The 57,671-nt window shown below is 73.9% G+C and carries 38 protein-coding genes (2 of these 38 running past the window's edge); 23 read left to right on the top strand and 15 right to left on the bottom strand.

The genetic code is table 11. The annotated features are described in order from the left end of the window. The 4 genes in view from ACLJN9_RS22445 to ACLJN9_RS22430 are tightly spaced (each overlapping or abutting the next) and all read left to right on the top strand, a layout consistent with a single transcriptional unit that may run on beyond the window. On the top strand, positions 1–135 hold the 3' end of the coding sequence (locus ACLJN9_RS22445; protein ID WP_410813461.1) for a hypothetical protein. The gene continues 2,397 nt to the left of window position 1, outside the view; the window shows 135 of its 2,532 coding nt (coding positions 2,398–2,532); its start codon lies off the left edge, out of view; it ends in the stop codon at positions 133–135. Further along, positions 132–884, top strand: coding sequence for a hypothetical protein (locus ACLJN9_RS22440; protein WP_410813460.1), 753 nt, complete (start codon positions 132–134; stop codon positions 882–884). Before ACLJN9_RS22445 ends, ACLJN9_RS22440 begins: the two co-directional genes overlap by 4 nt. Continuing rightward, positions 884–1,336, top strand: coding sequence for a YbaB/EbfC family nucleoid-associated protein (locus ACLJN9_RS22435; RefSeq protein ID WP_410813459.1), 453 nt, complete (start codon positions 884–886; stop codon positions 1,334–1,336). The genes ACLJN9_RS22440 and ACLJN9_RS22435 overlap by 1 nt, the downstream gene beginning before the upstream one ends. Then, a complete protein-coding gene (locus ACLJN9_RS22430) occupies positions 1,336–1,653 on the top strand; it encodes a WXG100 family type VII secretion target (protein ID WP_410813458.1) in 318 nt (105 codons plus the stop codon). Before ACLJN9_RS22435 ends, ACLJN9_RS22430 begins: the two co-directional genes overlap by 1 nt. Positions 1,654–2,626: 973 nt before the next feature. Here the strand turns inward: ACLJN9_RS22430 and ACLJN9_RS22425 are convergent. Next, positions 2,627–3,298 carry a hypothetical protein gene (locus ACLJN9_RS22425; protein ID WP_410813457.1) on the bottom strand — a complete coding sequence of 224 codons (672 nt, stop codon included), beginning with the start codon at positions 3,296–3,298 and terminating at the stop codon, positions 2,627–2,629. Between the two features lie 99 nt (positions 3,299–3,397). Further along, a complete protein-coding gene (locus ACLJN9_RS22420; protein ID WP_410813456.1) occupies positions 3,398–4,405 on the bottom strand; it encodes a hypothetical protein in 1,008 nt (335 codons plus the stop codon). A gap of 115 nt (positions 4,406–4,520) precedes the next feature. On the opposite strand from ACLJN9_RS22420, the gene ACLJN9_RS22415 reads away from it, so the two are divergent. The 5 genes from ACLJN9_RS22415 to ACLJN9_RS22395 are packed head-to-tail and all read left to right on the top strand — an operon-like array spanning position 4,521 to position 20,670. After that, entirely contained in the window at positions 4,521–12,947 is an 8,427-nt protein-coding gene (locus tag ACLJN9_RS22415) for a toxin glutamine deamidase domain-containing protein (RefSeq protein WP_410813455.1), read from the top strand. Beyond that, positions 12,944–13,348: a hypothetical protein gene (locus ACLJN9_RS22410; RefSeq protein ID WP_410813454.1), complete on the top strand. Its 405-nt coding sequence runs from the start codon at positions 12,944–12,946 to the stop codon at positions 13,346–13,348. The genes ACLJN9_RS22415 and ACLJN9_RS22410 overlap by 4 nt, the downstream gene beginning before the upstream one ends. 14 nt (positions 13,349–13,362) lie before the next feature. Then, positions 13,363–15,984: a LuxR C-terminal-related transcriptional regulator gene (locus ACLJN9_RS22405; protein WP_410813453.1), complete on the top strand. Its 2,622-nt coding sequence runs from the start codon at positions 13,363–13,365 to the stop codon at positions 15,982–15,984. A gap of 28 nt (positions 15,985–16,012) precedes the next feature. Next, on the top strand, positions 16,013–18,415 hold the full coding sequence (locus ACLJN9_RS22400) for a right-handed parallel beta-helix repeat-containing protein (protein ID WP_410813452.1): 2,403 nt from the start codon (positions 16,013–16,015) through the stop codon (positions 18,413–18,415). Beyond that, on the top strand, positions 18,412–20,670 hold the full coding sequence (locus tag ACLJN9_RS22395) for an AAA family ATPase (protein ID WP_410813451.1): 2,259 nt from the start codon (positions 18,412–18,414) through the stop codon (positions 20,668–20,670). Before ACLJN9_RS22400 ends, ACLJN9_RS22395 begins: the two co-directional genes overlap by 4 nt. Here ACLJN9_RS22395 and ACLJN9_RS22390 read toward each other — a convergent pair. Both ACLJN9_RS22390 and ACLJN9_RS22385 read right to left on the bottom strand, forming a co-directional pair. After that, a complete protein-coding gene (locus ACLJN9_RS22390; protein ID WP_410813450.1) occupies positions 20,648–23,053 on the bottom strand; it encodes a hypothetical protein in 2,406 nt (801 codons plus the stop codon). The genes ACLJN9_RS22395 and ACLJN9_RS22390 overlap by 23 nt on opposite strands. Continuing rightward, entirely contained in the window at positions 23,053–25,281 is a 2,229-nt protein-coding gene (locus ACLJN9_RS22385; protein ID WP_410813449.1) for a hypothetical protein, read from the bottom strand. The genes ACLJN9_RS22390 and ACLJN9_RS22385 overlap by 1 nt, the downstream gene beginning before the upstream one ends. A 26-nt stretch (positions 25,282–25,307) precedes the next feature. On the opposite strand from ACLJN9_RS22385, the gene ACLJN9_RS22380 reads away from it, so the two are divergent. The 7 genes from ACLJN9_RS22380 (at position 25,308) to ACLJN9_RS22350 (ending at position 31,385) form a co-directional block, all read left to right on the top strand. After that, a complete protein-coding gene (locus tag ACLJN9_RS22380; protein WP_410813448.1) occupies positions 25,308–25,595 on the top strand; it encodes a hypothetical protein in 288 nt (95 codons plus the stop codon). Further along, positions 25,592–25,882 (top strand): hypothetical protein, encoded by a 291-nt coding sequence (locus tag ACLJN9_RS22375; RefSeq protein WP_410813447.1) that lies wholly within the window; start codon positions 25,592–25,594, stop codon positions 25,880–25,882. Before ACLJN9_RS22380 ends, ACLJN9_RS22375 begins: the two co-directional genes overlap by 4 nt. Beyond that, positions 25,875–26,786 carry a hypothetical protein gene (locus ACLJN9_RS22370; protein ID WP_410813446.1) on the top strand — a complete coding sequence of 304 codons (912 nt, stop codon included), beginning with the start codon at positions 25,875–25,877 and terminating at the stop codon, positions 26,784–26,786. Before ACLJN9_RS22375 ends, ACLJN9_RS22370 begins: the two co-directional genes overlap by 8 nt. Positions 26,787–26,909: 123 nt before the next feature. Beyond that, on the top strand, positions 26,910–27,467 hold the full coding sequence (locus ACLJN9_RS22365) for a sigma-70 family RNA polymerase sigma factor (RefSeq protein WP_410813445.1): 558 nt from the start codon (positions 26,910–26,912) through the stop codon (positions 27,465–27,467). A gap of 9 nt (positions 27,468–27,476) precedes the next feature. Then, positions 27,477–29,033 carry a S8 family serine peptidase gene (locus ACLJN9_RS22360; protein ID WP_410813444.1) on the top strand — a complete coding sequence of 519 codons (1,557 nt, stop codon included), beginning with the start codon at positions 27,477–27,479 and terminating at the stop codon, positions 29,031–29,033. A 101-nt stretch (positions 29,034–29,134) separates the two neighbouring features. Further along, positions 29,135–29,920: a zf-HC2 domain-containing protein gene (locus tag ACLJN9_RS22355; protein WP_410813443.1), complete on the top strand. Its 786-nt coding sequence runs from the start codon at positions 29,135–29,137 to the stop codon at positions 29,918–29,920. 163 nt (positions 29,921–30,083) lie between these two features. Further along, positions 30,084–31,385: a hypothetical protein gene (locus ACLJN9_RS22350; protein ID WP_410813442.1), complete on the top strand. Its 1,302-nt coding sequence runs from the start codon at positions 30,084–30,086 to the stop codon at positions 31,383–31,385. Here ACLJN9_RS22350 and eccB read toward each other — a convergent pair. Together eccB and eccD are read right to left on the bottom strand one after the other, a co-directional pair. After that, positions 31,360–32,766, bottom strand: coding sequence for a type VII secretion protein EccB (gene eccB, locus ACLJN9_RS22345; protein ID WP_410813441.1), 1,407 nt, complete (start codon positions 32,764–32,766; stop codon positions 31,360–31,362). The two genes, ACLJN9_RS22350 and eccB, sit on opposite strands and share 26 nt — an antisense overlap. A 1-nt stretch (position 32,767) precedes the next feature. After that, complete coding sequence (gene eccD, locus ACLJN9_RS22340; protein WP_410813627.1) at positions 32,768–34,138, bottom strand: type VII secretion integral membrane protein EccD; 1,371 nt, start codon at positions 34,136–34,138, stop codon at positions 32,768–32,770. Positions 34,139–34,316: 178 nt separating this feature from the next. On the opposite strand from eccD, the gene eccCa reads away from it, so the two are divergent. After that, entirely contained in the window at positions 34,317–38,258 is a 3,942-nt protein-coding gene (gene eccCa / locus ACLJN9_RS22335) for a type VII secretion protein EccCa (protein WP_410813440.1), read from the top strand. Positions 38,259–38,289: 31 nt separating this feature from the next. Here eccCa and mycP read toward each other — a convergent pair whose 3' ends face one another. Further along, entirely contained in the window at positions 38,290–39,528 is a 1,239-nt protein-coding gene (gene mycP / locus ACLJN9_RS22330) for a type VII secretion-associated serine protease mycosin (RefSeq protein ID WP_410813439.1), read from the bottom strand. 13 nt (positions 39,529–39,541) lie between these two features. After that, on the bottom strand, positions 39,542–41,920 hold the full coding sequence (locus tag ACLJN9_RS22325; protein ID WP_410813438.1) for a hypothetical protein: 2,379 nt from the start codon (positions 41,918–41,920) through the stop codon (positions 39,542–39,544). Between the two features lie 146 nt (positions 41,921–42,066). Between ACLJN9_RS22325 and ACLJN9_RS22320 the strand changes: the two genes are divergently transcribed. Further along, a complete protein-coding gene (locus ACLJN9_RS22320) occupies positions 42,067–43,380 on the top strand; it encodes a hypothetical protein (protein WP_410813437.1) in 1,314 nt (437 codons plus the stop codon). An 80-nt stretch (positions 43,381–43,460) separates the two neighbouring features. Here ACLJN9_RS22320 and ACLJN9_RS22315 read toward each other — a convergent pair whose 3' ends face one another. From ACLJN9_RS22315 to ACLJN9_RS22285, 7 genes are all read right to left on the bottom strand, one after another. Then, the gene (locus tag ACLJN9_RS22315; protein WP_410813436.1) at positions 43,461–44,330 is read right to left on the bottom strand and encodes a TauD/TfdA dioxygenase family protein; all 870 of its coding nucleotides are present in this window, start codon (positions 44,328–44,330) and stop codon (positions 43,461–43,463) included. Beyond that, complete coding sequence (locus ACLJN9_RS22310) at positions 44,327–45,097, bottom strand: ABC transporter ATP-binding protein (protein WP_410813435.1); 771 nt, start codon at positions 45,095–45,097, stop codon at positions 44,327–44,329. The genes ACLJN9_RS22315 and ACLJN9_RS22310 overlap by 4 nt, the downstream gene beginning before the upstream one ends. After that, positions 45,084–46,112, bottom strand: a complete 1,029-nt coding sequence (locus tag ACLJN9_RS22305) for an ABC transporter substrate-binding protein (RefSeq protein ID WP_410813434.1) — start codon at positions 46,110–46,112, stop codon at positions 45,084–45,086. The genes ACLJN9_RS22310 and ACLJN9_RS22305 overlap by 14 nt, the downstream gene beginning before the upstream one ends. 11 nt (positions 46,113–46,123) lie before the next feature. After that, positions 46,124–46,990 carry an ABC transporter permease gene (locus tag ACLJN9_RS22300; protein WP_410813433.1) on the bottom strand — a complete coding sequence of 289 codons (867 nt, stop codon included), beginning with the start codon at positions 46,988–46,990 and terminating at the stop codon, positions 46,124–46,126. Positions 46,991–47,117: 127 nt separating this feature from the next. Beyond that, positions 47,118–48,665, bottom strand: coding sequence for an ATP-binding cassette domain-containing protein (locus tag ACLJN9_RS22295; protein WP_410813432.1), 1,548 nt, complete (start codon positions 48,663–48,665; stop codon positions 47,118–47,120). Then, the gene (gene lanKC / locus ACLJN9_RS22290; protein ID WP_410813431.1) at positions 48,662–51,337 is read right to left on the bottom strand and encodes a class III lanthionine synthetase LanKC; all 2,676 of its coding nucleotides are present in this window, start codon (positions 51,335–51,337) and stop codon (positions 48,662–48,664) included. The genes ACLJN9_RS22295 and lanKC overlap by 4 nt, the downstream gene beginning before the upstream one ends. A gap of 114 nt (positions 51,338–51,451) precedes the next feature. Continuing rightward, entirely contained in the window at positions 51,452–51,559 is a 108-nt protein-coding gene (locus ACLJN9_RS22285) for a class III lanthipeptide (RefSeq protein ID WP_410813430.1), read from the bottom strand. Positions 51,560–51,853: 294 nt separating this feature from the next. On the opposite strand from ACLJN9_RS22285, the gene ACLJN9_RS22280 reads away from it, so the two are divergent. The 5 genes from ACLJN9_RS22280 to ACLJN9_RS22260 all read left to right on the top strand — a co-directional run. Next, positions 51,854–54,472, top strand: a complete 2,619-nt coding sequence (locus ACLJN9_RS22280; RefSeq protein WP_410813429.1) for an ATP-binding protein — start codon at positions 51,854–51,856, stop codon at positions 54,470–54,472. A 66-nt stretch (positions 54,473–54,538) separates the two neighbouring features. Further along, positions 54,539–54,736 carry a hypothetical protein gene (locus ACLJN9_RS22275; protein WP_410813428.1) on the top strand — a complete coding sequence of 66 codons (198 nt, stop codon included), beginning with the start codon at positions 54,539–54,541 and terminating at the stop codon, positions 54,734–54,736. A gap of 28 nt (positions 54,737–54,764) precedes the next feature. Further along, positions 54,765–55,130 carry a DNA polymerase ligase N-terminal domain-containing protein gene (locus ACLJN9_RS22270; RefSeq protein ID WP_410813427.1) on the top strand — a complete coding sequence of 122 codons (366 nt, stop codon included), beginning with the start codon at positions 54,765–54,767 and terminating at the stop codon, positions 55,128–55,130. 140 nt (positions 55,131–55,270) lie between these two features. Then, positions 55,271–56,557, top strand: a complete 1,287-nt coding sequence (locus tag ACLJN9_RS22265; protein WP_410813426.1) for a phosphodiester glycosidase family protein — start codon at positions 55,271–55,273, stop codon at positions 56,555–56,557. Positions 56,558–56,850: 293 nt separating this feature from the next. Further along, positions 56,851–57,671 carry the 5' portion of a helix-turn-helix transcriptional regulator gene (locus tag ACLJN9_RS22260; protein ID WP_410813425.1) on the top strand. Its footprint extends 1,954 nt past the window's final position, so only the first 821 of its 2,775 coding nucleotides appear in the window; it begins with the start codon at positions 56,851–56,853; its stop codon lies beyond the right edge, outside the window.

Below are 57,671 nucleotides of genomic sequence, written 5' to 3'. Positions count from 1 at the left end.
CCGCCGATGGGCCAGGGCCACGGGCAGCAGCCGTCACGCGACCGGGAACGCAGCATCTGGTTGGAGGGCGACGACGAAGCCTGGCAGGAGAACGGTGACGGAGCGTCCGCCGAGGCGATCGGACGGCCGTCGTGACCGTCGTGTTGCTGGAGGAGGCGGTCGCCCGGCTGGGCCGTACCCCGCCCTCGGTGCTCTACGCCGCCGCCGACCGCTTCGAGGATCGTCGCCAGACCTTCGCGGAACTCGCTGACCGGTTCCGTCGTGCCGTGCGCGACGCCGAGGACGCCTGGCGGATGATCGTCCCCTCATCCGCCGGGCCGGCGTCTCCCGCCCACGTCACGGCGGTGCTCGACCAGCTCGCCGCGACCGACTTCGCGAGCGCGCTACGCCGGGCCGGTGACTCGGTGGCCGACGCCCGCGACCGGCTGGGCGAGCTGGTCGACCGCCAGGCCGCGGACCCACAGGCGCGACCCAACACGTACGACGTGCAGGGCCAGGTGGTCCTGTCGTCCGCCGGGGCGCAGCTCCTGCGGGCCGGGCAGGACCTGCCGCCGCCACCTCCGGTCACCGCGACCGGGCGGGAGCTGACCGGGTCGGCGCCCCGCGGCGTCGAGTTGTTCGCCAGTGACCCGGACCCGGACCGGGACGCACCGCCCAGCCCGCCCGGTGCCGCCTCTCCCGGTGGGGGTGCGCCCATGATGCCGATGATGCCGATGCACGGGATGGGAATGGGCATGGGCGCCGTCGGAACCCAACAGCGCGAGCGGCGCGTGGTCGTCCCCGCGCCGGTCGACCCCGGCCCGTGGGCCGAACCGTCGGACGGGTGGGGAACCCCCGGACGCGGTCGGCCCGCGACACCCGTACGCCCTGAGAGGAGCCCCTGATGACCGACCAGCGACACCCCGGCGACGCGACCGCCGGTTTCGAGGCCGCCCTGCAGACGCTCGCCGAGGAGCGGGAGCGACTCGGACGGATGCACGAGCGGATGGCCCGGGGCACGACGACCACCTCGAAGGACCGCTTGCTGTCGGTCGTCATGAACGGTCGCGGCGAAATCCTCAAGCTGACGTTCAACAACACCCGGTACCGCCAGATGGCCCCGGCCGAGCTGGCCGCACTCGTCACCGAGACGATCGCTGCGGCTCGCGTCGAGTCCCTGAACCAGCTCGCCGACGTCGCCGACGACGTACTGCCCGGTATCTCGTTCCAGGAGCTGGCCGGCGGCGAGGTCGACCTGGAGCGGATGGTGAGCAGCTTCCTCAGCGCCTCACTGGACGTCCTGCCGCCCGGTGCGGTCTCCGCGGCCGACCAGACGCGGCTGCGAGGGGACAGCTGATGTCCGAGATCACCTCTGCGGACGTACCGGGCGTGCACGGCATGACCGACCGGCTCGGGGCGGGCGGCGACCGGCTCGTCGACGCGCTCAAGGCTCTGCAGCGGGACCTCGGTGCGGTGTACGGGTGCTGGGGCGACGACGCGTCCGGCAAGTCGTTCGCGAGCAAGTACGTCGGGCCCGCCGAACAGCAGCTCGCCGACATCGGCACCACTGTCGAGACCGTCAGCGCGGTCGCCGACAACCTGCGCCTGATCGCCGACGCGTTCCAGCAGCTCGACGCGCAGGGCGGCGGCGTGTTGGAGCTGCGGAACGAGTAGCGGAAGGCACGGAGGACCAGATGGCGGAGGATTCCGGGGCCGGGGTCGTCGACCTGCCCCCCGACCTGCAGCGGTTGCTGAAGGTCGTGGTCGGCATGGAGTGGCCGGAGGGCAACGAGGCGCTGCTGCGGCGCATGCACGGCCTGTGGAGCGACCACGGCGACGTCCTGCGGGCGCTGCGGGACGACATGCCCGGGCTGGCCCGTTCCCTCGGCGACGCGATGACCGGATCGGCCGCCAGCACGTACACGAAACTGGTCCGCTCCGACCTCCCTGGCGTCCTCGACGCCCTGACCAGCGTGACCGAGGAACTCGCCAAGACCTCGATGAACGCCGCCGCGGACATCCAGAAGACCAAGGTGACGATCATCGTGCAGCTGGTCGTGCTGGCGGCGTCCATCGCCTGGCTGCTGGCCAGCCTCTTCGGTGCCCTCTTCATTCCGGTGGTGATCGCCACCGCGCGCGCCATCCTGTACGCGATCCTCCGTACCCTGATCACGGAGCTGGCCGCCGAGGTCGCCATCGGCTTCGGCGTGGACCTCGCCACCCAGCTCGCCCAGATCGCCCGTGGCCTGCGCATCGGCGGTCTGGACACGCAGTCGTTGCTGGTGTCCGGTGTCGGAAGCGTGATCGGTGGCGTCGCCGCCGGCGCGGGCCGTCTCGTCGCTGGCGAGGCGGCCCGGCACCTGGCCAACGCGTGGACCAGCACCACCCGGAGCATCACCGGGGACGGGATGCGCGAGATCACCGACATCCGGTTCAAGGGCGCGTACGGCGCCATCTCCGCGACCGCGCAGGGCGTCGGCGGGGCCATCGCGGACGCGAGCACCGGCGCGATCTTCGGACAGGCGTTCAACTGGGGTTCGATGACCGCGGCGACGATCGGCGGCGCGTCCGAGGGCGGGCCGTCCACGGGTGGTCGTAGCGGTGGTGTGGACGGGGTGACGGTGTCGAGCGTGGACGGCCTCCCCAGCTACGCCGAGGCGCTTGGCGATCCCGACGCGAAGCCCGGCGACCAGGCCGGGGGGAAGGCCGACGCGGACGCCCCGGAGAAATCGGGCGAAAGTGGCCTGGAAAAATCTGGTGAGACCGCCGCCGCGTCGGACGCCGCCCGGTCTACCTCGGACGCCGCTGCCGCGACGGACGCCGCCCGGTCCACCTCGGACACCGCTGCCGCGATGGACGCCGCCCGGTCCACCTCGGACGGCGCGTCATCGGCGGATGCGTCGGCAGCGTCGGGCTCCGTACCGGCACCGGTGGGCATGTCCGGCACCGGGCCGGCCGCGCCGACGGCCGCTTCACGTGGATCAACATCGACCACGGCCAGCCCGGCTGCGGCAGCAACCGGACCTGCGTCGGCGTCTTCCGCGTCGGCCCCGGCGGCGTCGACGTCGCCAGTTTCGACCCCGGCGGCGTCGGCCCCTGCCTCGGGGCTTACCTCCGCGTCTGCCCCAGCCCCGGCATCGGCGGCCTCCTCCGCGTCGGCCCCGGCGTCGGCTTCCTCGGCGTCGGCGGCCTCGGGCTCGGCGGTCTCGGGCTCGGCGGTCTCGGGCTCGGCGGTCTCGGGCTCGGCGGTCTCGGGCTCGGCGGTCTCGGGCTCGGCGGTCTCGGGCTCGGCCGGGTCGACGTCGTCCGCTGGTGTCACCGGCGGTTCCGCGCCCTCGGCTTCCGCCCCGTCGGCGGCCTCCGTGGCGGGAGGATCCTCCGGCGCGAGTCCCGGGGTTTCGGCGGGACCCTCGGCCGGTCAGGTGGCCGTCGGCGGGGGCACGGCGGCGGTTCCGGCGTCCGGCGCGACCGCCGGCAGCGCGCCGGTCGCGACCGTCGGTGGGGCGTCGGCGGCGCAGACGGGCGGCGGGACAGCGTCGACCGGTCCAGCGTCGATGCTCACCTCGACGTCACCCGGGAGCGCGCCCACCGCGGCGGGTGGATCGAGCGCGCCCACCGCGGCGGGTGGATCGGCGGGTGCGGCGAGCACCACCGCGGCGCCGTCTGCCACGGCGGCCCCCGGCAGTCCGGTCGCGACCTCGACGGCACCCACTGCCACCTCGTCCCCGGCCTCGTCCGCCGCCACCGCGACTCCGGTCTCGGCGGCCACCTCGCCGCCGACGACACCGACATCGCCGTCGACAGCGCCGCCGGCGACAGTCGCGTCCGGCACGTCGACAGCCTCCTCGGCACCGACGGCAAGTCCCGCCTCGACGACGACGCCGACGTCGGCTGCACCCCAGTCGACGGTGGCCACTGCGCCGTCGTCAGCGCCGACGACCACGCCAACCCCGCCCTCGACGGCCGCCTCCCCGTCGATCGGCGGCTCGGCGCCGACGACGATTTCAACGTCGGCGACGACTCCAGCGTCCACCCCGGCGGCCAATCCGTCTTCGGCGACCGCACCGTCACCGGGCGCGACGTCCGTCCCGGCGCCGACCGCGCCCACAACGTCGCCTCCGACCGCGACCGCGACCCCACCGACGACAGGAACCGCACCAGCGACGGCGACCCCGACCACGACTCCACCCGTGCCGGCGACTTCCACCGCGACCACGCCACCCAGCGCGGCCCCGACTCCGACACCTTCCACGACCCCACCTGCGGCCGCGACACCAACCGCGACGCCGACCCCGACCCCGACGACGACGACGACGCCGACGCCGACGCCGACGACGACGACGACGACGCCGACGCCGACGCCGACGACGACGCCGACGCCGACGACGCCGACGCCGACGCCGACCCCGCCGACGCCGACTGTCACTCCGCCAACTGCGGTGGGGGACGGTTCGCCGGCGAGGCCGGTGCCTGTCGTCTCGACCGGTGATCCCGCGACGGGTCCCCGGCAGCACGCCCACACGGCCAGTACCGGCCTGAGCGTGAACCCCCAGGTCACCGGCGCGGTCCCGGCAGCACCCACGCGAGACAGCGGCGGCGGCGACGTGGCGGGCCTCCTGTTCGGGTACGCGCCGCCACGCCCGGCCGTCCGTCCCCGTGCCGACGCGGCACCGACGCCGACTCCGACTGCGTCCCCCGCGCCGGACCGGTCGAACAGCGCCGCACCGAGCGCCGCCGACGTCGCGGGCGCCGTGCCCGTCGACCGCAGCGGCTGGGTGCCGGTGGGTGATCCGCTCACCGGCGACCAGATGCGGGAACGCTACTCGTACCTGGACCGGGTGAACCCGGATCAGTCGCTGCTGAACTGCGTGTTCGCGGCGATCGTCACCGATCTGCTGATGCGCTCCGGCGGGCGGGACCGGTTCGAGGCTCCCGCGTCGGTCGTCACCGAGGTGGGGGTGCTGGGCTTCTACGCGGGGCGGCCGGTGCAGGAGGCCGGCGGTTACGCGGCCGTGGTCGACGCGATGCGCGACGCGCCGTTGGGGTCGCGCGGCGTCATGGTCGTGAACGGCGTCGCCGGGTCGGTGGCGCACGCCGTCAACGTGGTGCGTGACGAGCACGGGGTGTTCTTCCTCGACGGTCAGACGAACGCTCCGGCGACCGTGCCGGCCGTACCGTCGAGGGTCCGCTTCGTCGCCACCTCGACCGTTTCCGGCGCGCTGACGCCCGCGCGGTGGTCTCCCACCGAACCCGAAGCGACAGGCGACCCCGACAGCCCGGGACGTCCCCGGCTGTCGGCCGGCGAGATCCTCGGGCGAGCGCTGCCCGGCCTGGGCCGTGCCGGCGGCCGTGACCCGGAGCGGCTGCGACGGTGGGTGGCCGAGGTGGAGCCGGACCGGCCCGGCGACGAGGTGACGCTGAGCGAGACCGACTGCGTGGTACGGGCGTACGGGGCGTTCGTTGCCCTGCACGGCCGCAGCGCGAACGTGGTCGACAACCGGGCCGCCGCCGCTCCGGAGTCGATGACCGTGCGGGACCTCCAGAAACTGCTGGACGGATCGTTGACCCCGTTGGCGGACTGGCCCACCCTCGTCGACGGGCTGCGCGGCAGCCCCGGCGCGTTGGCGCTCATCCACGTGCCCGCCAACGACCTGGTGCTCGCGCCGGACGCCGGGCCGGCCCGCGGGCACGTCTTCTGGCTGTGGTCCGATGACCGGTTCGGGACCCCGGCCGTACGGGTGATCGACACGCAGCGCGCCGGCCTGCTCGCCGACGAGGCGTTCACCGGGGTGCCGAGCACCCGGTGGGAGCGGGCGCTGACCGGTCCCGGCGTCCGCGCCCTGCTGCTCGACGCGGACGGCCGTCCCCGGCAGCAGCCAGTTCCCGACGCGGACGGCCGACCCCGGACGCGGTCAACACCGGACAGGCCCGATCTGGACGCCATCGCACTGGCGACGCGATCGCCCGCCGCGCCGGGCGCGCTGGGCATGCCGGAAACGCGTCACGGGACCGGCTCGGATGCCGTGGCAGCCGCCCTGACCCTGCCCGGTCGCCACACCGGCCGAGACCCGGACCGGTTGCGGGACTGGGTGCGGACGTTCGAGGCGCAGCGTCAGACGGCGTCGCTGGGGCACGACGTCGCCCGCGCGTACGGCGTCTTCGTCGCCATGCACGGCCGCGCGGCGAACGTCGTGGACAGCCAGACGTCGGCGGACGCCGACACGCTCACCCTGCCCCAACTCCAACAGCTCCTCGGCGGCCACCCGCGCCCCCTCAACGACGTACCCCGCATGCTCGCCGCGCTGCGCACCGCGCCCGGAGCGATGGCGCTGGTGCACGTGCCCGACCGCAACCGCGTGTTCTGGCTCTGGTCCGACGACACGGGCGGCACGCCGGTCCTGCGGGTCGTCGACCCCGCCTACCCCGGGTTGCTGGCGCGTGCCGTCCCCGGCGTGCTGTCGGAACTGCTGGGGACGCCCGACGTCACCGTCCTCGCCCTGGACGCGGACGGCCAGCCCGGCGACACCCGGCCAGCCGACACGCCGCCGCCACCGGCCGCGGCGACCGAGGACACCACAGTGCCCTGGTATCTCCAGGACGGCGCGCTCGGCCAGTTCACCGTCCTGGACGCCGGGCGACCGGCCACCAGCCGCGCCGGCTCTCCCACCCAGATCGCGCGGAGCCTCGTCGCCGGCCTGCCCGTCATCCCCGGCGTGTCCGCCACGGACCAGGCGGCGATCCGGGCCGGGGTGCAGCGGGAGATCACCCGGGCGTTGACCGCGCCGGAACGCGGCACCGGCCAGGCCGACGCCACCTACGAGCAGTACCTCGAACACTGGGACGAGCGGCTCACCAGCGGCATCCACCTCAGCGCCGGTGACCGCCTGGTGTGGATCCTGCCGGTGCCCCGGGCTGCCCGTCCCGCCCCGCCCGCCCCGAAGGCCGACGCCAGGGTCTACAAGGTCAGCTTCGGATCCACGTCCCGGGAGTGGACCAGAGACGGCGAGCGGTCGTCGGGCGGCGTCTTCAGCCCGGACACCGCCCTCGCCAGCTTCAGCCGGCACATCACCCGGCTCATCTTCCAACTGCCGGACATCACGTTCGGCAGCCACCGGGAGCACGGCAGCTCCGAGGGACGCAAGGTGGTCGCCGGCCGCCAGATGTTCGTCAGCGACTCCACACCGTTCCGGGCGGGCCTGGCCTTCACGGTGTACGTCGACGGACGGCACTGGGCCACCACGGCGGTCCGGCCCGCCTCCGACGACCTGCTGCTCATCCAGTTTCCGACGCCGTACACCCGACCCGGGAACGGGCAGCCGCGCGCGGCCCGCGCCGACGTTCCGGTGGACGCGCCCCCGACCCGCACCTCGTACGCCGACCGGGTGTTCAACGCTCTGGCCACCGAACAGCTGATCACCGGCTGGCACCGGGCGCTGCGGGAGAGCCTCTCCGCCGACGAGGCCGTCGAATTCGCCCAGCAGGGTGTGGCGCAGCTGCTCAACGAACGGACCATGCTCAACCGCAACCGGCGCCTGCTGCACGGCTCGGACCGCGCCACCGGCCTGCACCACGGCCGTAAGAGCATGTCGCTGCACCTGATGCTCCGGCCGGTGAGCCTGCAACACCTCGGTGAGGCGCCCGACGTGGCGGTCCGCGACGACCTCGGCGTCATCGCGGAGGCGGGCACCAGCGCCGACGGTGCCCACCATGTCGCGGTCGCCGGCGAGGTGGCGTCGTACGGCATCAGTCACCTCGCCCGTGCCCTACCGACCCCGGAGGGCACGCTGCCCAAGGACACCCGGTGGCAGGGTACGGTCGGCGGCGGGGTGAGCGGCAGCACCGGCCGCGACGCCGGCGTCCAGTTGGGTGAGAGCGTCCTCAACCACACCGTGCTCAAGCGCAAGGGCGCCCAGACGCGGTACCGCCAGCAGTTCGAGGCGATCCTGGTGACCCGGTTGAGTTCCGGCGAGGTCCGACCGGTGGTGTTGCTCGCCATGCCCGGCGAGGTCGCCATCTGGCAGGACCAGCGCACCGCCTACGAGCAGGCGCTGCTCGGCGCTCCCGCGCACGGCCCGATCGTGGCCGTGCCGCCGGCCGCCCGGCGTACCGGGCGACTGGTCGGTGACACGGAGATCCGCGAGCGCCTCGGGCCGCGCGCCGTCGAGGTCCTCACCGGCGGCCGGGTCGTCGACCCGGTGACCCGTCGGCTGATGCCGGCCGTGGAGGCGCCGCAGCTGCGCGGCCGGTACCCGGCGACGCCGGTGCCCGGCGAGCCCCTGGCGTTGGTCGTCCGGGGCGGCCTGGGCCCGACCGCACCGGTGGCGCTGCCGGCTGCCGAGATCGTGCTCGACACCGCCGTCGACGGGCTGCTCGCCCTGTCGCACCGCGACGAGCTGCCCGTCGACGTCATCGAAGATCTGGAGATCCATATCGGGCGGGACGCCATGGAGGCGGACTTCAGCCGTTTCCAGCCGGGTGATCCGTTCCAGGTCACCATCGACGGCGTGCCGTACGACGTGCTCGTCACCGCGCACGTGGAGGAGCTGCGCGAGCAGTCCACCTATCCGATGGACGTCAACCTGCGCGCGCTGCAGGGCAGCTCGGTGGAGGGTTCGGTCGGCACCTCCGGCGGGGTCGGCGGTGGGGCCGGCGGCGGCGTGCTCATCCCGCTGCCGCTGAGCGACTGGAAGTTCCAGCTCGGGCGCGCGGAGGTGCAGGGCGAGTGGGAGTGGTCCCGCTCCGACGCGTACGACGGCGCGTTGAAGCACTACCGGCGCACCGAGACGACGAACGGCGTCACCGAACTCCGCTACCGGGTGATCTACGAGGTCGTGCTGCGCCGCGCGGCGGAACCACGCCGCGTGGCGGGACCGCGGGTCACCTACCTGATCGGCGACGACCCGAACGAGCCGGACGTCACCGCGCTGCGTACCGTGCTGCCCGACGAGCACAAGTTGGATTCTCCGGTCACGCCGGCCGAGCAGGACCGGGCTGGCCGGGCGGCCAACGTGACCTTCCGCGAGTGGGGCCGGGCCGGCCGCATCCCGTACGAGAAGGAGTCCGCCGCCGGCGTCTTCCCCTTCCTGCCCGGGCTGCCCGAGGTCAGCGCTCGGGCCGCCGACGCGTACGCGCAGCTCAACGGATTGGACCGTCGATGGTTCGAGGAACCGCTCAACTGGCCGCGTCCGCTCTGGGGACTGGGCATCGCCAGCCAGGTGGCCGGGCATCTCGCCGAGTTGACCGACGGCTACGGCTGGCTGATCGCACTGCCCGACGAGGGCGGTCACCACCAGGCCGTACGGGTGCAGCTGCGGGCGTTCGACCCTGCGCGCACGCGTCCTGCCTCCACTGTCGAGATCGAGCATTACCAGCAGTTCAGCGCCGGGCACACATGGTCGCGCGACACCGGCCGCAGCGCCGACTTCGGCATGTCCGGCGGCCCTGCCCTCCCGCTCGGCGGCTCCGCGAGGGGTGACGCCCGGCCCGGCCGGGGCGGGCCGGCCGGACCGGACCGCCCGCAGATCGGTGGCAGCGGTGGCGGAGCGGTGCCGGGCGGCGACACCGACGAGGGCGGTGGCGGTCGGCTCTCCTTCGGGCCGTCGGTCGGGTACCGGCGGTCCCGCGAGGACGGGAGGTCCGACGAGTCCGGGTACATCGACATCACCCGGGCCACCTACGGCGGATCGACCCAGCACTACCGCAGCGACCTCGTCTTCAAGATCAGCGCCGAGCGGTGGGACGGTGAGCAGGGTGAGGTCCGGCGGACCACCCGCTACCTGCGCATCAACCTCGGTAAGGACTTCATCGCGCCGGACCGACTCGCGGCGGCGCTCGAGCTGCCCGGCGCCACCGCCGTCACGCCGGCCCGCCCGCCGGCCCGTCGCCCGGTCGACCCGGAGCCGGTCCGCGCCTGGTCGCACCCGGAGCGGCTCACCGCCAGCACCGTGCTGCCCGCCGTGACCCACGCGCTGTCGGCCTGGGATCTGCTGCCGCGCAGAGCCGATCCGGCCGACCTGCCGCCCAACCTCCTCGTCCGCGCGCTCACCGCCCGGTTGCGGCCCGCTGCCCTCGATGGACAGTTCGCCACCCTGACCGGCGCGGGCATCCGGGTCTGGCAGCCGATCGTCACCGCCGGAAAGATCCGGTTCCTGCTCGTCCAGGTGACCGGCGACCTCCAGCCGCCCACCGCGGACCTGCCCCGCGAGGACGTCAACCTGACCGAACGCAGCGAGGCGGTGACGGCGCACTCGACCGAGACCGGGCACACCGGCACGCTGCACGTCACCGGTCAGGCCCGCGCCCGTGGCGACATCGCGCCCCGGGCCGACCTGGTCGGTGAGCTCCGGGCCGAGTGGCAACGCACAACCGGCGCGGTCAGCGGCCTGACCGACGAGACCAAGGACATCGCGCGGCTCGGCATGCGGCAGTCGCACGAGTTCACCCACCCCGTCACCTTCCGGGTGGACATCGGCCTCACCACCGAACTGCCGCAACTCCTCCGGTTCCTCACCACCACCGGCACCAACCTCTACCGCGCCCTCGAGGGGCTGGTGCTGCGCGACACCGGTTCGTGGAGCCGCTGGTCGGCGGACGCGCCGGTGGTGGGCCGGGCCGAATGGTGGGAACGAACCACCACGATCACCGACATCACCGCCGACTGGCGGCTGCTCGTTCCGGCGTACCTGACGATCCCGGACACCCCTCCCGCCGCCACCGGGCCGGTGAACGGCAGCTGGGCGCCGGCCGGCCCGTCCCGGCCGGCGGCGCTGCCCGCGGTCCGGGTCGAGCGGGGTCCGCGCCCCGCACCGCCCGACCTCAACGCGGCGGTGCTGGCCGACCCCACGTTCACCGCGCAGTCGATGCGGGAGATCGCGCACTCCGCCCACGCCTGGGCGAAGCTGGTCACCGAACCGCTCCGGACCTGGCCGGACGTCCTCGACGAGCACCAACCACCGCGGATCGCCCGCAAGGGAGACCTCAGCGCGCTGGAGCGCGTGGTGGCCCACCACACCGGGGACCGTCAGCTCAACCGGCGGTTCGACGAGCTGCTCCAGCACCGGTACCAGGTCGGGGACACCGGCATCCGGCTCGGTCTGGACATCCGTGGCGCGTCGTACAACGTGGACCTCGCCCCCGACGGCACCGTGGCGCCCCGCAGCTACAACCACAAGGGCCGCACCTACCGGCAGCGGGACACCAAGCCCAGCTACGGGGTGTCGGAGAGCACCAGCTCGTCGGTGGGCGCCGGGGCAGCGCTGAGCGGCACGACCGGCAACGTCCGTACCGGTCCCGGCGGCTCCGGGTTCGGCGGTTTCGGCGGCGGCCGGGGCAGTGAGGGCGAGACCAGCAACGTCGGCGAGCGAAACAGCGAACGACGGGCCGAATACCACCTCATGCGCTACGACGTGACCCTGGTGATCTACCCGCCCGGCAACCCCGACCACCGGGTGTTGATCGACCGGGACGGTGCGCTGTTCGCGGTGACGACCGTGCGGCCGGACACCACGTACCAGCCGCCGGCCCGGTTCGAGGCGACCGTCGTCGACGCCGTGCAGGGCATGGAACTGGGCCGCCGGGTCGGCGCCGTGCCACCCGGCCGGCCGCCGATCGCGCCGGTGGAGGCCGCCCCGCCGAGCAGGCTGGACGAGCCGACCTTCCGCCAGACGGTCGACGAGGTGGCCGACGCCGGGCAGGCGGCGTCCGTACGCGCCGGTCTGTTGTCCCTCGCCGAGTGTCTCGCGTTGGCCGAGCGGATGGTCACCCGGCTCTATCCGGCTGCCACGTCGGACCTGCACGCCCTGCGGCCGCGCCGCACCCAGGAGGCCGACACCGCCCGGTCCTGGCTGACCGGGCAGAGCGACTGGACGCCGGTGACCGACTGGGACACGGTCGAGGCCGACCTGCGCGACCGGCCCGGCACGACCGCCGTCGTGCTGCTGCAGCGACCGAACCAGACGGTCCACCACATGTTCCTCGCGCACACCCTCGCCGACGGTCGGGTGCTGTGGGCCGACCCCGGCCGGGCGCCCGGCGAACGGGTCTTCGAGCACCCGGGACGGTTCACCGACGCCCGGCTCGAATCGGCGGTCGCCGCCCGTGCCCTCGTCATCGGCCAGGACGCCGCCGTCGCGCCCGGCCGTGCCACCCCGGAATCCGCCTCCACCGCCCGCGCGGTGGTGGACGCGCCGCTCGGTCACGACGTACGCGGCAGCGTTCCCCGCCGGGGGGCCTCGCGCCCGGAGCCGCCGACCGGCAGCGCGGTGGTCGACCTCGCGGCCGTACGGGCCACCCTGCACCACCGGGCGGCTACCGGCGACGACCCGATTCCGTACCGGATGGCGGAGGTCCTGCCCGGCGCCGACGCCGCCGGCCTCACGCTGACCCTGGGTACCGCCGGACCGGTGGACCTGTCCGGGCTCTGGACGCGGCTGGCCGACCCGGGCGCGGTGACCGCCGCACCGGACGGTGACGGCGTGACCCTGCACCTGTCCGACACCCGCGACACCTGGGCGGACCTGCGGGCCGTAGCCCGACACCTGCGGGCGTCCGGCGAACGGAGCGTCTCCGCCACGGTCGAGGCGGCGCTCCGGCCGGGCGACCACGGCGCGCTCGCCGGGCTGGTCTCCGCCTACCAGGCGGCGCTCACCCGGATGGTCGGGGTCACCGTCACGACCACCGACGCGTTGCGCGCCTCGCTGGCCCGGACGAACCTCAACCTCGGCGTCCTGCAGGCCCAGATCCGGCTGGTGCACGCGCTGCGCGGTGCCGGTGTGACCGCCGCGCCGGCCTGGGTCGGTAACCACCACTACTGGTGGCACGACGACGAGCCGGCCGACGTGCCGGACGAGGCGCGTCGACTGCTGGAGATCATCGCCGTGGTCCTGCCCGACCACGCCGATCTGGCCGCCCTCGCTCTGCTCGCCGGGGGCATGAACCCGGGGGACACCGTCCTCGTTGGAGAGTCATGACCCTCCGCATGATCTGGGCCGGCGGCCGGCAGGACGTGTCGGCCGAGCATCCGGCGGACCTGCTCGCCGAACTGATCCCCGGGTACGCGGGGCTGTCGCCGCAGCGCCGCCGGGCGGCCCGGGTCGGGCACGCGGAGGGCTCGCTCACCCGGATCCGGCAGCGGCTGGTTGCCGCGTTCGGGTCGGACGGCGCGGCACCGACGGTCCTCGTCGACACACGCCACCCGGACGCGTCGGGCGACCCCGCCTCGCCAGTGTTCTGGCTGTGCACCGACGACGACGAACGCTACCTGCGCTCGCTGGCCGCCGTCGGCGACATCTTCCTGGCCCTGGGCGACGGAACAGCACGAGCGCTGGTGCCCGACCCCGTGGTGTCGCGCCCACCCGCCCCCATCCGCTGAAAGGGGGACGGGCCATGCGGAGACGGCATCCGGTCGTGGGTCGACAGGCGGAAGTCGACGTGCTGACCGCCGCCGGGCGGGACACCACCGGCAGCGGCCGGTTCGCGCTGATCCGCGGCATCGCCGGCAGCGGGCGGACGGCGCTGCTGCGGGCCGCCGCCGACGCCTGGCGGGACGAGGGCGCGGCGGTGCTCTGGTTGCCGCCGGCCGAGCCGGGAGAGAGCCCCGAGGGCGGCTTCGAGGCGTTGCTGCACACCGTCCGGCGGCACTACGAGCTGCTGGGCGCGCCCGCCCTTGCCGCGCCGGTGGCTGCCCTCGGAACGCTGTGCGCGTCGCCCGCCGACCGGTCACCGGGCCGGACCGCCGCGCTGGCCCGGGGGGCCGCGACCCTCTTCCACCAGATCGGCAGCCACGGCCGGGCCGTCCTGGTCGCCGACGACGCCGCCCCCGGTCGCGCGCTCGCGCTCGGCGCCGCCACCCGGCCCGGCATCCTGGTCGTCGCCGCCACCGAACCGGATACGCCGGCCGCCGGTCGCCTCGACGCGGTGGCCGAGGTGGTCATCGACCTGCCGCCGCTTCCCGCCCCGGCGGTGCGGGACCTGCTCGACCACCGGGACGGCACACCTGTCGACGACGCGCTCGTCACCGCGCTGGGGGAGGCGCTCGGCCCGCTGGCCGGGCACCCGGCGACCGTCGTGGCGACCGTCGAGGCGCTGCGTCAGGACGACCGGCTCACGGTGGCCGGCGGGCACCTGTGCCTGCGGGACCCGTACGAGTCGATTCCGTTGCCACCCGGCCACCCGCTGACCGCCCGCCTGCACGGGTACGGCGTCGACGCGGTCCGCCTGGCCACGATGGCGTCGGTGGCCCGGTTCGGCCTGGCCGACCTGCCGCTGTTCGCGACCGCGACGCTCGGTGACCCGGACGGCTACGGCGCGATCCTGGACGAGTTGGTGTGCGCCGGGGTGCTGGTCGCCGACCGGCACGGCGGCATCCGGCCGCAGAGCCCCGCGCTCGCCGCCCGACTCGTCCGCGACGCCGGACCGCAGGCGGTGGCCCGACTGCACCGGGCATGTGCCGCCGCCCTGCTGCGCCGTACGGGTGCGGGCGAGGCCGGGGACCGGCTCCGGCTCGCCGACCACGTCACGTCGGCCGGCGCCGCGGTGCCGCCGGATCGGCGTACCGCCGTCACGTTGTTGTCCACCGCCGTGCGGGCGGCCGAGCGGGAACCGGGCCGCGCGGCGCACTGGCTGAGCGCTGCGCTGCGCCACAGCGGCGGCGGGGACACGGCCGGCGACATCCAGGCACGGTTGCTGCGGTTGCTGGTCCGTACGGGCCAGTTCGCCCGGCTCGCCACCGAGGTGGACCGGATCGCGGCCCGCGGCGTTCCGGCGGCGGACCGCGCCGACCTGGCCGCCGCCGCGCTGCTCGCCGCCCTGCACACCGGGGACCCGCTGCCGCAACGGGTCCACACCGCGCTCGCCGGCCCGGACGCGATGGTGGCGTTCGGGGACGCCTGGCCGGCGCGCACCGCGGCCCCGACCGCCGAGTCGACCGCGTCGCTGCTCGCGGCGCACGAGGTCGCCACCCTCCGTCAGGCGCTCACCGGCGGCCCGGCGGCTGATCCGCTCCTCCGCGCCGCAGGCCTCGGCGACGTGGTCGAGGTGCTGCGCCTGGTGCTTGGCGACGCCCGGTACGGCCCGCCGGTCGACGGCGCGGTCGCCGCGCACCACCGGCTGCACGAGCACCGCTGTCGCGGTGACCTCACCGGTGTGCTGTCCGCCGCCCGGGAGGCGAATCTCGCCGGAGCGCCGGACCAGTTCGTCCCGCGGCTGGCCCGGCTGTGGGCGGCCGAGGCGCTGGCGCTGCGCGGGCGGAGCGAGGCCGCCGCGGAGTCGGTGCGGTCGGTGCCGGCCGAGCCGCCGTACGCCGCCCTGCGCTGGTGGATCACGAACGGCCCCTGCTCCGAGCCGCGCGACGCGACCGACGCGGCCGGGCGGATCGCCGCCGGCTGGAGCGCCTACGACGCCCAGCGGGCGTACGGCAGCCCGATCGGGGTCGAACAGCTGCTCGTCCGGATCGCCGACCTCGGCACCCGCTTCGGCGTCGCCGCGGCGGTCGACCGGCTGCGGGTCCTGCACGGGGTCGACGGTCCACGGCTCACCACCGAGGCGACATGCCTGCTCCAGGCGCTCACCGACGGGGACCCGACGGCCGCCGCGCAGGGCGCCGGTCACGTCCGGGCGCGCGGTCACCACCTTGATCTGTGGCAGGCCACCCTGGCGCTCGGCCGCACCGCCGAGGACGCCGGGACGTGGCTGCTCGAGGCGCACGCGCTGGCCCGGACGTTCGGCGCGTCCGCGGCGCGGTCGGCGGTCGCCGGGGCCCTGCGCCAGCGGGGGATCCCGCCGCCGCAGGCGCGCGGTGCCCGACCCGCCTTCAGCGCGGTGGAGTTGCAGATCATCGACCTGCTGCGGAGCGGCCGCACCAACCGGCAGATCGCCGCCCGGCTACGGCTGAGCGAGAAGACCATCGAGAACCACCTGACCCGACTGTTCGCGCGCACCGGCCTGCGTTCCCGGGTGGAGCTGGCCGCGGCGACCGTCGGGACGGACGTTCTCGGTGCGGTGTCCTGACCGGCTGACGATGGAGGTACCACCCGGCGTGAACAGCAAGAGGATCCTCGTCTCCCGGACCGCCGCGGGGTCCTGCCGCAGCATTCGCGAGGCGTTGCAGCGGGCGGAGCCCGGCGCGCTCATCACCGTGACGCCGGGGCACTACCCGGAGAACCTGGTGCTGGACAAGGTGGTCACCGTGGCCGCCGAGGAGGGCCCGGGCACCGTCAAGATCTCCGCGGCCAGTGGTCCGGTGGTCGTGCTGACCGCTGAGTCCGCGGCCCTCAACGCGCTGACCATCGAGGCGCTCGACGCGGACAGCCCGGCCGTGGCCTTCGAGGCCGGTCAGCTCGCGGTGACCGAGTGCGAGCTGACCGCGGCTGCCTGGGCGACCGTCTTCGTCCTCGGCCGCGCCGCCCTGACCATGCGGGGCAGCCGTGTCACCAACCAGGCCGGTGCCGGGGTGGTGGTCACCGCCGCGACCGGCAGCGTCCTCGACGACTGCCGCCTCGTCCAGCTCGGCACCTCCGGCGTGGTGGTCGGCGAGAGCGGCGTCCTGCGCATGCGGGCCAGCACCGTGCAGGGCGCCGGCGGCAACGGCGTGTGCCTCAACGGGCGCGCCTCCGTCGACCTGGAGGATTGCGAGATCATCGGCGCGGCCAAGCCGGCCCTCGCGGTGGAACAACAGGCCGCGGCGGTGATCCGCCGGCTGACCGTCACCGGTGGCGACGGCATCGGGGCGTACCTGGCCACCAGCGGAGCGGTGTCCATTGCGGACAGCACCATCGCCGGAAACGGGCATGACGGCGTGTTCGTCAGCAGTCGGTGCGCGCCCCGGCTGACCCGGGTGGCGGTGCGCTCACCGGGTCGGCACGGCCTCCGCTTCGGCGGGCAGGCCGCCGGTGTCGTCGAGCGGTGCGCGGTCGTCGGGGCGGGCGCCGCCGCGGTGAGCGTGGACGAACGCTCGACACCCGAGTTCAGCGAGCTGGAGGTGGAGGGCGGCGCCGACGTGGCGGTCCGGATCGAGGGCGGCGCCGACCCGTTCTTCCGCCGCCTCCAGGTGTCCGGCTGCGCCGGCACGGCCGTCGTGGTCACCGGTGGCGCGCGCGGCACGTTGGAGAACACCACCGTGGACCGGCCCGGCGGCCACGGGCTCGCCGTCGACGACGCGACCCGCACCACCGTCACCGGGCTCAGCCTGCGCGGGGCCACGGCCACCGGCCTCCAGGTCACGAACGCCGTGCTGACCTGCACCGACGCCGACATCGCCGGATCCGGCGGCGCCGGGGTCGAGGCGGGTGTCGGATCCGAGCTGTCGCTTACCCACTGCCGGGTACGCGAGAGCCGGGCCGACGGGTGCGTGGTGGCCGCCGGCGGCACCGCCGCGCTCGCGGATTCGGAGTTCGACGGCAACGCCGGCAACGGCGTCACCATCGCCACCGCCGAGCAGGTGCGTCTGACCGGCTGCGCGGTACGCGACAACCGCGGGTCCGGGCTGCGCCAGCTGGTGCCGGGCGAGCTGACCGTGGACGCGTTGACCAGCGTCCGCAACGGTGCCCCGGACGCGTACGGGACGACCGCCGCCGGCACCGCGTACGCCGACGTCGACGCCCCGCCACCGGACCGCGCCGAGATTCGCCGTGCCGGTGACCCGCTCACCGAGCTGCACGACCTGGTCGGCCTGTCCAGCGTCAAGCACGAGGTGTCGTCGCTGATCAATCTCAACAAGATGTCGCAGCGCCGTAGGGAGGCCGGCCTCAGCGCCCCGCCGATGGCCCGGCACCTCGTCTTCGCCGGGCCGCCCGGCACCGGCAAGACCACCGTCGCCCGGCTCTACGGCGCGATCCTCGCCGACCTGCGTGTGCTGCGGTCCGGGCACCTCGTCGAGGTGGCCCGTGCCGATCTGGTCGCCCAGATCATCGGTGGCACCGCGATCAAGGCCACCGAGGCGTTCAACCGGGCGCTCGGTGGTGTGCTGTTCATCGACGAGGCGTACACCCTCAGCACCGGCCGGGGCGGCACCGGCCCCGACTTCGGCCGGGAGGCGATCGACACCCTGGTCAAGCTGATGGAGGACCACCGTGACGACATCGTGGTCATCGCCGCCGGCTACTCCGCCGAGATGCAGCGTTTCCTGGACACCAACCCCGGCCTCGAATCGCGGTTCAGCCGGACTATCGAGTTCCTCAGCTACAGCGCCGCCGAGCTGGTGACCATCGTCGAGGAGCAGTGCCGCCGGCACGACTACCAGCTGGACGAGGACGCGACAGCGCTGCTGCTGGAGCACTTCGAGGCCATCCCGAGGACGGGGACGTTCGGCAACGGCCGTACCGCCCGCAAGGTCTTCGAACGGATGGCCGACCGGCAGGCGTCCCGGCTCGCCGCGTCCGACCGGCTGACCGACGCGGACATGCGGCTGCTCACCGCTGCCGACTTCGGCGTGGACGCATGACGGGTGTCGACCTCCTCGGCGGGGCGGGGCTCACCGTGGTCACCGGGCCGGCCGGTATCGGCCGCAGCCACGCGCTGCGGGCCACCGCGGACGCCGCCGCCCGGCAGGGCACACCCGTGCTGGCGCTGCGGTTGGCGCCGGAGGATCGCGGCGAACCGTGGTACCTGGCCGGGCGCGTCCTCGCCGCGCTCAGCCCGTCCGGCGCGTCCGGTCGGGCCGTCGAGCCGCCGGCCGTCGCGCTCGCCGGCCTGCTGCGCCGCCGGTCCGGGCTGCTGCTCGTCCTCGACGACGCCCAGTGGGCCGACACCGAGTCGGTGCAGGTGATCCGGGACGTCCTCGCCGACCCGGCGGGCCCACCCATCCGGTGCCTGGCCGCCGTCCGGACCGGGGGCGGTACGCCGGTCCCGCGCCTGCGGCCCGGTCTCCGTGCCCGCGTCGTCCCGCTGCGTCCCCGGCGGGCCGACGACGCCGACGCGCTCGTCGCCCGACTGCTGCGCGCCACGCCGCACGAGGACCTGGCCGCCGCGGTACGCCGATACGCCGTCGGCGTGCCCGCCGCGATCGACGCGGTCGTCACCGGCTACCGCGCCGCCGGGCACCTCGTGGTCGCCGACGGCCGCGCCGGGCTGCGCGACCCGACCGCTGTCCCGGTCATCCCGCCCGGACACCAGCTCCTGCGGCCGGTGCACCGGCTCGGCCGGTCGGCGCGCGCGGTGGCGCGCGCTCTCGCCGTGCTGCAACCGTTCGGCCCGGCCGCGCCCGCGCTCGTCGCGCGGGCCCTCGATCTGAGCGCGGAGCAGGTGCGCCGGCACCTCGCCGCGGCGGGTACCGAAGGGGTGGTCCGCTCCGGGTCGGGCTGCTGGACCGTCACCTCGCCGGCCCTGGCGCTCGGCCTCGTCGCCGGCCACGGCCCGTACGAACGGCGCCGGATCGCCCGGGTCGCGGTCGAGGCGCTGCGTGGTGATCCGTCCGCCGTGCCCGACCCGCACTACCTACCGGACCGTCTCGTCGAGGCTGGCGGGTCGGTCGACCCGGAGTTGGCGGTCGCGCGGTTGCGGGAGGCGGCGAGCGCGGAGGCCGGGCGCTCACCGGCCGACGCGGCGCGGTGGTGGACCGCCGCGGCCGAGCTCAGCGGCTCGGCGACCGACCACGTGGAGGCCGCCCTGAGCGGGGCGACGGCCGCACTGTGGCAAGGGCTCCGTGACGAGGTGGCCCGGGTCCTGGAGCCCCTGCTGACCGCCCACGCCGACGATCTCACCCCGGCCCAGCACGTCGAGGCCGCGGCCCTGCTCGCCGGAACCACTGTGCGCAGGGCCGGCGACGGCGAGCGGAGGCCGGCGTCCGCCTCCCGCGATCGGGACCGGGACCTGGTATCGGCACGGCTGCTCCTGGCCGACCGTTGCCTGCTCGACTTCCGGGCCGGCCGATGGACGGCGGCCCTCGACGGGGCCGTTCTGGCCGAGGCCGCCGGACAGTCCGGGACCGGCTCGCCGGTCGCCGGCGTCGCCTCCCAGGTGCTGCTGGCCCAGGGCCGGCCGAGCCGTGCCCGCGCCGTGCTGGACGCCGTCACCGACCAACCGTCGCACCTGCTGGCGCCGGCCCGCGCCGACCTGCACCGCGCTCTGGGTGACCCGCGAGCGGCGGCCCGAACGCTGCGCGCCGCGCTCGAGGTGTCCGCCACCGCCGAGCTGTGGGTGCTCGCCGCCGAACTGGCCGTCGAACAGGAAGACACGGGCACGACGCGAGCCGCGCGTGGGGCGGCGCTGTCCGCGTACCCGGCGGCTGTCGTCCGCATGATCGTCGACCGGGACGTCGCCGCGGCGGCCGAGTCGGTGCAGCGGGCGCGGGCCCTGGGCCAGCCGTACGAGCTGGCGCGCACCCTGGAACGTACGGTGCGCTGGGCGGGACAGGATCCGGTGGCGCTCGTGGAGGCGTACGCCATCCTCGGCGGCCTCGGGGCGCTGGTGCACCGGTCCCGGCTCCGGCAACTGGCCCGGGAACGTGGTGCCCCGGTCGCCGGCCGCGCAGAGACCGTCGCCGAGGGCGACCGGCTGCTCGCCGTGCTCGTCGCCGACGGACTGTCCAACCGGGAGCTGGCCGCCGCGACCCAGAACAGCGAGAAGAGCGTGGAGGGTCGACTGAGCCGCCTGTTCGCCCGCAGCGGCTACCGGTCCCGGGTCGAGCTGGCCAGCGCGGTGCTGGCCGGGACGTTCGGCAGCGGCGTTTCCGCCGTCAGCGCCGGTCCGGCGCGATGAGGCTGGACAGCGGCAGCGCGATGCCCTTGGCCCGGTGCCGCCACCGGCCGTTCTCGGCGTGCAGCACCTGGTCCACAGTCGTCCGGTCGTAGTAACGGCTGGGCAGCAGCATCGTCACCCCGTCCGCGACCAGTTCGGGCAGCCGCGACCGCACCGACGTCAGCCCGGCCAGCACGGCCGCGCTGGCCGGCACGTCCACCGCGCGGTTCGCGGCGACCTGGAGCCGGACCAGCCGGTGACCGTCCCGCACGGCGGGCCGCCGCGCCAGCAGCACCAGCAGGTCGGCGGCCGGACCCGTGGTGTCCGGTCGGTCCGGCACCACCGCCCACAGCCGCCCGCCACGCGGCGCGAACACGACCTCGTTCGGGAGGCCGTCAGCGCCGTGCCGGGCGCCCTTGCAGCGCAGCGTCAGCGGGTGGACGGGCAGGTCTACCGGATCGTGCGGCTGCCCGGTCTCGTCCACGCGGTAGCCCTGCTGGAGGCGGGCCAGGTCCAGCCATCCCGCCGGTAACAGGAACGTGCCCTCGGTGGCCTGGTGCCGCAGGTCCGCGGGCAGATCGGTGCCCACCCGGCCCAGGTCCACCGCGCCGCCCGCCTCCACCCGCAGGTACAGCAGGTGCCGCTGCGGCGCGGTCCGGGCCAGCGGACCGCCCGCCAGGTGACCGACCAGGTAGAGATTCGCCGACGGCACCCCCTCGACCGCGACCCGCTGCGCCGGCCACGGCGACGACAGCCACAGCCGCACCGGCGCCGCGTTGACCTCCGGTCGCTCGGTCAGCCACCGGACGCCGTGCGGTCGACTGCCCCGCGCGGATACCGCCAGCGGCGGGCGCGGACTGGGCGGCGGCAGTGGACCGGGGGTCTCCGGGGCCATCGCGGCCGGCTCCGCCACCACGGCGGCGTCGAGCGACGGCCCGGTGGCCGGCTGCCGCAGCGGCACCAGCCAGCCGTCCTCGTCGCGCCAGCGGCTCCCCACCGGGGCCGCACCCGCGCCCGCGGCCCGCTGCCAGCACGCCGGGAGCCGCTGCTCGTCCACCGCACGCGGCAGACCGTCCTGTACGGACACCACGGCGCCGGGTGTGAGCGTCCACACCTCGACAGCCAACTCGTCCTCCAGCACCCGCAGATGCTCGTGCAGGCCGTCAACACACTCCGGCGGCACCGGAGTGAGCAGCATCAGATCGCCGCCGTGCCAGCCGGACATCTCCAGCAGCCGGCGAAGCTGGGCGGTACCCGCGGCCAGCACACTGCCGTCGCCGTGCCGCAGGCCCAGCCGCCCGTCCTCCAGGATCGTCAGGTCGACGAGAGTGCTACCCGGTTCGGCGGTCAGCTCCCGATACCGGTCCCGCATCGTCGCCTCGCGCCGCTGCGACATGCTCATCAGCGCTACCTCACCGGCCGAGGCGATGGTGACCCCGTCCGCCGGGGTGAGCCGCCCGTCCAGGTCGGTGTCGAAGACCGACGTGCCGGACACGTACGGGGGACGGACCGGCCGCCACGGCACCGCTTGCCCCGACCGGTCCCGCGCGGCCAGGTCCTGGCAGCCTCGCAGCAGCACCGCCTCGGCACCGACCGGCGGCGTCCACACCGTCGCGCCGGTCGCCTCGGCCAGCGCGCGCACCTGGGCGTCGAGCAGCCGCTGCTCGGCCGGGTCCAGCGGCCAGCGCAGCCACAGCCGCAGGTCACCGCCGTAGAGCGGGATCGAGGACAGCGCCGCGGCGACCTCGTCGGCGCCGTGCACGCCGCTGCGCCCCCGGTAGGTGGAGAGCACGAAGCCGCCACCGCGGGTGGCGAGCGCCACCGTGACCAGGTCCGGGTGCGAGGCGCCCAGCCGGGCTGCCGCCGTCCGCCGCACGACGTAACCTTCCCGGTCGGCGAACTCCAGACCGTTCGGTAGCGGCAGGGTGACCAGCCCGCCGCGGTGCAGGACCAGGCCACCCGCCAGGTCGTACCAGCCCGGCAGCCCGGTGCGCAGCGCCGCCGGCTGGACCAGCATCCAGTCGACCACCGCGCCGCTCGCCCGGTTCACCGGCACGGCCTCCGTACGGCCTCCGGCCGCCGGCGTCGGCTGCACCGTCGCCCCCGCGGGGGTCACCAGTACGTCGCGGCCCAGCGCGTCCGCCAACCGGCCGAACAGTGCCGCCTGTCGGGCGCCGTCGTCCATCAGCACCCGCAGGTCCTGCTCACCGGCACCGGCAGCGCGGGCGAGATCGGCCAGGGTGTCGACGCTGAGCGCCGCCCCCGGATCGGCCGGCAGGGCAAGCCCGCCCTCGTCGCCGCGAACCAGTACCAGGTCGGCGAGGCCGGGCACCGGCGAGGGGCGATCGTTGACGTCCCGGTTCAGCACGTCCGCCGGAGACTCGGGGGTGCGGGGCTGTCGCATCAGATCGCCGGCCCTTCTGCCATCGCGCGTACGGACCATCGAGCCGGCGGAGCCTCGCCGACCACCACCGGTACGGTGCGCTGCCCCGACCCGGCAAGCGATCGGCGCTCCCGCCACAGGACGCCCGCCGCCGCCCCCGGGCAGAAGACCACCCGCAGCGCAGCCGGCTCCAGCCCCGCCAACTCTTCCACGGAACCCAGGCGACGGCACCGCTGCGGGAGCAGCCCCGCGCCGAGGGCGTCGGCGACCACGACGACGTCCACCGTCGGGCCGAGCTGGTCGAGCAGCCGTACGCCCAGCCGTCGGCAGGCGTCCTCGTCACCGCCGAGGGTGAGCACGTCGGGAACGGCGGCCAGGTCGACCCACAGTCGCCGGCCGTCGTGCTCGCCGAGCACCACCGGAATGCTCGACGGTGGCGGACGCCAGCTCTCCTCCAGCCACCCGTACGCCGAGCCCCAGCGCGCCGGCCGCGCGCCGACCAGCCGGACGGTCGTGGGCGTCCCGTCGGCGTCCAGCTCGGTGACCAGGGGAGGGAACCAGCCCGGCGCCGTCGCCGCCAGCGAGCCGATGCCGGCGACGCGTTGCAGGTCGCCGGTGGGCAGCGCGATGGCACGCCGCAGCCCGGTGACCACCGGCGCGGGCGTCGCCGCTGACGGGTCGGCGGCGTCCCGGTCACCGCCCGGCGCGGGTTCGGCGGGCGGCTCCGGCGACTCCACCGGGATCAGCCGGGCGGTGGAGGGCGGGAGGTCGTCCGCCGCCGGCCGAGGCGCGGGCACCGGCGTGGGGCGGGCGGACGCGAGTGGCGCGGACACGAGGTTCGGCGCGGTGGTGGGCGTCAGCGGCGTGACAGGTCGGGGCGTGGCGGCCGGTGGTGGACTGACGGGCCGCGGGGAGGCGAGCGGCGTCGCGAGGGCCGGCGGCGGCGCGGGCCGCGTCGGGGCAGGCCGGGGCGGGACACCGGATTGCGGTGCGACGGGCTGAGGCCGCATGCCGGGTCGCGGCGCGGGCGGCTGCGGCTCGGCAGCCTGTGGCGTGGGCGGCTGCGGCTCGGCGGCCTGTGGCGCGGGCGGCTGCGGCTCGGCGGCCTGTGGCGCGGGCGGCTGCGGCTCTTCGGTCCGGGGCTGCGCGGGCTGTGGTGCCACCGGTGGGGAGACGGTGGTTCGCCGCTCCGGCGGAAGGGAGACGGCGGGGGGTCGCTCCACCGGTGGTGGAGCTGCCGGTGCCGACGCTGCCCTCTCCGGCTCACCCGCCGTTCCCGTCGCGCCCGGCGTCGCGGCCGGGTTCGCGGTTGGCGCCCATGGCGTGCCGCTGGAGCCGTCGGGTCGAGCGTCGGGGGACGCCGTGCCGACGGGCGGGGGAGCGGCGGGTGATCGCGGGTGGACCGGCGGCGGGTCGGAGGGTCCGGCCGAGGTGAGCCGGGCCGCGCTCGACGGTGGTGTGGCCGGACCCGCGAGGGCCGGGGGTGTGGAGGCCACGGGCGCGGCGGAGGGGCGGGTGGTGACCGATGGCTCGGGGGCCGGCTCTGGCCGGGGCAGCCCGCGGACGAGCGGCAGTTTGACGATGCCGGCCGCAGTGGGCGGGGCGATCGTGGCGGTGGTGTCCGCCCGCGTCTCGTGCGGGCGCGACGTCCCGGCGTTCCCGGGGGACGGACCGGCCGACGCCGGGACACGCCGGCTGCGGCGCAGCAGGAGCGGCACGGCAAGCGCGGCCAGCAGCAGACCGGCCACGGTGGCGAGCAGGCTGGGGGACACCCCACCCTCGTCGGCCTCCGGCTCGGCCTCGGCGGGTGCCGCCGGGGTGCCGGCGGACGGGAGGTCGCTCGGCGGCGGAACGGACGGCAACGGGCCGGCACGGACACCGGGGCCCCGTGCGTCGTCCGGTAGGAGCAGGATCCAGCCGGGCTCGACGACGGTCGGATCGTTCATGACCCTGCCGTCGGGCTGGGGTCGCCCTCGGTTGAGATCGAAGATCTCGCGGTAGCGCTTGCCGTCGCCGAGGCACTGGGCGGCGATGGCGAAGAGGAACTCGCGCTGGCCGTCGACCGGCGCACCGACCACATAGAACCTCTGCGTGGCGGCCGAGGGCGCCGGTGCCGCGTACGCCTGCGCGGAGAGGGCCGGAATCAGCACCAGGAGCACCGCGAACACCACCCCGACCAGGACCGCCGAAGTGTTCCCGCGATCCGTGGCTCGGATCGTGAACAGCCGAGCCCTGCCGTCCGTTTCCATGGTGAGCTCCTGATTGTGGAGGCATTATGAGCGGAATTACACCGTATTCGTCCGGCGAGGGCAATGGTGCCGACCGATGCCGTGCCGCCGTTGTGGAGATCAATGAACAGGTCGACCGGCTGCGAGTCCAGCTTGGACGGCTCGACCCCGAGCGACTGCGGATGGCTCCCCTGCGGTTGCAGGCGTTGCTTGTCGGGTTCGACATCTACGCCCGGATGCTCGACGACGCGTTGAACGACATCGTGGCCGATCTTCGGGCGTCCGCCGCGTCGTCGAGCCGCGACCTGGAGTCGGCGGCGGGTGAACGACGATGACCGGCACACCATACGAAGCCGATCCGGGTCCCGCCATCGGGGAGCTGGCGGCGGGTCTCGCCGACCGCTTGGCCACCCTCCGGCGGATGGTGGAGCCGATCACCCCCGCCGCCCCCGGCGTTGAGCAGGCCGCGCTGCGGCCGTCGCACGAGTGCGCCATCGCGGTGGACGGCCTGCTCGGCCGTACCGGCATCCTCACGCTGATCGGCGGTGCGTTGCAGGGAAGCTGGCCGGTCGGTGGCGACGCTGGCTGGAACGCCGGTGACGTGGCGGGCCGGGATGACTGAGATGCACTGCGAGGACGCGATCATGCGGGCGAGGGTGGGTCTGCTCACCATCGGCCGGGTGAGCGACACCGAACGCTCGGAGGTGGCTCGCCACCTGACCGACTGCCCGGCCTGCCGGTCCGAACGCGACGACATCACCCGGGTCGTCGACCTGCTCGACGTGCTGCGCTCCGCACCGGACACCCTGCTGCGCGAGCTGCCCGCCCCTGCTCCGGCCGCCGTCGCACCGCTCCTGCTCCGCCCGCCGGCACAGCAGTTCGGTGTGCCGAGTGCCGTCACCACGGCGCAAGCGCCGTCGTACCCGCTCGCCATCGCGGCCCTCCCGTCGGCGACGGCGGCGCGGCCGGGTCCGCCGGCCGTTCCGGCCCGGTCGGCGCCGTCCACTGCCGTCCGCAGGTCACGCCCGGCCTCGCTGACCTACCTGCCGCCCCGCCCCGCCACCGGTCCGCTCTCCGTCGGACCGCACTCGCACCGCCGCCCGCGCCGCTGGTCACCCGCGCTCGCGGTCTCGTCGGTCCTGCTCGCGGTGGCCGTGACCGCCGGCACCACCGTGCTCTACCGAGCGTCCCAGGCAAACCCGCCGGGCCCGATCGTGGCGACCGCCGCGTCCGGCGACGCGGCCGGGATCGACCTGCGCGCGGTCGTCCGCGGCGGGACGAGCGGACTGGGCGTGGAGCTGACCGTCGGCGGCCTGGTCCGAGGAGCCTCCTACCAGGTGTACGCGACCACCGTGGACGGCGAGCTGAGTCTGCTCGGCGAGCTGACCGGTGGCGCCGGTCCGGTCCGCTGGTCGGGGTCGGCGGACGTGCCGGTGGACGACCTCGCCTACCTGAGCGTCTCGCAGCCGGGTGGCGCGACGGTGGCGACGGCGAGGGTCGTCCGCGACTCGATGACGCCACTGTGACCTATGCCACATCTTGATGTCGGGGAGGATTTGCGCAGGTCCCGGTCCCCAGGGGACCGACGATCCTTCAGTAGGGTGTCGCCGTCCGTGAACCCGGCATTCGGCGGCATCGTTATGGTTTCCGTGGATCAGGTCACCGCGCAGGCGGCGTCCGGCGAGTTGGCACGCCCTCCGGCGAACGACGAGGCGCTCGGGGTCGCGTACCGGACCCATGGCCCGGTCGTGCTCAACTACCTGTCGCGCATGTTGTTGGGCAACCGCGCGCTGGCCGAGGACATCCTCCAGGAGACCCTGGTCCGCGCGTGGAACCATCCGGAGGCGCGCACGGCCGACGGGCAGTGGAGCCGGGGCTGGCTGATGACCGTCGCGCGGCGCGTCGCCATCGACCACATGCGGTCGGCGCAGGGGCGTACGACCGAGGTGCTCGACGAGCGCATCGCCGACCGCGAGGTGGCCGAGGACGAGGTCGACCGGCTACTGAACGCGCGGACCGTCCGGGAGGCGGTCGCGTCGCTGCCGGAACGGCTACGCAGCGCTCTGATCGAGATCTACTTCCGGGAGAGTTCGGTCGCCGAGGCGGCCCGTAACCTGTCCGTTCCCGAGGGGACGGTGAAGTCCCGGACGTTCTACGCGCTCCGGGCGCTGCACGAGGAACTGGTGAAACGTGACTTCGCGCGCTAGGAGGCCGTGGTGACGGTCCGATCGACGCTCCGGGGGGCGGTGGCCGGCCTGGTGGTCGCGCTGCTCGCCGTACTGGCGCCGGCCGCCCCGGCCACGGCCGCGGTCGACGAGTACGTGCTGTACGCCACGGTCACGGCGAGCGGCTCAGGTCAGGGGCAGACCCTTACCGACATCGCCGGGCGCTACCTGGGTGACGCCGGGCGGGCCGACGAGCTGTTCAACCTCAACAGCGGCCGCCGGCAACCGGACGGGAAGGCGCTCACCGATCCGGACCGGTTGACTCCGGGGTGGTACGTCGTGCTGCCCTGGGACGCCGTCGGACCCGGCGTGCAGTACGGCGTGCTGCCGACCCGGCCGGGGGACCCGTCGGCCACGGTGACGTCCCCGTCCACCCCCACCGGGCCGGGAACCCCGCCGTCGGGCCCTGACCCGCTGCCGACGTCCCGGCCGGGCGGCAGGTGTGTGGCCGCCACCGTCGCGAGCGACCGGTCCACCTGGGCCACCACCCGCTTGGCCGCGGACCGGGTGTGGTCGCGGACCAGGGGCGCCGGGCAGTTGGTGGCCGTGGTGGACTCCGGGGTCGACGGCCGGCTGCCGCAGCTGACCGGTCGGGTCGCGCAGGGCGCGGACCTGGTCTCCGGTGGCCGGCGCGGCGACACCGACTGCCTCGGCACCGGCACCGCGATGGCCGGCCTGATCGCCGCGAGCGCCCCGTCGGGTGGCGGCTTCGCCGGTATCGCGCCCGACGCGGTCGTGCTGCCCATCCGGATCGCCACCGACGGCAAGCCGGTGGGCCCGGCCGACCAGGCCGCCGCCATCGAGGTGGCCGCCTCCGCCGGCGCCACCGTGATCGCCCTGGGCGACCACGTCACGGTCACCGACGAAGGCGTACGACGGGCGATCGAACAGGCACTGTCCCGCGACGTCGTGGTGATCGCGGGCGCCCCCGCTGGCGCCGGGAACGCCGGGGCGGCCGACCTGCTGCCGGAGTACCTGCTGCTGGTCGGCGGGGTGAGCGCGGACGGCAAGGCGGCCGAGGAGTACGCGACCGACACCGTGGACGTCGTCGCGCCCGGCGTCAACGTCTCCAGCCTCGGTATCACCGGCACCACGGGGTTCGTCGGCAGCGGTACGCGGTACGCGGTGGCGCTCGCCGCCGGGGAGGCGGCGCTGGTGCGGGCGGCGCACCCACGGCTGTCGGCTGTCCAGGTCGCCCGCCGGATCGTGCTGACCGCGGACGAGATGGGCGCAGCGCCGACCGGCAGCCCCTACGGGCACGGGATGATCGACCCGGAGGCCGCGGTCGTCGAGGATCTGCCGGACGAGACCGAGTCGGTGCCGCCGGAGTCTGCCGGCACCAGCGGCGGAGTCGCCGGCGCCGGCGCGGTGGCGCAGGTCGCCATCCTGCTCACCATGGTGGCCGCCCTGGTGGCCGGTGCGTTGCTGGTGATCCGGCTGCGCCGCTCCACCCGCCGCCAATCCGACGGTCCTGGCGAGCAGTCTGTCACCGCCGAACCGGCAGGTGCTTCCGAGCCGGAAACGTCGGCACCGAGCGGCGGACGATGAAATCCTCCACGGCTGAACCGGCACTCGGTCGCACTCGTTCTCCAGGTGGCAGGGGGATGTGTGGACGGGGGGCGACCAGGGACATGAGGACTTGAGGCCCAGTGGGCGACATCGGATGTGACGAGCCGGAGCTGCGCGGCAAGATTGCGCTCTACGTCGCCGGCCGGATCTCGGGCAGCGAGCAGTGGGAGGTGGAGGAGCACCTCGCCCACTGCGCCGACTGCCTGGAGGAGAGCCGGATCCTCGGCGACGCCGTGCTAGCGCTGGCCGTCCTGGGAGAGGGGGACAGGCGCGAACTCGTCGCCGACTTCGGCGTGCCGGTCGCCGCGACGACGGCGCACCGGGGCGCGCGTCCGGCGGCGGCGCCCGCCCTGCCGTCGCGTGCCGGCGCGGACCGACGCCCGACGTCCCGGCCGTCCGGGCCGACCCGACCGGGGTCGCGCACCCGCGGTCAGCTTCGCCGCAAGCCGCTGCTGGCCGCGGGTGGTCTGGTGCTGGTGGTCCTGCTGGCCATCGGTGGCGTGCTCGGCCAATCAGTCCTGAACGACTCGCCGCCGCCGGTCGCGCTCGTCGCGGACTCCGGGGGAAGTGCCAGTGGCGCCGTCCTGTCGGTGACCGTGTCGCCCAATGGCGGTGATGCCGCCGTGCGGGCCACCGTGTCCGGCCTCGAGTCGGGCCGGAGTTACCGGTTCTATGTCACCGACGTGGCCGGCAACAGCTACGACATCGCCGGATTGACCGGCACCGGGCAGGCCCAGGACCTCACCGGAGCGCGCCCGGTGCCGATGGACCAGTTGGAGCGGTTCAGCGTGACGGCTGCCGACGGCGCGCTGGTCGTCGCCGCGACGGTCCGCCGCACCAGCAGCACGCCGGCCCCGCCCGGTTAACCATTCGACAAACTCTCAGTCGCCGGTCGCCCACAGGAAGCATCGAACGCCTACGATCGCCTGATGCCCACCCCTGGCGGCGTACGCCACGCCGGTCCGAGGGCGTCGTCTGCATGACGCCCGACCAGTCCCATTGGACGAATCCACCGGTGGCCCGCCCCTGATGTCACCGCCCGCAGCCCCCCATCCCGGGCCGCGCCGACCACCCTCCGGTTCTCTGCGCTGGCTGGCCGACGGTGTGGCAGTGGTCGGCCCGGACCCGGGCGGCGTCGTCGCCGTCGGGGCCGCGCAGTTGCCCACCGCGCCCGGCGTGGTGACCGTCGTCGGCGAGGTCGCCGGTCCGGAGGACTGGGCGGCGATCACCGAGGCCCTTCCGGCGCTGGTCCAGCCCGGCACAGCGGTCCGGCTGGGCATCTCCGGCGCTGGCACCGCGCTCGGGTCGGGTGCCACGCCGGACCGCGACGCGTCCCCGGCCGCCGCCCTGTCCCGGCAGGTGCAGGCCGACGTGTACGCCCCGGACGGGCCGGTGCTGCTGGTGCCCGGCGGCACCCTGTACGCGGACGCGGGCTGGCGACTGTCCACCGGGTCCGGGCCATCGACGCCGGCCGGTCTGCGCCACCCCCGCCCGGAATGGGAACCGGAGATCGACACGGTCGCCCGGCACACCGGGGGCGCTCTGCGGGCACGGTCGGTGCCGGCGGGGCTGTGGTTGCACCGGCAGACAGCCGACCGGACGCCGGTCTCGTACGACGACCCGGTGTACGCCATCCCGCCGGACAGTCGGCGGGCCGTGGTGGTGGTCGGCCGTCCCGGTCTCGCTCCGCCGGACCCGCGGGCGGTCCGCACCGTCCTGGACGCGCTCGACCCGTCGGTGCTGCTGACGCCGTACGGCGTACCGCTCTCGCTGGTGGTGGATCTCGCCAGCGATCTCGTCGGCCGGTGGGGAAGGCCGGTGGAGGTGGCGACCGGTCTGCCCGCCCTGGACGACGAGCACCGCCTGGTGTCCGCCTCGGTGGACCCCGACGCTGGGGATTGGTGGATTCCTCCGGTGTCTCGGCTCAGGTGCGCGCCGGAGCGGGCTCCGACTGCGGTGACGCCGCCGGCGGTCGTCGCCGGGATGCCCAGGGACGGTGACACCTACCGCCTCACCGACGGCTGGGTCGTGGAGCCGACGGCATGGGGACTGTGGGTCCGACCGGCGCACCTGCCTGACGACCGGGACGACCCCCGCCGCCGCCCGACCGACGGCACCCGGCTCACCATCCTGGTCGGTCTGCCGGGTGAACCGCCGCCGCCCGAGGTGCGGACGTTGCTGTCCGGGCTCGTCGCCCGGCTCACCCCGCAGCAGCGGGCGCGCACCACGATCGTGCCGGACGAGGTCGACGTCCTGGTCCACGCCGGAAGCGAGGCGGCGCCGGCCGCTACGGATGGTGGGCGCATCAGCGGCCCCAGGTCCGGCCGGTGAGCGCGGCGTCCCGGTCGAGCGCCGGCCCGCTGGGCAACATGGCGAGGAATTCCCGGGGCACGTCGGTGGGGGACACGCCGGAGTAGCCGAGCGAGTCGGTCGTCTTGTCGTCCGGTAGCGGGAACTTGACCCCGAACTCGGCCACCAGGTAGACGCCGCCGGGCACCGCGCCGGGCGCCGGTCGGTCGCGCAGCAGCAGCCCGCTGCCGGTGCGCAGAACCACCTCGTCCGCCAGGCCGGCGGTCCCCGGGGAGGCGGGCACCGTGACCGCCCGGTCCAGCTCCGCGTCGGCGACCGCGAGCGTCTCGGACCGTACGCTGCCGGAGGCGACGCTGTGCCGTATGCACGGCACCGCCCCGCGCAGGTCGTTGACCAGGGGCGGGGGCTCGGCGGGGAAGCCGGTGACGTACTCACCGCCGCCGAGCACGGGCGCGGCCTGCATCGCGTCGGCGTCCACCGGGATCGGACGGGGGGCCGAACCGGGGTACGAGCGCCGGCTGGCGGGGTCGCCGAGCAGCAGTGCGCCGACCGTACGGCTGAGCGGCGCGAACCCGTCCATCCGGGCCAGGTACAGCTCGCGGGTGGCGAGCGCCGGGTTCGCCACCTCGAAGATCTGCCCGACCACCGACGGGATGCCGGCGACCACCGGCCCGGCCTGACCGCGCCCGGCGATCACCGGCACGACCAGGTCGCGCCCGGAGTCGATGGGGTTGAGCCACGCCTCGCTGACCCGTACCGGGGGCGTGCCGCCGTAACCCAGCGCGACCCGGGTCTGGTCACCGGCGAGCCGGTACCGGCGGCCCTGCCACACCAGGTGCAGCCCGTTGTCGGGGGTGGAGACCAGGAGGGCGCCCGGGTCCCGGCCCGGCACGTCGTCGAGGACCAGGGTGGTGCGTTCCGCCCTGGTGCGGTCCAGCGGGCGTCGGGTGCAGACCGTCCACGCGCCCCGGTAGAGCTGCCTGCCGGTCGGCACCGCGTCCGGCGCGTCCGGGATCCCCACCGGCGCCCCGATCGGCACCCCGGTCAGCGAGTTGCGCGAGACCGATCGCACCGGGGCGGCGCTCTGCAGGATCAGCGCCGCCGACGTGTAGTTGAGCACCGGCCGCAGCTCGCCGCCGAGCATCAGGTACCGGGCCCCGGTCTCCTTGACGACGATGATCGAGCCGGGCCTGCGCCACTGTTCGCTGCCGCCGGGGCGGAGCAGTCCATAGATTCCGAAGCCGGCCGCGATGAGCACGGTGAGCAGCAGGCCGACGGCCGCTCCGATGGTGAACCGCCGGTGCGGCGGGTCGTCACCCTCCGGGCGGCCCTTCATCAGCGCGCCGATCAGCCGCCCGGCCTCGAACAGGTATGCCTGGACCTGGTCCCTGCGCGAGCGCACCTCAGCCGGCCCAGGCCCGGATCGCGGTGTACACGCCGAGCACCGCGCCGAGCACCGGCAGGACCGCGAGGGCGACGACCAGTTCGAGGATGTCGGCGGCCCGCGCCCAGTATGGCCGGAGCCGCCGTCCTGGCAGGATCGTGCTCGCGGCGAGGAACGCCAGGCCGATCGTGGCGAGCACCGGCAGCGCCACGACACGCAGGTAGAACGGCTGCTCACCACTCCAGCCCAGCAGCACCAGGACGACGAGGGCGGTCGCCGGGACCAGCACCGTCCACCGCTGGATGGCGCTGGTCAGGTGGTGCGCACGCAGCAGGAGCAGGGCGGCCGTGACCAGGCCCAGGACCCGGGGCCAGGTGCCGCCGGGCAGCACCAGGAGGGCGGCCAGCGGCAGCTGCGCCACCCCGACCCCGATCAGCAGCGCGGACTGGTGACCGACGGCAGCGTTGCCGCGTTCCACCACCAGCCGGTACGGGATGGGGTCGATGTCGTCGGAGAGCTGCTCCGGCCGGCGCGGCATCATCGGCAGCAGCAGCCCGCCGAGGCGGAACGCCAGCAGCGGCAGCGCCATCATCACGATCAGCGTGACGACCAGGGTGGTCCCGGCGACGCGCTGGCTGTCGAATCCGCCGGCGGCGGCGACCACGGCTGGCGTGCCGGCCAGCAGCAGGGCGGTGATCGTGCCGGTGAACAGCAGTGCGCCGTCGGCGACCGCGGCGAAGCCGGCGCAGACCGCGGCGAGTGTGCAGAGGCAGACCGCCGAGACGGTGACCGTCCAGGAGGTGCCGGGTGCGGCCCACTGGGTCGCCGTCCACCCGGCCGCGGCCGCGTACGCGGCGGCGCAGCCGGCCAGCAGGGTTCCCGCCACCGGGTCGGTCGCGGCCCGGCTGGCCAGGCCCGCCGCGCCGATCAGCAGCAGTGTGGCTGTCGCGGCGGCCAGCGCCCGGTACGTCGCCGGCCCGCCCAGCGCGAGCACCGGCAGGCCGGTCAGGACGGCCAGCCCGCCGAACGTCAGCAGCAGTGCCCTCAGCCGGCCTGTCGTCCACGTGCCCTGGTGCCGCTCGACCTGCTCGGCGAGCCCGTCGATGAGGTCGTCGTAGCCGATCGGGGGGAGCGCGGCGGCCCGTGGCCGCAGGTGCACGGTGTCGCCGTCGAGCAGGTCGAGGTCGGTGGGGGTGCGCTCCTCGTCGAGCGGCGCCTCGCCGAGCCGTTGCAGGACCCAGCCGTCGTGGCCGGCGCCGTGGTCGCCGGCCTGCGGGTCGAGGGTGGACAGGACCACGGGGAGGACGTCGATCAGCGGTGTCTCGACCGGCACCGCCATGTCAGCAACCGCATCCTTCAGGACAAAACGTAGCCTTACCGGCGCTGCCATGCGATGCTGAACCAGTTCGTCCATCGTTCGAACCCGATTCCCTCCTGTCGCGGAACGCCGACCAGATCTCGCCAGATCAGGGCCGCCACGCTAGTGGCGGCGGCATCCCACCGGTCCCGCCGTCGCGGGCCCGGCCTCAGGTCGGGGGAAAACCTCCACGAACGACGGGAGTACGCGGGTGGGCACCACGCCTTTCGTCCGCCGCCCACGCACCGCTGGTCCGGTGGCGCCACCGGGAGAGATCGAACTCCAGCCGCCACCGCCGGTGCCGGAGCCGGCCGCGGGTGGGATGGGGCAGATCTGGCTCTACATTCCGATGGGTCTCGGGTCGATGGCGATGATGCTCGTCTTCGTCCGGCGCGACGCGGGTGTGCTCGCGTACATCGGCATGGGTCTGATGGCGGTGTCGGTGCTCGCCGGCGTCGTCGTGCCGTTCTTCCGGGCGGCCAGTGAACACAAGGAACGCATGCACGGTGACCGGCGCGACTACCACCGGTACCTCACCCAGATCCGCCGCCGGGCCCGCACCGCGCTCGTCGACCAGTACCGCGCGGCACGCTGGCAGCACCCCGACCCCCGCGCGCTCTGGTCGCACGCGCTGAGCCGCCGACTGTGGGAACGCCGTACCGCGCACGAGGACTTCGGTGAGGTCCGGGTGGGCGTCGGCGTCCGGAAGTCGACGACCACACTCGCCGCGCCGCAGAGCAAGCCGGTCGAGGAACTGGAGCCGATGGCCGCGCACGCGTTGCGCCGCTTCATCCGTGCCTACTCCACCCTGCACGAGGCGCCGGTCGCGGTCTACCTGCGAGGATTCGCCCGCGTCCAACTCACCGGCGACCCGGCCGCCGCTCGCGGTCTCGCCCGCGCGATGCTCGCCCAACTCGCCGTCGCGCACGCCCCCGGTGACCTGGTCGTCGTGTGCCTGGCCGCAGCCGGCCGGGAGCGGGACTGGGACTGGCTGAAATGGCTGCCGCACGCGCAGCACGACGACGAGCCCGACGGGGCGGGCGCCCGCCGCCTCGTCGCCGCGGACCTGCCCGGGCTCGACGCGCTGCTCGCCACGCTCGGCGTGGCCGACCGCCCGGCGTTCGAGCCGGACACCCCGATCACGGCGTCCGAACCGTTCACCGTGATCGTGCTCGACGGGCCGACGATCCACGCCGAGCACCGGCTCGCCGTGGAGGGCTACCGCAACACCGTCGTCCTCGACGCCGCCGGCGCCATCGACGTGCAGGCCCGGGCGCAGACCCTGGTCGCCGAGGTGACCCCGGACGACCTGCACCTGGTCACCTTCGACCACCTCGGCAAGCCGTCGCGCGACCGGCTGTGCCGCCCGGACGCCCTCGGCCTGCCGATGGTGGACGCGCTGGCCCGCAGCATCTCCCGCTACCGCATCGGCCAGGCCGTCGACACCGAGGAGCCGCTGGCCACCGACTACGACCTGGCCGGTCTGCTCGGGATCGCCGACCTGTACGACTTCGACCCCGACGCCTACCGGGCGAACCGGCCGGCCGCGCAACGGCTGCGCGTTCCGATCGGCATCTCCACCACCGGTGCCCCGATCGAGCTCGACCTCAAGGAGGCCGCGGAGAACGGCATGGGCCCACACGGCGTGCTCATCGGCGCGACCGGCTCCGGTAAGAGCGAGCTGCTGCGGACGCTCGTGCTCGCCCTCGCCACCCGGCACACCTCGGCCGAGCTCAATCTCGTCCTCGTCGACTTCAAGGGTGGCGCCGCGTTCCTCGGCTTCGACCGGCTGCCCCACACCGCGGCGGTGATCACCAACCTGGCCGACGAGCTGGAGTTGGTCGACCGGATGCGCGACGCGCTCACCGGCGAGCTGGTCCGCCGCCAGGAACACCTGCGGGCCACCGGCAACCACGCCTCCCGGCGCGACTACGAACGGGCGCGCGTGGAGGGCGCCCCGCTGGAGCCGATGCCGGCCCTGCTCGTCGTGGTCGACGAGTTCAGCGAGATGCTGACCAGCAAGCCGCAGTTCATCGAGGTCTTCGCGATGATCGGCCGGCTCGGGCGGTCTCTCGGCGTGCACCTGCTGCTCGCCAGCCAACGGCTCGACGAGGGACGCATCCACCAGATCGAGTCGCACCTGTCGTACCGGATCGGGTTGCGCACCTTCTCCGCCATGGAGAGTCGCAGCGTGCTCGGCGTCGCGGACGCGTACGAGCTGCCGAACGTACCGGGCAACGGATTCCTGCGCTCGGACATCCAGACCCTGACCCGGTTCAAGGCCGCCTACTCCTCCGGCCCGTACCGGCGGGCCGGGCGGACCCGGCGGGGTCCCGCGCAGACCGGCCTGGTCGCCTTCGGCACCGGGCACGTCGAGCCGGTCGCGGCGCCACCGGACGTCCCCGACGACGTGGACGGCGAGAAGCCGCCGATGCTCGCCGAGGTGCTGCTCCAGCGGTTGCAGGGTCTCGGCCCCGCCGCGCACCAGGTGTGGCTGCCGCCGCTGCGGGAACCGGCCACCCTGGACCGGCTGCTGCCACCACTCACCGAGGACCCGGCCCGGGGCCTGTGCCCGATCGGCGGCTACCAACCGCTGACCGTCCCGGTCGGGCTGCTCGACCTGCCCGCCCAGCAACGCCGTGAGCTGCTCCTCGCCGACCTGTCCGGTGGGCGCGGCAACGTCGGCGTCGTGGGCGGGCCGCAGAGTGGCAAGAGCACCCTGCTGCGGACGCTGATCTGCGCGCTCGCGCTCACCCACGGCCCGGACGACGTGCAGTTCTACTGCCTCGACTTCGGTGGCGGCAACCTCGCCTCGCTCGCCGGGCTGCCGCACGTCGGCTCGGTGGCGAACCGCCTGGACCGGGACCGGGTCACCCGGACCGTGCTGGAGCTGTCGAACGTGCTGGCCGCCCGGGAGAACCTGTTCAGCAGGCACAACATCGACTCGATGGCGAGCTACCGCCGGATCCGTGCCACCGGCGGGTTGCGCGACCAGGACCCGTACGGCGACGTGTTCCTCGTCGTGGACGGCTGGTTCTCCGTACGGCAGGATTTCGAGGAGCTGGAGCCCCGGCTCACCGACATCGCCGCCCGCGGCCTGGGTTTCGGCGTGCACCTCGTCGTCGCCGCACGCCGCTGGGCGGAGATGCGGCCCTGGCTGCGTGACGTCCTCGGCACCCGGTTCGAGCTGCGGCTCGGTGACCCGGTCGACTCCGAGATCAACAGCAAGTTCGCAGCCACCGTGCCGGCCATCCCCGGGCGCGGCATCGTGCCGGAGCGCCTGCACTTCCTCGGCGCGCTGCCCCGGGTCGACGGTGACAGCGGCACTGAGGACCTGGCCGACGCGGTCGCCGACCTGGTCGACGCGGTCGCCGCCGGAGCACTGCCGCGCGCGCCGGAGGTCCGGCTCCTGCCGAACCGGCTGCCCGCCACCGCGCTGCCCGCACCGACCGCCGCCCGGCCGAGCGCCGACGTCCAACTCGCCCTCGGTCTGGACGACGTCAAGCTGGAACCGCTGTGGCACGACTTCGACACCAGCCCGCACCTGTTGATCTTCGGCGACGCCGAGACCGGCAAGACCACGCTGCTGCGCCACCTGGCCCGTTCGATCGCCGCGCACCACCCCGCCGACCAGGCGCGGATCATCTTCGGTGACTTCGGCCGCGAGCTGTACGACGCGGTGCCGCAGGACCACCAGATCGGCTACTCGGTCAGCGCGGGTTCGCTCTCCTCGGCCCTCCAGGAGGCGGCCGGGCTGCTCAAGGACCGGGTGCCGGGCCCGGACGTCATCCCGAGCCGGCTGCCGTCGCGGGACTGGTGGACCGGTGGTCGGATCTTCGTCCTGGTGGACGACTACGAGCTGGCCGAGGCCGAGAAACCGCTACAACATCTCCTGCCGCTGCTCCCGCACGGCGCGGACATCGGGCTGCACCTGATCGTGGCGCGGCGGACCGCGGGCGCCTCCCGCGCCATGATGGACCAGGTCGTCCGGCGCTCCTGGGAGCTGGGCACCCCGGCGGTGCTCTTCTCCTGCCCGCGCGAGGAGGGATCCTTCCTCGGCGGGGTGCGGCCTCGCACGCTGCCGGTGGGCCGGGCCCAGTACATCGACCGCCGGCGCACCGTACGTCTGGTGCAGACCCCCGTCATCGAGTGATCGTGGTGGAGAATCGCCCCGCCGGTCGCGGTCACCGCACCGGCGGGGCGGGCTCCGGGGACGGCGGGGGAGGGTCCGGCTGGTACGGGTGGACCGCCCGCGCCGGCCGCCACCGGCGACGGTGACCGGCGGGACCGAGGACGGCCAGGACCGCACCACCGGCAACGGCCAGCAGCACGAGCGCCACCCCGGCGGCCAGGAACGGACCCACCTCGGCGGACGTCGCCAGGTCCGGGGCCGCCGCGCGCCTCGCCGCACCCGTCACCGTGCCCGCCCTGCCCTCCTCGGGCAGCACCGTCGCCACCGCGGCCATCGGGTTGACGACGCCCCAGCCGAACAGCGTGTCCGGCAGCTCCGCGGCGGGCAGGTCGGCGGTCGCCCGGAGTCGGTGCCGGATCTGCGCCGCGCTCAGCCCCGGTCGGTAGGCCCGGACCAGCGCGGCGGTCCCGGCGACGAACGGCGTGGCGTAGCTGGTGCCGCTGCCCTGCCAGTGACCGGGACCGCGTGGACCGATGCTGACCACGTCCGCACCCGGGGCGACCAGGGAGACCGGTGCGCTCTGCCCGGCCGCGTCGGAGCGCCGCCCGCCGGTGTCCATCGCCCCGACGGCGAGGACGCCGGGCAGCGCCGCCGGGTACGTGCGGACGCCGGTCCCCTCGGCGCGGTTGCCGACCGCCGCTACCACCACGACGTCGCGCTGCTCGGCGTAGCGGACCGCGGCCTCCATGGCCGGGCTCCGTACCGTGGTGCCGGCCGAGACGTTGATGACGTCCGCGCCCCGGTCCACGGCGGTACGGATGCCCGTCGCGATCGCCTCCGGCGCACCCTCCGGTCGGTCCGTGATGCGGATCGGCAGGATCCGTACCTGGGGCGCGACGCCAGCGAACCCGGTGCCCGCCGCGGGCGCCGCCGCGATGATGCCCGCCACGAACGTCCCGTGTCCCAGGCAGTCGGAGTCGGCCCGTCCGCCGCCGGCACGCGTCAGGTCGACACCGGCCAGCACCCGCCGGGAGAGCTGCGGGCTGCGACCGTCCACCCCGGAGTCGAGGACGGCGACGACGACACCCGCGCCCTCGGTGAGCGTCCATGCCCGCTCCGGCGTCAGGTGCCGCTGCGGCCACGGAATGTCCGGGTTCGACGCGGACGGCGCCGGCAGGCACTGCCCGGTACGCAGCGGTGGGACGACCGGTGCCGCCCACACCGGACCAGCGCCGAGCAGGACGGCCGAGAGCCCGGCCGTCGTGGCGGAGACGAGCCGTCGGCTGCGCATCCGAAGTCACCTTTCACGAGGTCGAGGAGGCGTTCGCGGTCAGCGTCCGCTCGACGAAGCCCAACGGTGGGCCGGAGAGCCGCCCGGCGGTGCGGACGTCGGTGACCATTCGGGGAGCTGTCGACCGCCGCCGGTCCAACGCTCGATCCAGCCGGCGCAGCGCCGCCCGGTCGCTGTCGTCGAGACCGCGACCGCTCCCGGTGTCGCCGGGCAGCAACTCCCGCAACAGGACCGCGGTGGCGGGCAGGGCGGTCCGGTCGGCGCTCGGGTCGTCACGGATGGCCAGCACCTTGAACCGGGAACCGGCGAGGAACACCGCCTCGTCCAGCTCGCTGTGTTCGGCGAGCACCCCGAGCTGCCGGGCCGTGCGGGACCACACCACGAAGTCCACGTCCGCGTCCTCGGTGGCCACGTCGGTGCGGGCACTGACGCTGCGGAACGCCGGTTCGACGAGCGTCGTACCCTCCGGGTAGAGCCGCCGTGCCGGTACGCCGAGTCGGCCCTGCCCGACCACCGCGCGGCGGCACGGCGGCAGCCGACGCAGCCCGGAGACCAGGCAGGGCAGATAGCCGGGAGTGGCGGGCACCCTACCCGCACGTACCTCGGCGTTGACCTCGGCGGCCGACGTGCCGCGGTGGCCGAGGAACGCCCGGACGGCGACCAGGTCGGACTTCTCCGCCGCCGCGATCTCCTGGCGTAGCGCGGGCCAGGCGGCAAGGGCGGCGTTCACCGTGGTGATCGAGTCGTGGAAGGCGGTCCCCAGGGCCGCGGCCAGCGCAGTCTGCTCCTCCAGCGTGCTCGCCCGGTCGGGCACCGGCACGGTGGACGCCGTGATCCAGCGCGGGCCCTGGTCGGCAGGGGGTGCCTCGGCGACGTCCGGGCCGGAGATGGTGCGCATGGTCGGGATCGGCCCGATCCCCGCCAGGCGCAGCGATGGCGCGGGCTCGTCCAGCGGGGACCGGGCGGCGATGGCCGGAGCGCGAGTGGGCGGGAGCGGGCCGGTCGCCGGCGAGCCGGAAGCGGTCTCCGGCGCCTCCGGAACGGGCGGTACCGGGTCCAGCCCGGTGAGGAGCGGCGCCGGCACGGATTCTGCCACCGGGACCGGCTGTGCCACCGGGACCGGCTGGGCCACCGGGACCGGCTGTGCCACCGGGACCGGCTGTGCCACCGGGACCGGCTGCGCCGGGCGCCGCGGCGACAGCGGGAGGGCCAGCGTGACCGCCTCCGCACGCGCCCAGGCGGGACGTGCGACCTGCGGCGGCTCGGCCACCGTCGACGCGGCCGGCAGGTCGTCGGGCAGGTCGTCCGGGAGCGGGCGTTCGGGCGACCCGCCCGCCTGTCGCACCGCCGCCAGCATCGCCGGGGAGGTCTCCGGCCCCACCACGAGGTGCCCCGCCATCGGGTCGACGAACGCCAGGTCCGCCGACCCGTACCCACCGTGGCGGCGCAGCAGAACCCCCGACGGCACCACCTCGGCGAGCAGCCCCGGCACCGTCCGATGCCGGAAGAGCCGGTCCCCGGCGCGGTGCCAACCGTCCCTGATCACCGGCACCGTCTCCCAGGCCGGCTCGACCGGTGTCGGCTCGGCCAGCCGGTCGTGGCCGAGCAGGGCGGCCAGCGCGTCGAACCACGCCGGTTCCGGCACGGCGTCCGACGGATCCAGCAGCGCCGTCTCCACCCGTACCGCAAAGTGCGCCGGCAGACCGGCGAAGAGCGCCGTCACGTCCGCCGGTGCGACCGGCGGCTGGCCGGCGTGGCGCAGCACGAGGACCGGCCCGCGCGGGTCGACCGGAACGCGGTACGCCGGGTCGCCGACGGCGGCCGGCTCCGAGGTGGCCGCCCGCAGCAGCATGCCGGCCGGCACCGGATCCGCGACCAGCCGCCCGAGCGTCGCCGGCCGGTCGGGGATGGCCGGCTCCCAGGCCGGAGTGGGGCAGCGGTTCGCGCTGACCGGACAGCCGCCGTCGCCACGGAACGAGCGCCAGCCCCAGGCGCCGGTGCCGCCCGCCGCGTACCAGGTTCCGCCCGGCAGCGCGACGACCGGCCCGTCCGGGGCGAGCAGTTCCACCCCGGTACGTGCCGCGAGGTCGGTCAACCACGGGGCGTACGCCTCGTCGGGTCGACCCACCCGGTCGGCCGCCACCCACACCCGGCGGGTCCCGCCGACACCCGCGGCGTCCCGCACCACCGCGCGCAGCAGCGCGGCGCAGCCCGGCTCGCGCAGCGCGCGGTCCGACGGCACGACCAGGACGTCGGGCGGTGCCTCGGCCCGCAGCAGCCGCCACAGGTCCAGCGGCTGGTCCAGGGGATGCGAGATGACGGCCGTCGCGCCGTGCCACTCACTGTGCAGTGCGGCGCCTCGTCGGCGGCTCCTCAGCCCGATCGTCGTCACGTTCACTGAACGGAACCGGCACCCCGCCCGGTTCACGGCCGGAGACGGCGGGCAAAATGCTGTCCGTCGATGTCCGTCGAAGTGAACGAGCGCGCTCCCGTCCACGTTGATAAGACGTGGCTGCTACCGGGAAAGGGTGGAACACGGTGCGGAGCTTCGGGTTACGGACGATCACCGGAACCGACCGCGGCATGCGTGCCGGCCTGGCGGCGGTGATCGCGCTGGTGCTGGTGGTCGGCCTCGGATGGGGCTTCGCCTACGCCGACAAGGACACGGTGGTCGGTCGGGCGCTCTCCGGTGAGCAGCTCACCGCGGTGTACCGGGCGGGTCATGCCTGTCCCGCCCTGACCTCCGGCCGGCTCGCCGGTCAGCTCATGGTCGAGTCCGCACTGGACCCGGCGGCGGCGCGGACCCTCTCGGGTGGCAGAGGTATCGCCGGGCTCACCGACGAGCAGTGGCGGCGGTGGGCGCCGTGGCCCGGCGCGCGACGTGATGACACCGGGGCGAGTGTGCTCGCGCTGGCGCACCTGATGTGCAACCTCGTCGGCCAGGTCCGCGCGAGCGGTGTCGACGGCGACGGCTGGCGGCTGGCGCTGGCGGCGTTCCTGTCGGGTGTGGCCAAGGTGCCTGAGGCCGGCCGGGTGCCCCGCAAGGCCAGCGACTACGTGGGCCAGGCAGGTAAGTACGCGGCCTACTACGAGAAGCTGCCACAGTTCGCGTCCGCCGGGTCGGCCCGGTTCACGGCGGCCGCATCGGTGCCGGAGGCGGTGCCGCTCCCCGACGAGCTGGTCGGCGCGGTGGTCGCGGCGGGGAGCCGCTGTCCCGAGGTGAGCCCGGCGGCGATCGCCGGGCAGCTGATGGCGCTGTCCGGCTTCAACGCGGAGCAGCGGGGCACGTCCGGCCAGCTGGGCATCGCGGGCTTCTCCGACGACCTGTGGCAGGAGAACGCCCCGAAGGGTGCCTCGGTGTGGGATCCGCGGCAGGCGGTGCCGGTGCTGGGTAGCGCGCTGTGCCGCCTGGTCCGCGAGCTCACCGCGCTCCCGGGCGACCCCTACCTGCTGGCCGCGGCGGCCTGGCACGCGGGTGTCGACACGGTACGGCGGGCCGGCGGCGTACCGGACGTGATGACGCGGGTCTACCTGGAGACCGCCGCCGCGTACACCGCCTACTACCAGCTCGACACCCGACTGGCCCCGCCGTCCGCGCCGTCACCCTCGCCGTCGTCGGTCCCCGCGTCGCCGTCCGTGCGGCCTTCGGTCCCGGCGAAGGGCGTGCCGGCAACCACCCGAGGCGCCACCAAGCCGGCCCCACCGCCGGCCACGACGGCCAAGGCACCCGTGACCACGTCGGTCCCGACATCCGCGTCCACGCCGCCGAACACCGGCGTCGGCCCCCGCGGCCCATTTGGCCCGGGCGGCCCGGGCGGCGGCGGCCCGTGCTGGCGTCGCTGCCGCTGGTGACGAACAGCTGGGGAGTACGGCCTCGTGCGCCGGCAGCACGACGTCTGCGTCGCGGTCGACCCGCCGATGAAGATCAACAACTAGGCGTCGGAGCGAGGTTGGTCCTGCGGTCCGCGGGGGACGTCTCCGCGCAGGGTGATGCGATGCATGACCCGCCGATCGGATCCGTAGTCGCGGTTGGCGTAGTGGGCCGTGCTGCGGTTGTCCCAGAGTGCCACGTCGCCGGGGCGCCAGCGGTGTCGCACGATGTGCTCCGGCTTGGTGAGGTGGGCGTAGAGCAGGTCCAGGATGGCCCGGCTCTCGACGTCGGAGACCCCGACGATGTGCGAGGTGAAGCCCGGGTTCACGAAGATTCCCCTGCGGCCGGTCTCGGGGTGTACCCGGACCACCGGGTGCTCGACGGGGTCGAGCCGGGACACCGGCTGGCCCTCCCACACGTTGCCGCCGCGTTGGGCCAGGTAGTAGCCGAACTCGCGAGTGCCGTCGTGGACGGCGGTGAGGTGGTCGACGAGTCGTCGTACGGGCTCGCTGAGCGAGTCGTAGGCCAGTTGTGCGTCGGCCCAGTTGGTGTCTCCACCGGTCGGTGGGAGGGTGACCGGGCGCAGGATCGAGCCGAGTGGCGGCCGCTTCATGAAGGTGACGTCGGTGTGCCACACGTCGGCGAAGCCGTTGTCGGTGCTGTCCAGGGCGTACACCTCTGGGTGGGCTTTGTCGACGCCGCCGACGACCGGGTGCGAGGCGGTCAGTTCGCCGATCCGGCGACCGAGGCGCACCTGGGCGTCGTCGTCGAGGCGCTGGTCGCGCAGGAAGAGCACCTTGCGGTCGACCAGGGCGGCGCGGAGGGCGACGATCTCGTCGTCGGTGGCGGTGGCCAGGTTCAGTCCGTGCACCAGGGCGCCGAAGTGTGGCCCCAGCGGTTCGAGGTCGAGTTGCACGAGCACGGTGGTCATGCGGGTGCTCCTTCGTTGCGGACGGCGTGCCCGATCTCGGCTCGCAGCGCGGCGTACTCGGGCAGGCCCCGTAGGTCGTCCGGCGTGACGCCGGTGCGGGGCAGGTCGATGGGCAGGTCCAGGACGATCCGGCCGGGGTGCGGGCTGAGTACCACGACCCGGGTGCCCAGGAAGACGGCCTCGTCCACGCTGTGCGTGACGAACACCGAGGTCCGGCCGGTCGCGGTACTGACTGCGCGCAGGTCCTCCTGGAGGCGCTCCCGGGTGAGCGCGTCGAGCGCGGCGAACGGCTCGTCGAGCAGCAGCAGTGGGCGGTCGGCGGCGAGGGCTCGGGCGATGGCGACCCGCTGCTGCTGGCCGCCGGAGATCTGCCAGGTGCGGCGCTTGGCCACATCGGGTAGGCCGACCCGGGCGAGTAGCTGATCGATACCGTCGGCGGGCTGCCCGGCGTAGCGCAGGGCCAACTCGATGTTGCCGCCGACGGTCCTCCACGGGAAGAGGCGGGGCTGCTGGAAGACCAGGCCGGCGCCGCGCCCCGGGACCGGCGGCCCACCAGCGGTCAGGACCGTGCCGGTGGTGGGCCGCTCGAAGCCGGCGATCAGCCGCAGCAGGGTGCTCTTGCCGCAGCCGGAGGCGCCGACCAGGACGAGGAACTCACCCGTCGGTACGGTCAGGTCGATCGGACCGAGGGCGACGACGTCGCCGTACGCGTGCTCGACGCCGGTGACGGCGATCGCGGCCGCCGCGCCGGACTCAGCCGAGGACATCCGGTAGCCCCTCGGTGTAGATGGCGGCCTGCACGGTCGCCAGGTCCGGCACGGCGTCGATCTTCTGCTGGTCCTTGAGGAACTGTGCCGCGCTGACGAGGTTGTCGGCGAGTTTGCCCTTGGCTGCCGAGGTGCCTAGCCATTCGGGGCCGGCCAGGTCCGCGGGCTTGAGGAAGACACCCTGCGAGAGCTGCCGCTGCGCTTCCTCCGGGCTGAGGTTGAGCTCGACACCGACCGATTTCGCGGCTGCGGCCGGGTCGTCGTGGATCAGATTCAGTGCCTGGGACTGAGCTTTACGCCAGGCGTCCACGGCCGCCGGGTGTGCCTTGACGAAATCGGTGGCGACGACACCGAGGTCCAGGGTGGGCTTGCCGGCGGTGGCCAGCTCGCGACTGGTGAGCAGCACGGTGCCGGTCTTCCGGAGGTTGTCGAGCGACGGCAGCCAGGAGTAGGCGGCGTCCAGGTCGCCGCGGGTCCAGGCGGCCAGGATGTCCTGCGGTTCCAGGTCGACGATGGTGACGTCGGACTCCTTGACACCGGCCCGGTCCAGCGCGGCCAGCAGGCTGTAGTGGGCGGTGGAGGCGAACGGGGTCGCCACCTTCTTGCCGCGCAGACCCTTCACGTCGGTAACCCCGGAGCCGTTGCGGGCGACCAGTGCCTCGTTGTCGCCGGCGACGTCGAGCACGAAGGCGACCTGGTACGGGATGTTCAACGGGGCGGAGAGTCCGCGAGCGACCGGACTGGACCCGATCGCGGCGATGTCGACGCTTCCGGCGACGAACGCGGTGTTGATACTGGCTCCGGAGTCGAACTTGGTCCAGGTGATCTGGTAGCCGGGCAGGGCCTTCTCCAGCAGACCCTGGTTCTTGACGACGAGGTCTCCACTCGGGAATGCCTGGTAGGCGATTCGGATGCTCTTGCGGTCCGGATCGCCGCCGCCGCTGGCGGCACCGTCCCCGCAGGCGGTGGGCAGCAGGAGGGCGGCGGCGGCCAGCAGGCCAAAGATCTTGCGCATGTGATGTTCTCCTATACCTGGCCCCGCCACGGGATCAGCCGGTTCTCGGCGGTCCGCAGCAGGGCGTCGATGAGCAGGCCGGACAGGCCGATGGCGAAGAGGCCGAGGACGACCACGTCGGTCTGTGAGTAACGCTGGGCGTCGCGGATCATGCCGCCGATGCCGGGTACGCCGTTGATCGTCTCCGCGGCGACCACCGAGGAGTACGCGACGCCGACCGCGATGCGTATCCCGGTGAAGATTTCCGGTAGTGCGTTGGGCAGCACCACGTCGCGGATCACCCGGGCGCGACTGGCGCCCAGCGCCCGCGCGGCCTCCACCAGACCGGTCGGTGCGGAGTAGACCGCTGCCGCGGTGGCGACCGCGACCGGGGGCAGCGCGGCGATGGAGAGCAGCCAGAGCTTGGGTGTCTCGTCGATGCCGAACCAGATGATGAAGAGGCTGAAGTAGGCCAGCGGTGGGAGCGCCCGGATGAAGGTGACGACCGGTTCGACGACCACCCGGAGCCAGCCGACCGTTCCCATCACGACGCCGAGGAGCACCCCGCCGGCGACACCGATCACGGATCCGATCAGGATGCGGCGCAGGCTGACCCCGAGGTGCTCGATGAGCAGGTGTCCGCTGTAACCACGGATGCCCCCGTGGGTGGTCGAGGTCTGGATCAGCTGGTGCCACACCGCACCGGGTGAGGGGATGAAGGTCGGGTTGCTGGTGGCTCGGGCGGCGATCTCCCACAGCGCGTAGAGCACGACGAGGACGAGTAGCCGGAGCAGGACGCGGCGGCGGCGTCCGCCGGGGGGCGTCAGTGCGTCAGGGGTGACCGCTGACGCGCCGATCGAGGTTTCCGCGGCAGGTGGCGCGGGGACCGTGGTAGTCACCTACTTTTCCTATCGCGTAACTAGGAAATAGACAAGGGGGGGATCGAAGGATGGGAAAGCGAAGCGGGGTCGCGCTGCTGGGGTCTCGCCGCAATCGTCAGCCCTCAACGGGTTACCCGGCAGTCGCTCAGGCGGTTGCCGCCGACGTGGGCAGCACCGCGGGCCTGACGGTCCCCGACAGGGACGCCACTCGATCGAACCGGACGTCGAGGTCCTCGTCGCCGTGGTGCACGACGAGCAGGCCGCGACCGAAGGTGCGCGACTGCAGGACGCGCAGCACCAGATCCCTGCCGTCCAGGTCCAGGTTTGCGAACGGCTCGTCGACGAGATAGACGTCGGCGTCCTCGCAGAGCAGCGCGGCGACGCCCACCCGCTGCCGCTGGCCGGACGACAGGTCCGCCGGCAGTTGCCCGGCCAGGCCGTGCAGCCCCATCGTCTCGCGCAGCCGCTCGTCGCCGACCAGCGCGCGCACCGGCAACGGCGGCAGCTCCACCGGTGCGGTCAGGCAGGCGACCCTGGGCGGCACCGTGACCGTCCCGGCGTCCGGCGCGAGTGTTCCGGCGACGACGTGCAGCAGCGTCGTCTTCCCGCAGCCGTTGGGGCCGCGGAGCAGCACGTGCTCACCCACGTGCAGTGCGAAGTCGTCGATCGAGACGGTGGCGCCGGGACCGAAAGCGACCCGCACGCCCCGCAGCGCCACCATCGGCCCCCGTTCGTGGTGCGGCATCGCCCGCGTATCGCGCAGGACCCGGATCCGCCGGAGCACGGCGGAGCTACGGCGCATCTGCGGGATCAGGTTGATGACACCGATGATGCCCGTGACGGCTCGCCACAGGGAGTTCACGAAGGCGAGGAAGCTGCCGAAGGACATCCGGCCGGCGAACACGAAGAACGCCCCGACGACCAGGGACGCGGTGTCGGACAGGTTCATGGCGAGGTCGCTGAGCGTGCGCTGTCGCAGCCGCAGCCGGGCGTTCACGAGCGTGATGTCCAGGAAGCCCCGCAGAGCGTCCGCGCTGACCGCTCGGGCACCGGGCCGCAGCAGCGGCAGGCCGCGAACCGCGCGGAACGAGGCCAGTGTCCGGGCCAGTGTGTTGACGTACCGCGCCTCCGCCTCACGCTCCGGCTCGGTGTTCGCCTCGACCCGCCGGGCGAGGCGGTTGCTGACGAGCACCAGCGGCGGTACGACGAGGAGCAGCACGATGCTGGCCTGCCAGGACAGGTACAGCAGCACGCCGGCGAAGACGACCGAGGCCGTCGCCTGTTTGGCGACGCGGACGGCGACGTCGATGGCCGGCAGGATGCCCTCGGCGACGTCGTTGTGGATGCGGCTCACGAACGAGGCGTTGCCCGCCGCGGAGATCCTCCGGCCGTCCTGGTCGAGCGCCCGGTCGAGCAGTTCCGCCTCCAGGGACAGCACGAACGCGTTCTCGTACCGCTTGCGTCGCACGGAGATTCCGTAGGACCCGAGATTCGTGGCGAGACCCAGCGCCAGATAGCCGGAGCCGAGGACGAGGAACACCGCGACGTCGCCGGCCAGGATCGCATGATCGAAGAGCCCCTTGAGGAGCAGCGGGTGCACTGCGGCCTCGACGCCGCTGACGACCGCCTCGAGGGCGACAATCGCCGTGAGCTGGCGTCGATGCCCGTGCAGTGTGCGCCACAGCTCCTTCACCGGCGCACCTCGTCGAGGAGGAAGTCCGCCGTGCCGCCGGTGGTCAGGCGGTGCAGCACCCGCAGCACGCCGGCGGAGCCGGTGATGTAGTCGCAACTGCAGCGCAGCAAACCCTCACCCGGCACTGCCAACGGCGCGATCCCGCCGTCGTGCGGCACCGCGAACCGCTCCGGCGGCTCGAACAGGAACATCGTGCGCACATAGTCGAGCTGCCGCAGCGCGGTGTCGCGGAATGCGGGCTCGCCCAGGATCGTGGCAGCGTCCAGCATCGCGTCGGCGATCCCGCTCATACCGAACGCGTAGCCCGGCATCGCCGTGTAGTCGATCGCGAGCCCGCGCAGGACGGTCCGCGCGGCGTCGGCATCGCCGTAGCGCAGCAGGACCTGCGCGACACCCGCGGAGCCGACCTCGACGTACGGCAGCAGGGTCCCGTCGTGCTCGAAGATGACCGAGTCGCCGTCCCACAGCTCAGTATTGGCCATCTCCCAGGCGAGCGCGTCCCGCCCGAGCCGCAGGTAGGACTCGTCCGCGGTGATCTGGTGCATCCGCAGCAGGAACATCGCCACGCCAGCCTGGCCGAAGCCGAGTCCCGTCATCGGCCCGTCGACGGCGAAGTCGTTCAACCAGTAGGCCAGCCGGCCGTCGCGCCGTACGGTGTCGCACAGCGTCCGTGCGCACCGCCGGGCCGCGGCGAGGTCGCCCTCGTCGTGGCTACGAAGGTAGAAGTGCAGGTTCGTCATGCCGAGCCCGGCGAGACCGTAGTAGAACGTGTAGTCGAGCTCGCCCGCCCGCTCGTTGGCCTGCGCGAGCAGTTCCCGCGCCTCGGCGCGGAGCCCGAGGCCGCCGGCCGCCCAGGCGATGCCTGCGAGCCCGCTCATCAGCCCGGCCGGGTACTCGGCGACGTCGATGCGGGCGATCCGGTCGTGCAGCCACCGCAGCCACTCAGGCCGGACCGGAACCCCCGAGGCGGCGAGCGCCCACAGGACGCCGCTCGCCCCGAACCCGAGACTCAGCGGGTTGGTGATGTGGGCGAACGGGTCCACCGGGAACAGCGTCGCCCGTTGCGGGTCACCGACAGCCGTGATGAACGCGGCCACCCGCGCCAGCGTGTCGGGGAAGCCGAGCTGCTGCTCGACGACCGCCGGGCGGGGTGGGACGGCGACCCGGTCGACCAGTGCCGTCTCGTCCTGCAGGGCGTCGAGCACCTCGGCGAGGGAGATCCTCGCCTGCGCCAGGCCCGTGATCAGCTCGTGGATCTGGGCCGGCCATCCCAGCCGCTCGACATAGAGCCGGTAGAGGTCGAAGACGTCGTCGCGGAGGTACGACATCGCGGCAATCGGGAAGATCAGGTACGCCATGACGGCCGCCAGGCTGTAGAGGTCCCCTTCGCGGGTGGAATCCTCGACGTCGCGCCGGGAGTGGCTGAACCCGGCCGTGTGCAGCTCGACCAGCCCCTGCAGGTGCCGGTCGACAGCGCTGGAGCCGGCCAGCCGGCAGGACTCCAGGTCGATCACGGTCACCTCGAAGGTGTCGGGGTCGATGAGCAGGTTCGTGGCGTTCAGGTCGCCCAGGATCACCTGCCGCCCGTGCGCCGCCTCGATCGCCCGTGCCAGCCCGCGGAAGACCGCGAGGAAGACCCGCAGGAAGTGCCGCGACTGCTCGGGCGTGAACCGTGGCTGCACCAACGGGTTGTGCGCGAACAGGACATCTCGGATGTCGACCCCGGCGACGCGCTCCTCGGCGATGAAGTGATGCTCCCAGTGGCCAAACGTGGCGATGGGGACCGGGAAGCGGCCGGTGCCCTCCAGTCGCTGCAGGAACTGCCATTCGCGGGCGAGGATGTCGACGGCGTCGTGGCCCTGGCGTGGATTGGGATTGGTGTGCGGGCGGGCCTCCTTCACCACCACGACACGATCGTCGTCCGTGGTGTCCTCGGCCAGGTACACCCCGCCGGTGTTGGAGAACTGGATGGCTTCGGTGACCCGGAACCGCCCTCCCAACGGCTCGATCTGCCCGGGTTCGGGGTCCGGCTTCCAGTCGACGAACGGCCAGGGCAGCCACCACGGCTGGACGAACGCCGTACGACGCTCGTCGGAGATCGGTCCGTCCGGTCCGACGACGTACGGCACCTTCCTGCCCATGACGTCGACCGTGTGGGTGTCGAGGAACTGGCCGTACCGGAAGTAGAGCGCCCTGCTGTCGCGGTAGCGCAGGTCGGAGAGCACATAGGTGCCTTCGGCGTCGCCGAGCAGTCGCGCCAGGTCCGCCAGGCAGGCCCGGAAGGTGTCGTCGTCTGGTGGGTAGACGGTGATGAACTTGCCGCCGCTGGCCCGTGCGATGCCCTTGGAGTTGAGCATCTCGAAGATGTTCCGGTCGAGCGCGATCTTGAAGTCGATGCCGCGTGCGATCAGATAGTCCAGGACCACGGCGGCGACGTCGTGCGCGTTGCGGTAGGTCGCGGAGACATGGATCTTCCACCCCTGCGCCGGCAGCGCCGGGTTGTTCCGGTAGTTCCACCAGATGCCCATGCGGACGAACCGCGACCGTAGGTCCTCGTCCAGCGAGGCGAGGAAGTTCTCCGAGTACGGCCGGTAGTACACCTCGAGCGGGTCGTAGAACAACGTGTCGTTCCACGCGAAGAAGAAGCGGTTGACCCATCGATCGTCACGCACAGTCCATCACCTCGTCCTGAGCCGGGAGTTTGCCGCGCGGCGGGGGCCGCTTGTACGTGGGTGCCCGAGCGCCGTGTGGAGGGCGGAGGCGCCGCCCCCCACACGGTCACCGGGTTACTGCTGCCACCAGCAGCACTGGTTCTGGCTGCTCGAGCAGCTGCTGCCGCGGGTGCCGCGATCCGTGGCGAGCGGCTGCAGGGTCTGCAGGTTGAGAACGCTCATGTGGTGTCACCTCCTCCTGGGCCGTCCACCGGAGCCACCCGCGGACGCGGGCAGCTCCCTCCGGTCCGGCGGCGGTCTGGCGAAAGGCGGGTCCGGGCCAGACCTGCTGCCGGTCTGCCATCGATCGTTCGCCAGTGGCGGGGGCCGTCACGGAATCCCGGACGATCCCGAACGCATCGACGCTGATGCCCGTCGCTGCGTGGGGAATTGCGGACAGATCAGGGGGAGTCGCCGGCGCCGCGTGGTCAGATGGGAGCCGCAGGGACCACGGACACCCGCCTGGAGGGCCGACCCATGTCTGTGCCGCCGCCAGAGCGCGCGTTCGTCGTACCGCCGGACCCGGGACGGGTCGGCACGCTCGACGAGCTTGTCGAGGAGCTGCGGTTGCTGAAGGTCTGGGCCGGCGACCCGTCCTACGACGCGATCAAGAGCCGGGTCAACGCGGCCTGGACGGCGGCGGGCCGGCCCGCCGGGGAGCTGACGCGCAAGACCACCGTCGCGGACTGCTTCCGGACCGGCCGGCGACGGCTCAACACCGACCTCGTGATCGCGGTGGTGCGGGCACTGCACCCGGACGAGGGGTACGTGACCCGGTGGCGGCAGGCGCTGCGGATGATCACCGGTGAGGCCCGGGCAGCGTCGCAGGTCCAGGTCCAGGACCGGTTGCCGCCGGAGCCGGCGATCTTCGCCGGACGGGCCGCAGAGGTGGACCTGCTCCTGTGCGCGCTGCGCACCGCCGGAGGCGGCCCGACGCCGCTCTGTGTGGTGGCGGGCATGGCCGGGGCCGGCAAGACCCACGTCGCCGTGCATGCCGCGCACCTCGTCACCCGTGAGCAGCGCTTCGACCGGGTCCTGTTCGTGAATCTCCGCGGGTTCCACCCCGACCCGACCCAGCCGGCCGCCGACCCGGCCGCAGTGCTGGACGGCTTTCTGCGCCTGCTGGGCGTACCGTTTCAGCAGATCCCGTTCGATCTGGCCGCCCGCACCGCCGTCTACCGCCGCAGGCTCGCCGGGAGCCGCACACTGGTGGTGCTGGACAACGCCGCCGGCGTCGAGCAGGTCCGGCCGCTGCTGACCGGTACGGCCGGCTGCCCGGTGCTGGTCACCAGCCGGCGCGACCTCAGGGCCCTGCGTCCCGGGACCGAGCTGACGATGGGCGTGTTCGCCCCCGGCGAGGCCGTGGAGTTCCTGGCCCGGGCGGCACCACGGACACCCGCCGGCGACGACCCGCACGCGCTGGCCCGGATCGCCCGGCGCTGCGGTCACCTGCCGCTGGCGCTGGGCCTGGTGGCCGGGCACATCCGCGGTACCCCGGGCTGGACGCTGACCGACCACGCCGACCGGCTCGACGATCGCCACCGCCAGCGGCGCCTGGACACCGGCGTCCAGCTCGCACTCGACCTGTCCTATCAGCACCTGCCCGCCGAGCGGCAGCGGCTGCTGCGGCTGATGGCCCTGCACCCGGGCCAGGAACTCGACACGCACGCCGCAGCGGCCCTGGCCGGCAGCGACCTGTCGACCACTCGGGCCCACCTCCGCGACCTGCGCCGCGACCATCTGCTACAACCGGCCGCCCCCGGCCGCTACACCCTGCACGACCTGGTGCGTGCCCACGCCGCCGGCCGGGCCGCCGACGAGGACCCCCCACCCGGACGCCGCGCCGCCCTGACCCGCCTGTTCGACTTCTACCTGGCCACCGCGGCCGCCGCCATGGACACCCTGTACCCGGCCGAGGCCGAGCGGCGGCCGGCCGTCCCCCGACCCGGAGGCCCCGCCCCGGACCTGAGTGAACCCGATGGTGCCCGTGTCTGGCTGGACACCGAACGCCCCACCCTGGTCACCGTCGCCGCCCACACCGCCGGCAACGGCTGGGCCACCCACGCCGTCCGGCTGTCCGGCGTCCTCTTCCGATACCTCGACGGCGGGTACCCCACCGACGCCCTGACCGTCCACGGGCACGCCCGTGACGCCGCCCGCGACCTGGGCGACCCCAACGGACAGGCGCACGCGTTGGCCGGTCTCGGTGCTACCCACACGCAGCTGTCCCGGTACGGGCCGGCCGCCGAGGACCTCCAAGAGGCCCTGCACCTCTTCCGGCAGGCTGGTGACCAGGTCGGCGAGGCCCGCGCCCTGATCAACCTCGGCGTCGTCACGGAAAGGCTGGGCCGAACCCGACTGGCCGCCCAGCACTGCGCGCAGGCCCTGGCGATGTTCCGACAGGCCGGCCACCAGGCGGGTGAGGCCCACTCGCTGAACAACCTCGGCGGGGTCGAGTCCCGACTGGGCCGGCACGGACCTGCCACCGACCATCTCCACCAGGCCCTGACCCTGTTCAGGCAGCTCGGCAACCCCACCAGCGAAGCCTGGACACTCACCGGTCTCGGCGAGGCCGAGCTGCGCAGGGGCCGGTACGGACCGGCCGCCGACCACCTCCGGCGGGCCCTGGCGCTCTACCGGCAGCTCGGCAACCGCGTCGGCGAGGGGTGGACGCTCGACACCCTCGGGACAGTGGAGAATCGCCTCGGCCGGCCGGACCGGCACCATCGGCAAGCCCTCGCGATCTTCCGCGCGACCGGCGAACGGTGTGGCGAAGCGAGCGCGCTCAACGGTCTCGGCGAGGCCTTCCACACCGCCGGCGACCCCGCGGGCGCCGTGACTCAGCACGCCGCGGCCCACACCATCGCGGTGGACATCGGCGAACTCGAGCAGCAGGCCCGCGCCCACACCGGGATCGGGCGCGCCCACGAGACCCTCGCCGAGCCGGCCCTGGCGCGGCAGCACTACCAGCAAGCCCTAACCCTCTACACCGAGCTGGGCACACCGGACATCGGCCAGATCCGCGCCCTGCTCGCCGGCATCGACGACAAGGAACGCCGACCGGCTGCGGCTGCCGCGCGAAACGCCCCACGGTGACGGCGGCTGCGGCACACGCCCGTGGAACGCTCGGGTGCGTTCGATCTCCGGGATCAGAACGCCGCGGTGACGGCCATGGTGGAGCAGGTGGGCGGGCTGGGCGGCGCCCTGCTGGCGGACGACCGGCCCACCAGGGCGTGGCTGGCCGACTGGGAGATCCTCGTCGTGGCCCGTGAGCGGAATGCCGTCGACCTTGGCGCCGGTCGTCGGCCGCACTTCGCACCGGTCGGCCCCGGCCTCAGAGCCCAGCCGCCCACGCGTTGACCGGCGGGAGGGCCGGAGGGCGCAGACAATGGTAAGAGTGGCACCCGCCTTCGTCCTGCACGACCATCGCAGACCACGGCCGCACTTCGACCTGCGGCTCGAGGAGGACGGCGTGCTGCGCTCCTGGGCGGTGCCTCGTGGCCTTCCGGACAGTCCAGGCGACAACCGGCTCGCGATCGCCGTGCCCGACCACCACCTCGATCACCTCACCTACGAGGACGCCGACAAGTCGATCGCCGACATCGGCACGTGGGAGGAGCACGACCGCACCGAACGCCGGATGCTGTTCACGTTGCACGGTCGCACCGGCCACCGGCGGTACGCGCTCATTCGTACCGGTGAGAGGTGGCTGCTCCACCTCACAAAAGAGCAGCCTGCGGAGGAGGGGGGATGACGGTCTCCCGAGGCACGTCCACCCGGGTCTCCTGGCTGGGGCGGGCGGAACGCCCGAGCGGCGCGTCCTGTAACCCACAGTTTGCTCGCGTTTCAGGCTTGAGCGGCCGAACGGTTCATCCCGCCACAGATGATCTGATCATGACCATCCACACTCCGCTCGTTCCCCGACTCCGGCGGGCCGGGGCCGTCGCAGCCGTCGTGACGGCCGTGCTCGGATTCGGCGTCGCACCCGCGGCACAGGCCGCAGCCGACAACGCGACCCTGCCTCTGGGCGATGCCGACCTCGTGGAGAGCCGAAGCAGCCAGACCCTCACCCGCGGCGTCACGCTGACCAGGATCGTCCGCGGCACCGACCCGGCGCCGATCGACCAGATCACCACCACCACCCGCGGGCCGTGGGTGGTCAACGTCCTGACGATCGATCCGACGACGAGTCGTGGACATCTGGCGGCGACGTACGGCCCGGACCTGGCCAAGGTGGAGAAAACCACTGACCTCGTCCGCTCCGCCGGCGCTCTGGCCGGGGTCAACGCTTCCTTCTTCACGTTCACCGGCAGCGCCCAGTACCCCGGTGACCCGGTGGGTCTGGGCGTGTTCGGCGGGAAGTTGCTCAGTGAACCCACCGGCGAGGCGGCCGAGGCCAACCTGGTGGTGGACGCCAAGAGCAACAGGGTCCTGATGGGTCACCTTGGTTGGACCGGGAGCGTCCAGAACAAGCGGACGAAGGTCACCCTGCCGCTGGAGTTCATCAACCATCCTCCGGTGGTTCCGGCCGGCTGCGCCGACCTCGTCCAGCAGACGCAGTGCACCCTCGCCGGTGACGTGGTCCGGTTCACTCCGGAGTTCGCCGAAACCACACCGTCCGGGGCGGGGGTCGAGGTGGTTCTCGACGGACAGGGCTGCGCCGTGCGGACCGCGACGACCCGGGGTACGACGCTGACCGCGGACCAGACGTCGCTTCAGGCGACGGGTCGCGACAGCGTGGCGCTGCTCGCCGTGGCGAAGGGATGCGTCAAGCAGACCACCACCGTGCTGGACGAATCGGGTAGGAAGCTTCCGCTGAGTGCGGGAATGTTCGGGGTGACCGGCCGCTACCGGCTCCTGGCCGGCGGGCAGATCGTGGTGCCGGCCGGTTCGGACAGCTTCTTCGCACGCAACCCGCGCACCATCGCGGGCACGACCGTCGACGGCAAGATCGTGCTCGCGACGATCGACGGCCGCATGACGACCAGCGTCGGCACCACGCTGGACGAGACCGCCGCCGTCGCCGCCTCGCTCGGCCTGCACGACGCGATCAATCTCGACGGTGGCGGGTCGACCACCATGTCGGTCGAGGGGACGCTGGTCAACCGGCCGAGCGGCGGCACCGAGCGGGCCGTCGGCGACGCGCTCGTCTTCGTGGACAGCCGGTTCACCGTCCGCTGATTCCTACCGCTGATTCCTGATGCCGCGACGACCGGCCCGGGTCCTGCCAGCCCGGGCCGGTCGCACTCCTGCCCACCACGGCTGCCAGCTTCTCCGGTGTGTCGCGGGTGTGAACGTCGTCGAGCTCAGCCGCCGGAACCCACGGTGCGTTCACTGACGGGTTTCCTCCATGAGCGCAAGGCCGAGGTGATCGATCGGCGCGCTGCTCTGTCGACTGATTGCGGGACATGGTGGTGGTGGGGTTGGCCACCGCGCCTGCTCGGCGGCTGCATCCCCGACTAGGGTTTATGACGATGTTTCCCCAGGACGGCCATGATCCGGCCATGAGCAGGCGAAGACGGCGCGCCGTACTGTTGGGCAGGAGCGTCGAACGCGAGGCGCTCGACGAGCTCCTCGCTGGTGGGCGTGTCGGGGTCAGCGGGGCACTCGTACTTCGTGGCGAGGCGGGAATCGGCAAGACCGCGCTGCTGGATTACGCCCTGGCGCAGGCCGGGGATTGCCGGATCGTCCAGGCCGCCGGGGTGGAGGCCGAAAGCGAACTTGCCTTCGCCGGCCTGCACCAGATCTGCGCGCCGGCTCTTGACCGCCTTGACAGGCTCCCGGCTCAGCAGGGCCGCGCGCTGAGCACCGCATTTGGTCTGAGCGCTGGCGAGGCACCGGACCTCTTCATGGTTGGTTTGGGAGTGCTTGGCCTGCTTGCTGGCTTCGCCGACGAACAGCCGGTCGTGTGCGTCGTCGACGACGTCCAGTGGCTGGACAAGGCGTCGGCCCAGGTCCTCGGCTTCGTGGCCAGGAGGCTGAGAACCGAGTCGCTGATCATGATCTTTGCCGTGCGCGGCGACGTCGACACCGACGACATCCCGGAGCTGAGGGGCTTGCCGGCCATGATCGTTACCGGCCTGTCCGACGAGCATTCGCGGGCCTTGCTCGCTTCGACGTTTCTCGGGCGAGTCGACGAGAGGGTGCTCGACCGCATCATCGCCGAATGCCACGGCAATCCCCTGGCGCTCACCGAGCTGCCTCGCGGCTTCACTGCCGCTGAGCTGGGCGGTGGCTTCGGCTTCCCCAGCCGCAGCGCTCTGCCCCGCCGCATCGAGGAGAGCTTCCGGCGACA

It is taken from the genome of Micromonospora sp. 067-2, assembly GCF_046549295.1.
Classification (GTDB): Bacteria; Actinomycetota; Actinomycetes; order Mycobacteriales; family Micromonosporaceae; genus Micromonospora.
Note: the sequence above shows the minus strand (reverse complement) of the source record. Positions and strands in the feature narration are given on the sequence as shown.

Excerpts from the sequence above, each read along its gene's own strand:
- ACLJN9_RS22435 (WP_410813459.1), top strand. The coding sequence starts at position 884 with ATGACCGACCAGCGACACCCCGGCGACGCGACCGCCGGTTTCGAGGCC.
- ACLJN9_RS22430 (WP_410813458.1), top strand. The coding sequence starts at position 1,336 with ATGTCCGAGATCACCTCTGCGGACGTACCGGGCGTGCACGGCATGACC.
- ACLJN9_RS22410 (WP_410813454.1), top strand. The coding sequence starts at position 12,944 with ATGACCCTCCGCATGATCTGGGCCGGCGGCCGGCAGGACGTGTCGGCC.
- ACLJN9_RS22405 (WP_410813453.1), top strand. The coding sequence starts at position 13,363 with ATGCGGAGACGGCATCCGGTCGTGGGTCGACAGGCGGAAGTCGACGTG.
- ACLJN9_RS22395 (WP_410813451.1), top strand. The coding sequence starts at position 18,412 with ATGACGGGTGTCGACCTCCTCGGCGGGGCGGGGCTCACCGTGGTCACC.
- ACLJN9_RS22390 (WP_410813450.1), bottom strand. The coding sequence starts at position 23,053 with ATGCGACAGCCCCGCACCCCCGAGTCTCCGGCGGACGTGCTGAACCGG.
- ACLJN9_RS22385 (WP_410813449.1), bottom strand. The coding sequence starts at position 25,281 with ATGGAAACGGACGGCAGGGCTCGGCTGTTCACGATCCGAGCCACGGAT.
- ACLJN9_RS22380 (WP_410813448.1), top strand. The coding sequence starts at position 25,308 with ATGAGCGGAATTACACCGTATTCGTCCGGCGAGGGCAATGGTGCCGAC.
- ACLJN9_RS22375 (WP_410813447.1), top strand. The coding sequence starts at position 25,592 with ATGACCGGCACACCATACGAAGCCGATCCGGGTCCCGCCATCGGGGAG.
- ACLJN9_RS22370 (WP_410813446.1), top strand. The coding sequence starts at position 25,875 with ATGACTGAGATGCACTGCGAGGACGCGATCATGCGGGCGAGGGTGGGT.
- ACLJN9_RS22350 (WP_410813442.1), top strand. The coding sequence starts at position 30,084 with ATGTCACCGCCCGCAGCCCCCCATCCCGGGCCGCGCCGACCACCCTCC.
- eccD (WP_410813627.1), bottom strand. The coding sequence starts at position 34,138 with ATGGCAGCGCCGGTAAGGCTACGTTTTGTCCTGAAGGATGCGGTTGCT.
- mycP (WP_410813439.1), bottom strand. The coding sequence starts at position 39,528 with ATGCGCAGCCGACGGCTCGTCTCCGCCACGACGGCCGGGCTCTCGGCC.
- ACLJN9_RS22315 (WP_410813436.1), bottom strand. The coding sequence starts at position 44,330 with ATGACCACCGTGCTCGTGCAACTCGACCTCGAACCGCTGGGGCCACAC.
- ACLJN9_RS22310 (WP_410813435.1), bottom strand. The coding sequence starts at position 45,097 with ATGTCCTCGGCTGAGTCCGGCGCGGCGGCCGCGATCGCCGTCACCGGC.
- ACLJN9_RS22305 (WP_410813434.1), bottom strand. The coding sequence starts at position 46,112 with ATGCGCAAGATCTTTGGCCTGCTGGCCGCCGCCGCCCTCCTGCTGCCC.
- ACLJN9_RS22285 (WP_410813430.1), bottom strand. The coding sequence starts at position 51,559 with ATGAGCGTTCTCAACCTGCAGACCCTGCAGCCGCTCGCCACGGATCGC.
- ACLJN9_RS22280 (WP_410813429.1), top strand. The coding sequence starts at position 51,854 with ATGTCTGTGCCGCCGCCAGAGCGCGCGTTCGTCGTACCGCCGGACCCG.
- ACLJN9_RS22270 (WP_410813427.1), top strand. The coding sequence starts at position 54,765 with ATGGTAAGAGTGGCACCCGCCTTCGTCCTGCACGACCATCGCAGACCA.
- ACLJN9_RS22265 (WP_410813426.1), top strand. The coding sequence starts at position 55,271 with ATGACCATCCACACTCCGCTCGTTCCCCGACTCCGGCGGGCCGGGGCC.